Here is a 54,645-nt window from a genome sequence, read left to right as displayed (position 1 = left end):
ATCCGCGCGACGGTCGCGTCCGGATTGGCGAGGTCGCCCCAACTGATCCTGATCATCACCCAGCCGGTGAGCTCCCGGAGGCGGTCCTCACGCTGCTTCTCCCGGATCACCATCTCTTCGATGGACTCGCCGGGTCGACGGTGCCGGTGGTACTTGACCATGCCGTCGAACTCGAGCATCACCTTGAACTCCGGCCACGCGAAGTCGACCCGCCCGGCGAGTTGCCCGCTCGGGTGCCGGATCTCGTACTGGGGGATCGGAGGGGGCACGCGGTGCGCGCGCAGCATCAGCCTGGTGCGCGTCTCGCCGACGGACTCCGCCTTGCCGTCGGCAAGAGCGAGGACGCGATGGAGGTGCAGGGTGTGCGGCCAGGTCCTCATCCGGCCGAACAGGTCGAAGAGCTGAACGAGACTGGTGAGGCCGGTCTGGACGTACCAGTCGACCACGGCAACTCCCGGTTCCTGTCGTAGCAGGGAGGCTGTGTCGAGGGCGGTTCGGGCGGGTGCCGTCAGCCAGCCTTGGCTGTCACGGGTCACGTCCTCGACACGGACCTCCCCGCGGTGGTGGATCACGCGCGCCGACGTCCGCTCGCCTTTCCCGTACAAGTTGGTCAGGTGGACGGCGGACAGATCGAGGCCCCAGTTCGGACCGCCGTGCTCGAGGCAGGCGCTCAGGTGCGAGGCCGCCACGCGATCGTCGTACAGCTGGCGGACGGCGTCGAGAAGCAGCCGGTGGCGTTCGACGGCGTCTGCCTGCTCCCAGACGGAGCGGAGCACGTAGCAGCCCTGGCGGATCCGCACGAGGAAGCCGGAACGCACCGCTCGCTTGAGGACGTTGTCATCGCAACCGGCGGCGATCGCGTCGCGCCTCAGCAGGATCCCGCTGCCGTCGACGAGGTACTCGAGCATGAACCACAGCGTCCCTGGTTTGGCCGGGCTTCGCCCGTTAGCCGGGCTCGTGCTGTGGATATCCGGGTACGACCGCTCGGCCTTGTGGATGAACGGCTGGGTTGGACGACAAAACTCACGCTGGGACGAGGAAGTTTCCTCGTCCCAGCGTGAGTTTCACCGGCCGGCCGGTGAAACTGTCTCCGCGTCAGATCCGCTCGATGATCGTCCCCGTCGCCATCGCGCCGCCGGCGCACATCGAGATCAGCGCGGTGGAGGCGTCCCGCCGCTCCAGCTCGTGCAGGGCGGTGGTGATCAGGCGGACACCGGTGGCGCCCACGGGGTGGCCGAGGGCGATGGCACCGCCGTTGACGTTGACCTTGTCCATGTCGACGCCGTGCACGCCGGCCCAGGAGAGGACGACGGACGCGAACGCCTCGTTGACCTCGAACAGGTCGAAGTCGCCGATCGCCATGCCGGTCTTGTCGAGCAGGCGCTGGGTGGCGTCGATGGGGCCGTCGAGGTGGTAGTAGGGGTCGGAGCCGACGAGGCACTGTGCCTTGATGCGGGCCCGGGGCGTCAGGCCCAGCGCGCGCGCCTTGTCCTCGTCCATGATCAACACGGCGGCGGCGCCGTCGGAGATCTGCGAGGAGGTGCCGGCGGTGTGCAGGCCGTCCTCGAGCACCGTGCGCAGGCCGGCGAGGCCCTCGGCGGTGGTCTCACGCAGGCCCTGGTCGCTGTCGACGAGACGGGTCTCGCCGGTCGGCTCGCCGGAGTCCGACAGCACCGGCGCCTCGATCGGCGCGATCTCGCGCTTGAAGCGACCCTCGTCGACGGCGGCGCGCGCCTTGGCCTGGGAGGCGAGGCCGAGTGCCTCGAGGTCGCCGCGGCTCAGGCCCCGGTTGCGCGCGATCCGGTCGGCGGCCTCGAACTGGTTCGGCATGTCGATCGACCAGTCGGCGGGGCGCGGGTCCCCGAGTCCGGGGGGCACGTTCGCGCCGAGGGGGATGCGGGACATCATCTCCACGCCGCAGGCGATGCCGACGTCGATGGTGCCCGCGGCGACCATGTCGTTGACGAGGTGCGCGGCCTGCTGGCCGGAGCCGCACTGCGCGTCGAGGGCGGTGCCGGCGGTGGCCTGGGGCAGTCCGGCGTAGAGCCAGGCCCGACGGACCGCGTCGTTGGACTGCTCGCCGGCCTGGGTGACGCAGCCCCCGATCACCTGCTCGACGAGGGCGGGATCGACGTCCGCGCGCCGCAGGACCTCGGTCATGATCGTGCCGAGGGTCTGCGCCGGATGGAGGCCGGCCAGCCAGCCCTTGCGCTTGCCCAGGGGAGTGCGGACTGCTTCGACGATCACCGGGTTGCCCATGGTCGCACCGTAGCATCACACTAGAACACGTTCTAGTGTGATCCGCGTCGCCGGCGCGCGGCGTCGAAAGTCGTTTCACGAAACCCTTTCGTATTGGCGCGATGCTTTGTACGGTGGCGTTAGAACGTGTTCCATCCCCCGGCTGTCCCGTAGCGAAAGGTTCGTGGTGTGACCGAGCTCCTCATTCCGACGGATTGGGATCCCACGGATCCCGACATCAACGAAGTCGCCGTACCCCACGAGCAGTTCCGCGCGCTGCGCGCGAGCGAGCCGATCCGCTGGATCGAGCAGGTCCCGGAGGCCCGCGCGGGGTTCCTCGACACCGGCTACTGGGCGTGCACCCGGCATGCCGAGGTGCGTCAGGTCTCGAAGGACAACGAGAACTGGTCGGCCATGGAGAACGGCGTCATCATCCGCTTCGCGCCCGACATGACCCGCGATCAGGTCGAGGTCCAGCGCGCGATGCTGATCCACCACGACCCGCCGGACCACACCAAGATGCGGGGGATCGTCTCGCGCGGCTTCACCCCGCGGGTGATCGCCTCGCTCAAGCAGGCGCTCAAGGACCGCGCCTACGAGATCGTCGAGCAGGCGGTGGCGAAGGGCAGCGGCGACTTCGTCGAGGAGGTGGCCTCCGAGCTGCCGCTGCAGGCGATCGCCGACTTCCTCGGCGTGCCGCAGGAGGACCGCAAGAAGCTCTTCGAGTGGTCCAACCAGATGATGGGGTACGACGACCCGGAGATCGACGCCGACCCGGCGATCGCGTCCATGGAGATCCTCGGCTACTTCGACCAGCTGGCCAACGAGCGGCGGGCGAACCCCCAGGACGACATCGTCACCAAGCTGATCAGCGTCGGGCAGGACGACGACCACGGCGCGCTCACCAACGACGAGTTCGGCTTCTTCGTCATCCTGCTGACCGTCGCCGGCAACGAGACCACGCGCAACGCCACGACCCACGGCATGCACGCCTTCTTCGAGAACCCCGACCAGTGGGAGCTGTGGAAGAAGGAGCGTCCGGAGACCGCCATCGACGAGATCGTCCGCTGGGCGACCCCTGTCACGGTCTTCCAGCGCACCGCCAAGCAGGACACCGAGCTGGCCGGCCAGGCGATCAAGAAGGGCGACCGCGTCGGCCTCTTCTACGCCTCGGCGAACTTCGACGAGGAGGTGTTCGAGGACCCGTTCTCGTTCAACATCCTGCGCGAGAACAACCCGCACGTCGCGTTCGGCGGCCACGGCGCGCACTACTGCCTCGGCGCCAACCTGGCTCGCCTGCAGATCAACCTGATCTTCAACGCGCTCGCCGACCTCGCCCCCAACATCTCCCTCGCCGGCGAGCCGCGCCGGCTGCGGTCGGGCTGGCTCAACGCCATCAAGGAGATGCAGGTCGACTACCGCTGATCTCCGGCGCGCTCTTCAGCGCAGGTTCAGGGTGGCTCCGCGAGAATGGAGCCACCCTGACTGCTTTCCGGAGGTCGCATGCGTGTCCTGGTCGTCGACGACGAGCGCCGGCTCGCGCGTTCGCTGGAGGTGGGCCTCGGCGCGGAGGGCTTCGCCGTCGACGTGGCCCACGACGGCACCGACGGCCTGTGGCTGGCGCGTGAGAACGAGTACGACGCGATCGTGCTCGACCTGATGCTGCCGGGGATCAACGGCTACAAGGTGTGCGAGACGCTGCGGCGCGAGGGCAACTGGACGCCGGTCCTGATGCTCACGGCGAAGGACGGCGAGTGGGACCAGGTCGAGGGGCTGGACACCGGTGCGGACGACTACCTGACCAAGCCGTTCTCGTTCCCCGTGCTGGTCGCCCGGCTGCGCGCCGTGGTCCGCCGCGGCGCCCGCGAGCGCCCCACCACGCTCGAGATCGGCGACCTGGTGATCGACCCCGCGGCCCGCCGGGTACGCCGGGGCGCGGAGGAGGTCAGCCTCACCGCGCGGGAGTTCGCGGTCCTCGCCTTCCTCGCCCGGCACCCCGGCGACGTGGTGTCCAAGCGCCAGATCCTCGACGCGGTCTGGGACGGCGACTTCGACGGGGACCCGAATATCGTCGAGGTCTACGTCCGCCACCTGCGCAACAAGGTCGACCGGCCGTTCGGGCGACAGGCCATCGAGACCGTCCGCGGTGCCGGCTACCGGCTCGCGAGCGACGGCGGCTGAGGTGCGCGTCCCCGGCTCGGTGCGAGTGCGTACGACGCTCGCCGCCGTCCTCGTCGTCGCCGTCGCGCTGCTCGTCGGCGCGGCCGCGCTCGTGCTCACGGTGCGCTCCTCCCTGCGCGACGCCGCCGAGTCGACGGCCGAGCAGCGCGTCGCCGACCTCGTCGCCCGGATCGAGGCGAACGACCCGCCGCGCCCCGCGGTGGGCGACGCAGACGAGGACGAGCCCGAGGAGGTCGTCTGGCAGGTGGTCGGCCCGGACGGGCGGGTCGTGGCCGCCGAGCCGTCGCTGCGCGGCACGATCCCCGACACCGACGACGACGTCGTCGAGCTGCCCGGCGGCGAGCACCCGTACGTCGTGGCGAGCGACGATGCCGAGGACGGGTCGGTCGTGTCGGCAGCGGTGTCGCTGGAGGATGTCGAGGAGACGACGACCGCCCTCGCGGCGCCGCTGCTGCTCGGCGCCCCCCTGCTCCTGCTCGTGGTCGGCGCGACCACCTGGCTCGTCGTGTCCCGGGCGCTGCGGCCGGTGGAGCGGATCCGGACCGAGGTGGAGCTGATCAGCGGATCGAGCCTGGAGCGACGCGTGCCGGAGCCTCCGGCACGCGACGAGGTGGGCAGGCTGGCCCGCACCATGAACCTGATGCTGGCGCGGCTGCAGGGCGCGCGCGACCGGCAGGAGGAGTTCGTCGCCGACGCCTCTCACGAGCTCCGCTCGCCGCTCGCCAGCATCCGGCAGGCGGCCGAGGTCGCTCGGGTCCATCCGGACGCGCTGCCGGAGGGAGAGCTGGCCGAGACGGTCCTCGAGGAGGCGCTGCGCATGCAGGCTCTCGTCGACCAGCTCCTGGCGCTCGCCCGCGCCGGCGACGGGCGCGGCCGGAGCCCCTGGACCGATGTGGACCTCGACGACCTCGTGCTGGCCGATGCCCGTCGGGTCGCTCGGGCCGGTCTCGTGGTGGAAACCCGGGGGGTCGGGCCGGGCCGGGTCCACGGCGACACCGTCGCCCTCGCCCAGGTCGTGCGGAACCTGCTGGACAACGCGGCCCGGCACGCTCGCTCCCGTCTCGCGCTCTCCCTGCGGACGGTGGCCGGGGGTGTCGAGCTCGTGGTCGAGGACGACGGCTCCGGCATCGCCCCTGCGGACCGTGCCCGGGTCTTCGAGCGCTTCGTCCGCCTCGACGACGCGCGGGCTCGCGACGCCGGCGGGAGCGGCCTCGGGCTCGCCATCGTGCGCGAGGTCGTCACCGCTCACGGCGGGTCGGTGGTGGTCGAGGAGAGCGCCCGGGGCGGCGCCCGGTTCGTGGTGCGGCTGCCTTCCTGAACGCCGCTTCAGGTGGCTTCAGGCGAGGTTCAGCGACCTCGCGGCAGGCTCGGACCGTCAACCGAACGAGCGAGAGGAAGCTCCCATGAAGATCAACGTCCTGCGCCGCAAGCGCGTCCTCGTCCCCACCCTCACCGCGGTCGCGGTGCTCGGCGCCGGCGGCGTCTTCTGGGCCGCCTCGGCCGACGACGTCTCCGGCGACGAGCGTGACCGGGTCGCCGCGGCCGCCGTGGACGCCGCCGGCGGCGGCGAGGCCGTCGACGTCGAGAAGAGCGACGACCCGGGGGAGGCCTACGAGGTGGAGGTGCGGCTCGCGGACGGCACCGAGGTCGACATCGCCTTGGACCGCGACCTCGCGGTCGTGATCGAGGACCGGGACGACGACCGTGACGACGACCGCGACGACGACCGTGACGACGTACCCGGGACGGACGGCGTGGACGCGGACGACCGGCTCCTGAGCGACGCGGAGCGGACGTCGGCCGAGCAGGCCGCGCTGGCGGCCGTCGGCGGCGGCACGGTGCTCGACGTCGACCCGAGCGACGACCCGGGGGTCGCCTACGAGGCCGAGGTCCGCGACGCCGCGGGCGTCGAGTGGGACGTCGACCTCGACGCCGCCTTCGCCGTCGTCGCCAAGGTCGCGGACAACTGAGCCCGGTTCCAGGCTGAGGGCCCGGATCCCCGGCCTGCTCCCCGAGCCGGGCGGCGTGCAGTAGCGTTCATGGTGAAGGCAGGCCGACATGCAGGAGGTTGCGATGAGCGACGTCAACACCGAGCAGTTCCCCGGGTTCGCGGAGAACCACTACCAGCACGGGATGCACTCCCTCGCCTGGGTGTCGCTGTGGCTGATCGTGGGGCTGGGCGTGGCCTGTGGCGTCTTCGGGTTCTTCTGGGGCCTCACCCAGTGACCCGCTGAGCCGGACCCGGCCCGGCCACCGGGCTCAGGCGACGTTCGTACGCCGCACCAGGTCGTCCACGACCGCAGGGATGCTCGCCCCGCTCCGCTCGTAGGCCGCGCGCTGGCGGGTCGCCCCGCCCTCCGCGAGCAGCCGCGGTACGCCGGACCGCACCAGCTCGGTCTCGCCATAGGCGTCGAGCTGGTCGCCGACGCGGCCCAGGAGGCTCTCGAGGACCTCGCGGGCGGGCGCCAGCGAGCCCGTGACCGGGTCGAGGAGCCGGTCGGTCAGGCCGTAGCGCGCGGCACGCCACCGGGCGGCCCGGAGCAGCTCGGGACGCCAGCCGCCCGCGCCGAGACCGGCGCCGTCGAGCTCGGTGCAGACCAGTGCGCGGACCAGCACCGCCACGATCGTCGCGTCGTCCGGGTCGGTGCACACGTCGCCGATCCGGACCTCGACCGTCGGCTGGTGGGCGGACAGCCGGGCGTCGAAGTAGAGCATGCCGGGATCCATGGCCGCGCCGGAGGCGATGATCCGGCGGCTGACCGCGTGGTAGGCCGCAGCGGAGCCGAACGCCTCGGTCGGCCCGGCGCTCGGCCACTGCGACCATGCCTGCGACCTCCACGACGCGTAGTGGGTGTCGCGGCCGTGGTAGAACGGCGAGTTCGCGCTGATGGCCAGCAGGACGGGCAGCCACGGGGCCAGCGCATCGATGGCGCGCACCCCGTCCTCGTCGTCGTCGACGCGGACGTGGACGTGCTGTCCGCAGGTGCCACCGGGACGCGCCACCTCGCCGTAGGTCTCCACCATCGTGAGGTACCGGTCGTCGCGCGTCGTGCGTGGCGGGCCGCCCGGCAGCGGGACCGCGCCCGAGGCCGCCGTCAGTAAGCCGGCCCGCTCCGCTGCGCGGGCGGCCCGCCGCCGCAGCCGCACCAGATGGGCGCGCAGCTCACCGGCATCGCTCACCGGCGGCGTACGTGTCTCGAGCTGGTGGGCGAAGAGCTCGTGGTCGAGCTCCTCGAGCGGGTCCAGGTCGTGCTCGGCGGCCTGGCGGAGCACCTGCTCCGCGCGCGGCGCCGCGGCGCGGCTCTCCGGGTCGACGAGGATCAGCTCCTCCTCGACGCCCATGGTTCGGCGGTCCATCGCACCCCACCATCACGTCGGTCGTGACGGGGCGGTACCCCGAGCGGAGCGGGTCAGCCGCGGTCGGGCGGCGCTCCGGGACGCCGGATCCGTCAGTCCCGGGCGGTGAGGACGAGCGGGTCGCCCGAGGTGATCGCGACCGTGTGCTCGCAGTGGGCGCCGCGGGACCCGTCGGCGCTGCGGATGGTCCAGCCGTCGGGGTCGAAGACGATCTCGTCGGTCGTGTGCAGGAACCACGGCTCGATCGCGATGACCAGGCCGGGACGCAGCTTGAGGCCACGTCCGGGCCGACCGTCGTTGGCGACGTGCGGCTCGCCGTGCATGGTGCGGCCCACGCCGTGGCCGCCGAACTGCAGGTTGACCTGGAGACCGGCCTCGTGCGCGACGCTGCCGATGGCGAAGGAGATGTCGCCGAGACGGTTGCCGGCGCGGGCGGCCGCGATGCCGGCGTCCAGCGCGCGCTGGGTGACGTCGATGAGCGCGAGGTCCTTCGGGTCGGGCGTGCCGACGACGACGGACAGAGCGGAGTCGGCGACCCAGCCGTCGACCGACGCCGCGAAGTCCACGGAGAGCAGGTCGCCGTCGCGCAGGGTGTAGTCGTGGGGGAGGCCGTGCAGCACCGCGTCGTTGACGGAGGTGCACAGCACCTTGCCGAACGGGCTGGCGCCGAAGGACGGGTGGTAGTCGATGTAGCAGGACTCGGCGCCGGCGTCCTTGATCATCCGGTGCGCCAGCTCGTCGAGCTCGAGCAGGTTGACCCCGACGTCGGCCTTCTCGGACAGGGCCTGGATCACCGAGGCGACGAAGCGCCCGGCGGGACGCATCTGCTCGATCTGGGTCGGGGTACGAAGCTCGATCACACCCCAAGACTACGGCGCGCCCGGCGACTCGTGTGAGTCGGCGGGCGCGCCGTCGGCCGGGTGATCAGTTGGTCGGCTTGTCCGCGCCCACGACCCACATCGCGAAGAACTGCGACCCGCCGCCGTACGCGTGGCCGAGGGCCTTGCGGGCGCCGTCGACCTGGTGTTCGCCGGCCGCGCCGCGGACCTGGAGGGCGGCCTCGCCGAAGCGGAGCATGCCGGACGCGCCGATCGGGTTGGACGACAGCACGCCGCCGGAGCAGTTCACCGGGATCCGGCCGGTCATCGCGGTCTCGCCGGCCTCCGTGAGCCTCCAGCCGGTCCCTTCGTCGGCGAAGCCGAGATTCTCCAGCCACATCGGCTCGAACCACGAGAAGGGCACGTAGATCTCCGCCGCGTCGATCTCGTCGATCGGGCTGGTGATGCCGGCCTGCTTCCACAGTGCGGCCGCGGCGTCGCGACCGGCCTGCGGGTTCACCTGGTCGCGCTCGGCGGCCGTGGTGGCCTCGGAGCGCATCACGGTGCCGTGGATCCAGGCCGGGTTCGGCGAGGACCTGGCGGTGTCCTCGTCGACGATCACCAGGGCGCAGGCACCGTCGGAGGACGGGCAGGTCTCGTCGTACCGGATCGGGTCCCACAGCATCTGCGAGGCCAGCACGGACTCGACGGTCGTGCCCTCGTTGTGGAGGTGCGCATAGGGGTTCTTCAGCGCGTTGTTGCGGTCCTTGGCCGCCACGATCGCACCCACGTGGGTGGGTGCCTGGGAGCGCCGGATGTAGGAGCGCACGTGCGGTGCGAAGTAGCCGCCGGCTCCCGCGTGGACCGGCATGTTGAACGGCAGCGGCACGGAGAGCGCCCACATCGCGTTGGACTCGGACTGCTTCTCGTAGGCGACCGTCAGCACCCGCTTGTGGACGCCGGCCTGGACCAGCGAGGACGCGACGATGGCGGTCGAGCCGCCGACCGAGCCGGCCGTGTGGACGCGCAGCAGCGGCTTGCCGGCCGCCCCGAGCGCCTCGGCGAGGAACAGCTCGGGCATCATCACGCCCTCGAACAGGTCGGGTGCCTTGCCGACGACGATCGCGTCGATGTCGTCGAGCGTCAGGTTGGCGTCGCGGAGCGCGCGGTCGATGGCCTCGCGGCACAGGCCGGCCATGGAGACGTCCTCGCGCTTCGCGCGGTGGTGGGTCTGGCCGACGCCGATAATGGCTGCGGGCTGCTTGCCCATCAGATCTGCCTTCCTTCGGTCGAGGCTTCCAGGGTGCAGACGAGGTTCTGCTGCAGGGCGGGGCCGCTGGTGGCGTGGGCGAGGGTCTTGTCGGCCTCACCCGACCAGATCCGCGTCGCTGCCTCGCCGACGCGGATGCCACCGCCGGAGAACATGGGGTTGCTGGCGAGCGCGCCGCCCGAGGGGTTGATGACGACGTCGTCGCCGAGCCCGAGCTCCGCGCGGAGGATGAGCTCCTGGTGGCTGAAGGGCGCGTGCAGCTCGGCCACCTCGACGCCGCCGAGATCGAGCGCGGCACCGGCCCGCTGGGCCGACGGCGACCGGGTCAGGTCGCGCACGCCCATGCCCATCGGGTCGACGTAGTGGGAGATGCCGGTCAGCCAGGCGGGACGCTCGCGGACCTCGCGTGCCCGGTCGCCGGCCGCGAGCACCAGGGCCGCCACCCCGTCGGTGACGGGGGAGCAGTCGTGCTTGCGCAGCGGGTCGGCGTACATCGGGCGCGCCAGGAGCTCCTCGACGGACGATCCGCCCTTCCGGACGGCGTGCTCGTTCTTCTCGGCATCGGTGAGCGAGCGGTTCGCGACCGCGGCCATGGCGCGCTCGTCCCACAGGCCCGCATCGATGCCGACGCGAGCCTGGAGACCGGCGAGGGACACGGTGTCGGGCCACAGGGGCGTCATCGTGTAGGGCTCGAGCTGGAGGGCGAGGGTACGGCGCAGCACGCCGGCCGAGCTCTTGCCGAAGGCGTAGACGAGGGCGGTGTCGACCTCGCCGGTCTGGATCTTGATCCAGGCCTCGTACATGGCCCACGCGAGGTCCATCTCCACGTGCGACTCGTTGACCGGCGGGATGACGCCGATGGCGTCGACGGCCTGGACGAACGAGAACGAGCGGCCGGCCAGGTAGTCGGAGGAGCCGGAGCACCAGAACCCGACGTCCTTGCGGGTCCAGCCGGTCTGCTCGTAGAGCTCCCTGAAGACCGGGACCAGGAGCTCGACGCAGGTCGGTGACCCGTCGAACTGGGGCATCTGTCGCTGGGCGAACCCGACGACGGCGACGTCACGCATCTGTCCGTTTCTCCCGTCTAGAGGTGGTGCTTGTAGGTGTCGAAGTCGGCGTCCGGATCGCCGGTCGGCGCGAAGTGGTCGATGTTCTCCAGGGAGTAGGCCCACTCCTCCTCGGGCTTCCAGACGGCCTTGACCCGCATGCCCATCCGCACCTCCTCGGCGGGGACGCCGAGGATCAGGTGCAGCAGCGCGATGTCGGCGCCGTCGAGGAGGACGTAGGCCGAGACGTACGGCGGGGTGATCTTCTGGCCGAGGAAGGGCACGTTGACCACGCAGAAGGTCGTGATGGTGCCGGTCTGCGCGAGCTCGACCTCCTCGGCGGTCGGCGTGCCGTCGGAGGGGCAGGCGCTGCGCGGCGGGACGTAGACCTTCTGGCAGGTCGGGCAGCGCTGGCCCATGATGCGGCCCTCGTTGAGCCCGCGGTAGAACAGCGACTCCTCCGGGGACGCGGCGTACTGGTAGTCGAGCGAGACGGGGGTGACCACGCCGGTGACCGGCTCGTCGCCGGCGGCGGCCGGGGCGCTCGCCTCGGTCTCGCCGGGCGCCAGCGGCTCGAAGCACGCGATGTCGTTGATGTGCCCGACCCGCTCCGCGGCCCAGCGCACCCGCACCCGCATCCCGGTCGTGACCTCGTCCGGCGAGGAGACGTCCAGGGCGTGCAGGAGCGGCACGTCGGCTCCGTCGAGGGTGACCAGCGCGAAGGCGAACGGACGGTCGAACGGCTGGTCCTTCACCGGCTCGGGGACCCAGGTCCACGACGTGACCGTGCCGACGGAGGAGACCTCCACGAACTCGGTCGTCGCCTCGTGGGTCACGGGGTCGAACTCGAGCGGGGGGACCACGACCTGGCCGGCCGAGGTCCGTCCGCCCACGACCACCCCGTCGCGAAGGCCGGAGAGGAAGCGGCCGACGACCGGCCCGGTGGATCGCGTGTAGTCGAAGGCGACCGTGACCGGCGCCGAGAGGGTGCGACTCATGATCCGAAGTGAAACATGTTCTGCCCAAAAGTGAAACACGTTCTAGAAACGTGTCCGCGGGCCGGGCATGATGCAGCCATGAAACTGGGCTTGCAGCTGGGGTACTGGTCCGCGCAACCGCCGCAGGGGGTCGGCGAGCTGGTCGCGGCGGCGGAGGACGCGGGCTTCGACGCGATCTTCACCGCGGAGGCATGGGGGAGCGACGCGTTCACGCCGCTGGCCTGGTGGGGCCGCGAGACCTCGCGCGTCCGGCTCGGCACGTCCATCGTGCAGATGTCCGGACGGACGCCGACGTCGATCGCGATGCACGCGCTCACCCTCGACCACCTGACCGGCGGGCGGGTCGTCCTCGGTATGGGCGTCAGCGGGCCGCAGGTCGTCGAGGGCTGGTACGGCGTCCCGTTCGCGAAGCCGCTCGCCCGCACCCGGGAGGTGGTCTCGATCATCCGGCAGGTGCTGGCCCGCGAGGCGCCGGTGACGAACGCCGGTCCCCATCACCCCCTCCCGTACGCCGGGCCGGGCGCCGTCGGTCTCGGCAAGCCGCTCAAGCCGATCGTGCACCCGCTGCGCGCGGACCTGCCGATCTGGCTCGGTGCGGAGGGCCCGAAGAACGTCGCCCAGACCGCCGAGATCGCCGACGGCTGGATCCCGATCTTCTACACGCCCCGGAGCGCGGGGATGTACCAGCCGTGGCTGGACGAGGGCTTCGCCCGCCCGGGTGCGCGGCGTACGCGGGCCGACTTCGAGATCGCCGCCACCTGTCATCTCCAGATCGTCGAGACGCAGGAGCAGAAGCAGGCGGTCGTCGACGGGATGAAGCCGTTCGTCTCGCTCTACATGGGCGGGATGGGGGCCAAGGAGCAGAACTTCCACAAGCAGGTCTTCACGCGGATGGGCTATGGCGACCTGGCCGACGAGGTGCAGGAGCTCTACCTGTCCGGCGAGAAGGACAAGGCGACCGCCCTCATCCCCGACGAGCTCGTCGACGACATGCACATCATCGGCACTCCGTCGGAGGTGAAGGAGCGGGTCGCGCAGTGGGAGGAGACCGGGGTGACGACGCTGCTGCTGTCGTGCCGCAGTGCCGCCGAGGTCCGGGGGATCGCGGAGCTGCTCGCCTGAACTTCACGCCGCGGACGCGGTCCGTGCCCTGTTCCGTGTCGGCGATGCGGGCTACCGTCCTCGGCATGAGGCGCGAGCCGCACGAGAATGTCGCCACGGTGCTGGTCGACCCCGCCCTGCTGCCGGAGCTCGAGATGGAGCTCGTGGAGCTGGACCTGTGGGTGTGGCCGGTGCGCACGGCGCCGATCTGCGTCGACGGTCCACGCACCGAGTTCCAGGTGCGCCGCCGCCTCGTCGAGGCGCAGCGCGGCGCCTGGGCCTGTGCCGAGACCTGGGTGCCGGTGTGGATCAGCTTCGGGGAGCGGTGGGCCCACGGTGACGACCCGCTGCCGTGGTCCGCGCACCGCGCGCTGTGGCAGGTGCTCGACGCCCATGCCGACCAGGTCCGCTTCCATCGGCGGCTCGGCGGCGTGCGTCCTCTGGTCCCGCCGGTCGAGCGGAGGCCGGCGTCGTAGGAGCGTCCGTGCCGAAGGCGTCGGGCCCCCTTGCCTGGCACTAGAACACGTTCTAGTCTGCGACGGTGACCGACACGCTCCGCACGCCCGCCCACAACGGCCACCTGATGGTCGCCGCCCTCAAGCGGCACGCCGACCGCCCGATCGTTCACCTCGGCGACGTGACCCTGACCGGCCGCGAGACCGCTGAGCGGATCTCCCAGTACATCCAGGCCTTCGAGTCCCTCGGCGCCGGACGGGGTACGCCGGGCGCCCTGCTCGCGCTCAACCGCCCCGAGGTCCTCTTCATCCTCGGCGCGGGGCAGACCCAGGGCTTCCAGCGGACGTCGCTGCACCCGCTCGGCTCGGCGGACGACCACGCCTACGTGATCAACGACGCCGGCATCACCACGCTGGTCATCGACCCGTACTTCGCAGCTCGGGCCGTCGAGCTGCTCGGCAAGTGCCCGGGGCTCAAGCAGGTGCTGACCATCGGCCCGGTCCCGCCGGAGCTCGCGGAGGTCGGCACCGACCTCACCGAGGTGGCGGCCTCCTTCGAGCCGCAGCCGTTCCAGGCAGCCCTCCTCGAGCCCGACCACATCACCTCGATCACCTACACCGGCGGCACCACGGGCAAGCCGAAGGGGGTGATCGGCACGGTGCGCGCGTTCTCCACGATGGCGCAGATCCAGATGGCCGAGTGGGAGTGGCCGGAGGAGCCCCGCTTCCTCATGTGCACGCCCCTGTCCCACGCCGGCGCCGCCTTCTTCGTCCCCGTCGTGCTCAAGGGCGGGACCCTCTTCGTCTCGTCGCGCTTCGATCCCGCCGAGGTCCTGCGCACGATCGAGGAGAAGCGGATCAACTCGCTGATGCTCGTGCCGACCATGCTCTACGCGCTGATGGACCACCCCGACTCCCGTACCCGCGACCTGTCCTCGCTGGAGACCGTCTACTACGGCGCCTCTGCGATCAACCCGGTCCGGCTCAAGGAGGCGATCGAGCGGTTCGGGCCGATCTTCGCCCAGTACTACGGCCAGTCCGAGGCGCCGATGGTCATCAGCTACTTCCCGAAGGGTGATCACGTCGACGCCGACGGCACCCCGGTCGAGCGCCGCCTCACCTCGTGCGGCCGGCCCTCGGCGTACCTGCGGGCGGCCCTGCTCGACGAGTCCGGCAACCCCGTGCCGCAGGGCGAGCCGGGGGAGATCTGCGTCGCCGGACCGCTGCTGTCGGCGGGCTACTGGCAACTGCCCGAGGCGACCGCCGAGACCTTCCGCGACGGCTGGATGCACACCGGCGACGTCGCCCGCGAGGACGAGGACGGCTTCTGGTACATCGTCGACCGGACCAAGGACATGATCGTCACCGGCGGGTTCAACGTCTTCCCGCGGGAGGTCGAGGACGTCGTCGCCGAGCACCCGGCGATCGCCCAGGTCGGTGTCATCGGCACCCCGCACGAGAAGTTCGGCGAGGCCGTCACCGCGGTCGTGGTGCTGCGCGAGGGCTACGAGCTCACCGACGAGGTCGTCGCGCAGATCAAGGACGCGGTCAAGGAGCGCAAGGGCTCGGTGCAGGCGCCGAAGGACGTGATCGCCGTCGACGCGCTGCCGCTCACCGCGCTGGGGAAGCCGGACAAGAAGGCCCTGCGGTCCCGATTCTGGACGGGCGAGCGCTCCATCGGCTGACCGGGACGGCGCTCCGCCCGGGGCGAGCGGCGGGCCCCATCAGGCGCCGTCACTCGTCGATGAGACGCAGGATCTCGTCGCGGGAGGAGTCGATGTGGCGCCGCATCGCCGCCGAGGCCGCCTCCCCGTCGCCCTCGGCGATCAGGTCCAGGACGAACTGGTGCTGGGCGTGGCTCGACTCCTTGATCACCTCGAAGTCGGCCAGGTCGACCGGTTGGAACATGCTGGCCCGGCTGTCCTCGATCGCGGCCGCGAGGTGCTGGTTGCCCGCCGCTCGGGCCACGGCGAGATGGAAGACCGTGTCCGCGCGACGGAACTCGTCCTTGTTGTCGACCGAGCGCAGGGTCTCCTGGGCGTGCCTCATCTCCGCGAGGTCCTCGTCGGTGCGGCGTGTGGCGGAGAGTCGAGCGGCCACCGACTCGAGTTCGCGACGGAACTCGATCAGGCTCAGCAGGGCGGTCCGGCGCTGCCGAAGCTCGTGGAGCGCGACCTCCGGGGCGACGCTGTTGTCCTGGATGATCGCCCCGCCCGCGTTGCCGCGCACGATCTGGATCTGACCGCTGCCCTCGAGGACCCGGAAGGCCTGGCGGAGCGTCTCCCGCGCCACGCCGAGCCGTTCGGCGAGCTTGCGCTCCGCCGGCAGCTTGTCGCCCGGGAGGAGTCGCCCCAGCGAGATCTCGCGCCGGATCAGGTCGACGACGTCGGCGTAGCCCGCGAGCGGGTGATCGGGGCGGAGGGTCGCGGGAGTGCGCGCCAGCGGTGTGTCGGCCATGTCGAGGTCATCCTAGGAGGTCGGGGTCGGTGACTCCGTCTGGTCGCCGTGCGCCACGGCGTCCAGGATCGGCGCGCGCCGCTGACGGGATCCGACCACGAAGCCCACGACCGCCGTCGCGAGGATCAGCAGCGGCATCGCGTTGACGAGGTCGGAGTCGCTGCCGGTCACGACCGCGTAGTTGTCGAGGATCACGAAGGCGAAGTAGGCCAGCGCCAGGGCGGCCGCAACGGGGGCGACCACGTGGTGCCACGGGCGCACGGCCCCGCGGCGCCGGAAGTAGAACGGCACCGAGAACGAGCACAGGGCCATGAGGATGATGACGGACAGTGAGCCGATCCCGGCGGCCTGGGAGCCGAGGTCGACGTACGGGTCGGCGCCCGCGATCACGTAGACGAGCGCCACGATCGCGACGATGGCGGCCTGGGTGACTCCCGCCGCCTGCGGGGTCTGCCGTTCCGGGTGGGTGCGGGCGAGGTAGCGGGGGAGCACGCCCTCGCGGCCGAAGGCCATGAGGTAGCGCGACGACATGTTGTGCAGTGCCATCAGCACGGCCAGCAGGCTGGTGAGCAGGAGCCAGTCGATCACCGTCGTCGAGCCACTGCCGAGCACCGAGGCCATCGCGTCGAGGGTGAAGGCGCCCGGGTCGGTCGCGGCCACGTCCCCGGCGTTCGTGCCGCCGTTGGTGCCCACCAGGACCCACGCCGTCAGCACGTAGAGGGTGCCGATCACGCTGATCGCCAGATAGGTCGCCTTCGGCACGGTGCGGTGCGGGTCGCGCGCCTCCTCACCGAAGATCGCGGTCGCCTCGAAGCCGATGAAGCACGTCACCGCGAAGAGCAGGGCCAGGCCGGGGGAGCCGGACACGACCTCGCTCGGCGAGAACGACTCCGCCGGCAGGACGTCCAGACCGTGCCGGGCGAGGGCCACGAGGTCGAAGAGCACCAGAACCCCGGTCTCGACGAGCAGGATGATCCCCAGGGCCCGGACGTTCAGCTCGACGCCGCGGATCCCGATGACCAGCGCGATCGCCAGCGCGACCGCCGAGAACAGCCACCAGGGCAGGTCCAGCCCCAGTTGCGCCTCGAAGGTCTGCTGGGAGAAGTAGCCGATGAGGCCCACGACGTAGATCGTGAGCACGTTGTAGGCGACCACGGCGACCAGCCCGGCAGCCATGCCGATCCGGCGGCCGAGGCCGGCGCTGATGTAGGCGTAGAACGCCCCGGCGTTGACCACGTGGGCGCTCATCGAGGTGTAGCCGACGGCGAACAGCGCGAGGACGACCGCCACGAGCAGGAAGGTGCCGGGCGCGGCCACGCCGTTGCCGAAGCCCACGACCAGGGGCAGCGCGGTGGCCATCGCGGTCAGTGGCGCCGCTGTCGCCACGACCATGAAGACGATGCCCCAGGGGGTGATGCTGTCGGCCTTGAGGGAGTCTCGCCGTTCTGCCGTCATGGGTTCTCCTCGGTGGTCCCAATATTGATGGCATGGACCGTAATATAGGCCAATGGTCCATGGCGAGACTTTCCGTGAGAACTTTTGCGGCGATCCTCCGCCGGACCGCGGAGAGTTGCCCCGCGTGGAGGGCGATCTTGGCCGAATTGCTGGACCACCGTGGCCCATTGGTCTACCGTATGTGCCAATGCAGGCGGTCACGTCGCCTCGGTACGGACAGGAGAGTGGTCATGGTCGGCCGACAGGGCTCAGCACGCCGTCAGGCGGCGGGTGGCGGGGACACCGCGGAGGAGAGGCGGTGAGGGGGCCCGGGGTCCGGCCGGTCATCGGCCTGACCGGCCGGCGCATGGCGGCGCGGATCATCGGCGTGCCGATGGGATTCGAGGACGCACCTCTCGACATCTACATGAGCGAGTACGCGACCTCCGTGCTCGACGCCGGGGGCATCCCCCTGCACCTGCCGCTGGACATGCGTCCCGACGACGTCCTCGACCTCGTCGACGGCGTCATCTTCGTCGGCGGAGCCGACGTGGACCCGCGCCGGTACGGCGGCGTGCCGCATCCCCGCTCCGGCGGGCTCGAGCCGCTGCGCGACCAGTTCGAGCTCGACCTCGCCGCGCAGGGGCTCGGTGCGGGCGTGCCGATGCTCGGCATCTGTCGCGGTGCCCAGCTCCTCAACGTGGCGCTCGGAGGCACGCTGGTGGCGGACCTGCCGATCGGCGAGGGCGAGTCGCACGCCTCGTACGCCTACCCGCGCGCGCACCGCTCGCACGGCGTCTCCTTCACCGCCGGCTCGATGCTCGAGTCCCTCTACGGGCCGGCGGCGGTCGTCAACTCCTTCCACCACCAGGCCGTCGATCGACCCGGTCGCGACGTCGTGGTCACGGGCCGCGCGGGCGACGGGGTGGTGGAGGCGTTCGAGGTCGCCGACCGCCCGGTCGTCGGCATCCAATGGCACCCCGAGTGCTTCGCATCAGATCCGATCTTCAACTGGCTGGTCGACGCGAGTGTCGCCCACAAGCTTCAGGAGAGTGCAGCATGACCGCAGTCCACGGCGGCAAGAACGCCTACATCACGGGTGCCGGCTCGGGCATCGGTCGCGAGACCGCGCTGCGGCTGGCGCGCGAGGGCGCCCGCGTGATGGTGACCGACATCGATCTCGCGCTGGCCGAGGCCACGGTGAAGGCGATCGAGGACGACGGCGGCGTCGCGCTCGCCGCCGCGGTCGACGTACGCGACCGGGAGGCCGTCGCCGCGTCGGTGCGCACGGTCGAGGAGAGCTGGGGCGCCCTGCACCTGCTGGTCAACAACGCCGGCCTGGTGACGCCGCACTCGTTCCGCGACCTGACGGACGACGCCTGGGACCTCGTGCTCGACGTCAACCTCAAGGGCCAGTTCGTGGTCGCCCAGGTGGTGGCGCCGCTCATCGCCCGCTCGGGCGGTGGCGCCATCGTCAACCTGTCCACCGTCGAGGCGATCGCGGTCGTCACGTCCGGCACCACGACCCAGCCGCACTACAACGCGAGCAAGGGCGGGGTGCCGATGCTGACGAAGGCGCTCGCGATCGAACTGGCGCCCGACAACATCCGCGTCAACTGCGTCGCGCCCGGACCGGTCGCCACGGACTTCTTCGACCTCGAGATGGTCACCTCGGAGGCCGGCCTGGAGTTCATGAAGCAGCGGCTCCTGGTGCCCCGCGTCGGGCAGCCGAGCGACATCGCCGCCGCTGTCTCGTTCCTGCTCTCGGACGAGGCATCGTTCATCGACGGCATCCAGCTGCCGGTCGACGGCGGGTGGCTGACCCGATGAGCGCGGCCTGGCTGCTGGAGCCCGCCGACCTCGTCGCCGAGGGTATCCACACGGTCGTCGTCGCATCGCCGGACCTCCAGGGCCGCCTGGTCGGCCGCCGGGTGCCGGTCGAGTCCTTCGACCGCGTCGTCGAGGACGGGGTCGAGGTCTGCACGTGCGTGTACGCGTGGGACCTGACCCAGGACCTCGGACTCGTCGAGGCCGACGTCTTCCCGCTGTGCGGCATGCACAACGGCGTTCCGGACGTCACCTTCCGGCCCGACCTGAGCACCTTGCGGCGCGCCGCCTGGCTCGACGGCATCGCCATCTGCCTCGCCGACCCGTGGGACGGGGCGAAGGGTGAGTACCTGCCGCTCTCGCCGCGGGTCATCCTGCGCCAGCAGATCGAGCGCTTCGGCGCCGACGGCCTCCGCGCCCAGATGGGCACCGAGCTGGAGTTCTACCTGTTCCGCAACGAGCCACGCGAGCTGCGGCGGTCGGGCTTCCGCGACCTGGAGCCGACGACGATCGTCCCGGCCGACTTCATGATCCACGAGGGCAACACCTACGAGCCCTTCTTCCGCAAGCTCCGCGCCGACCTCAAGGCGTCGGGCATCGAGATGGAGGCGGCGCAGTCGGAGTGGGGCACGGGACAGTGGGAGATGACCTTCCGCTACGGCGACCCCCTCGAGATGGCCGACCGCCACGCTCTCTACAAGCTCGCGGTCCGCGACAGCGCCACCGCCGCCGGCATGAGCGCGACCTTCATGGCCAAGCCGTTGAACGGCGGGCAGCCGGGGTCGTCGTGCCACGTCCACTTCTCGGTCGTCGACGACGAGGGCCGCCCGGTCTTCTGGGACGACGACGCCCCGCACCACCTGGGGGAGAGGATGCACCACGCGATCGGCGGCATCCTGCAGGAGGTGCCGACGTTCATGGCGTGGTACGCCCCGACGGTCAACTCCTACCGCCGGGCGAACGGTGCCGACGTCGCCGGCTGGGGACGCACCTGGGGCCTGGACAACCGCACGACGTCGGTGCGCGTCGTGGGCGGCCGTCCGCGGGACCTGCGCCTGGAGTTCCGGTTGCCGGGCGCCGACACGAATCCCTATCTCACGCTCGCCGGCCTGCTCTGCTCGGCACGGCAGGGCATGGCGAAGGGCGTGACCCCGCCGCCGATGACCGAGGGCAGCGGCTACGCATCACCGATCGACGCCGAGGTCCCGTTGCACCTCGGCGAGGCCGCGAAGGCGTTCGCCACCTCGTCGTTCGCCCGGGCGGAGTACGGCGACGAGGTCGTCGAGCACTTCCGCATCCTCCTGGACCACGAGTGGCGCTCCTTCCTGAGCAGCGTCAACGACTGGGACCTCGACCGCTACTTCGACAGGATCTGACGTGACGTTCACCCCTCCCACGCTCGAGACCTGGATCGGCGGCACGCCGGAGCTCTCGGCCGTCGAGCTCGACGACGTGCTGCACGACCCGAACACGGGCGCGCCGCTGCAGCGCAACCGGTCGTCCTCGCCCGAGCAGGTCGAGCGGGCACTGGCCGCCGCGTGGTCCGCGCACACCGCCGGTGCGTGGCGCGACCTGGGCCTCGCCGGGCGGGCCGCGCTGCTCCACCGCCTCGCCGACCTCATCGACGAGCAGCAGGCGGCGATCGCCGAGCTCGACTCCCTCAACAGCGGCGTCACACTCCGGGAGACCACGCTGTTCGCGTCCAGCCTGGCCGGGACCGTCCGCACGGCGATCGAGCTGGCCGAGCGACGCGGGGAGTCGGCCGACCTCGCAGCCACGCAGGGGCCGGTGCGGCTGCGACGGGTGCCGTGGGGTCCCACGGCCCTCATCGCCCCGTGGAACGCCCCGGCGGCCGTGGCCGTCAAGAAGATGGCGTACGCACTCGTCGCCGGAGCGCCGGTCGTGCTCAAGCCGTCACCGGCGTCGCCGTGGAGCGCCCAGCTCCTCGCGGACGCGGCGGTGCGGGCCGGTCTGCCGACCGGTGTCTTCTCGCTGGTCCTCGGCGGTGGTGAGGTCGGTCAGCAGATCTGCGGCGACGCGCGGATCAAGGCCATCTCCATGACCGGGTCCACGGCCACGGGCCGGCTCATCGCCCAGGCGAGCGCTCCCCATCTGACCCGGCTGCGCCTCGAGCTGGGGTCCAACAACCCGGCCATCGTGCTGGCCGATGCCGACCTCGCGGCCACCGTCGAGGATCTCGCCGCGGGCATGACCAAGCTGAACGGACAGTGGTGCGAGGCGCCGCGCCGGGTCCTCGCCGACCGGAGCCTGCACGCCGAGCTGGTGGAGGGCCTGGCCGAGCGGCTGCGGCGCACGCGGGTCGGCTCGGCCCTCGACGCGGGCACCGACGTCGGCCCGATGGCGTTCCGCCAGCGACGCGACGACCTGGTGGCGCAGCGCGAGCACCTGGTCGCGTCCGGTGCGACCGCCGCCCAGGGGCCGGATCTGCCCGGCGCGGGGTGGTTCGTCGCCCCGACAGTCGTCTCGTCGTCCGGTCAGGTCGATCTGCCCGGCGAGGTGTTCGGCCCGATGATCGCGATCGAGCCGTTCACGACGGTCGAGGACGCCCTCGTGAGGTCGAACACCGGTCCGCACGGGCTGGCCGGCTATGTGTTCGGCGGCGACGTCGAGCGGGCGATCGCGGTCGGTGGCCGCATCGAGGCCGGCGAGGTGAAGGTCAACGGCACCAGCCTGCTCGACATGTGCGCCGACTCTGCGCAGAGCTTCTTCGGCGACAGCGGTCTGGGCGGGCACGGCGACGCCGACGTCCTGGAGTTCTATGCGGGCAAGCAGATCGTCGGCGTCGACCTCGTCGATCCTCCGATGTAGCCCCGGTGAAGCAAGCGGCGTCCGCGCGGCGGCCCGTGGCGTCGGGACCTGCCGGCACTATCATGCTCGGCATGCGTCCTCTCTCTCGGGCAGTCGCGGTGGCGTTCCTGGCCGTCGCGCTGCTGTGCTCGTCGTCCGCCACGCCGGTCCACGCCGCAGCCGGCCCGAAGGGACCCGGCGGCACGTACGCCGGCGCGGAGGTGCCTGCGCCCGACAACCCGATCGACGCGGTGGACATCAGCTTCAAGGTCAGCAAGAACGGCCGCAAGATCCAGAACTGGCTGGTCACGATGAACGTGATCTGCGTGTCCTACCCGCCCTACGTCCAGCTGATCTCGCAGTCCATGCCGACCATGAAGGTGAAGCGGAACGGTCGGTTCCACGGCGTGTTCGCGGGCACGCAGGACGGCACGGAGTACCACGTCGAGGTCGGCGGCAGGCTCGTCGCGAAGAAGAACAAGGTCAAGGCGGGCACGCTGTCCTACGAGGTCGGCGTGTGCCAGCGCGGCAACGACGCGGGTGACCCCCTGCGCTGGACGGCGAAGCGCACCGGGCGCTGAGCCCGGCGACCGTGCCCACGTCATGCGGCTGCGCAACGGCGAGCACGGCTACGGCGCGGTCACCCGCACGCTGCACTGGCTGACGGTGCTGCTGCTCGCGGCGCAGCTCGTCGTCGGCTACACCATGGCGACCGAAGCCCGGGTCGCCCGGGTCGACTGCGATCCCGTGGGCGAGGACCGCAGCGGCGGTGACACCAGCGACGTGGAGGACGAGCGCCTCGACCGCCTCGAGGAGCGGTGCGAGGCGCGCCAGGACGCCCGGGAGGAGGCTGCCGAGGCGGACGAGGGCGCGCCGAGCGCGCTCCACGTCGTGCTCGGCGCCCTCCTGCTCGCCCTGGCCGTGGCCCGGTCGGCCTGGCGCCGACTCACGCCGCTGCCGCCGTGGGACCCCCGGCTCGGGCGGGCCGGACGCCGAGTCCTGCACGCCACCGAGGTCGCCCTCCTGGTCTCGTTGTTCGCGATGCCGCTCTCCGGGCTGCTCCTGATCGCCGGCTCCGACGACCTGGTCGCCCTCCACGTCGCCGCCCACCTGGTCTTCTACGCGGCCCTCGCCGGCCATCTCGCGGTGGTCGTCAGCCGTGGCCTGGTGCCGCGGATGCTGCCCGGGGCGCAACGCCGGGCGAGGCCCGGAGGGCGGCCCGGGCGCTGACGTCGGGCGGTCGGCGACCGGTCAGCGGGGCTGCTCGCCCCGCAGCCGGTCCCAGACGCGCCCCGGAATCCGGTCGAGCAGGGCATCCATGAGGTGCAGCTTCGCGTCCACCTCCGCGGGCGTGTGGGCGCCGGCGCGGATGACCAGCAGCGAGTCGCCGGTGATCCGCCAGGACAGGGCGGGGTGATGCCGCATCACGTCGCGTACGTCGGACAGCAGGACGTCCGCGGCGAACTCCGGCGCCGAGGAGTGGACCGTGTAGGCGGCGTCGAAGGCCGGATCCCCGATCTCGATGTCGCGTCCCGTCAGGGAGTCCACCCAGCGGCGCAGGGTGCTGGTCGGGCCTACGGCGAGGTCGGGAGCGCGAACGCCCAGGTTGAGCGCGAGCACCGAGTAGGTATGGCGCGAGGAGTCCTCGCCGGAGCCGGTCGTGAACTGGTAGTCGAACGCCGTGAACGCGCGACCGTCGTACCGGCCGAGGAGCACGTTGGTCGCCTGGCGGGCGTGCCCGCGGCCGAAGGGGGCGCCGGCGAAGCGCTCGACGAGAGCCGGGTCGCTCGGGCGGAACTCCCACTCGCGGTCGCGCGCGAAGGCCGCGAGGCCCGCGCGCCGCTCGGCGGCGCGCTTCGCGGCGGCCGAGACCCCGAGCGCGAGGAGCACGACGAGCGCCACGACGACCAGCGCGGTGACGGCGAACATCAGGACGGCGAGGACACCCATGCCGCCATGCTGCCCGGGTGCGCCCGAGTCACTCCTCCTCGGTCGCGGTCCTGCCCGGTGAGGTCACCGCCCCTCGAACCGTGGCGCCCGCTTCTCGAGGAAGGCTCGGGGGCCCTCCTTGGCGTCCTCGGAGGAGAACACCGCGGCGCCGACCTTGGCGTCGTCCGCCCAGCACTCCTCCTCGTGCTTGCCCTCGGAGTCGCGCATCGTCTTGAGGATCGCCTGGACCGCGAGCGGGCCGTTGGCGGCGATCCTGTCCGCGATCTCGTGCGCCTTCGCCAGCGCCTCGCCGTCGGGGACGACGTGGCCGATCAGGCCGAGCTCCTTGGCCTCGGGGGCGCCGAGGGTGCGGCCGGTGAGCAGCAGCTCCGCGGCGACGGTGTAGGGGATCTGGCGGGGGAGTCGGACCGCGGACCCGCCGAGCGGGTACAGCGACCAGCGGGCCTCGGCGACGCCGAACTTCGCCGACTCGCCCGCGACCCGGATGTCGGTGCCCTGCAGGATCTCGGTGCCGCCCGCGATGGCCGGTCCCTCGACCGCGGCGATGAGCGGCTTGGTGAGCCGGAAGCCCTTGAGCAGGCCCTTGATCGTGGTCGGGTCGTAGGCGCCGGACTCGAAGCTCTCCGAGGGCGGCTTGTCGTCGGCTGCCTTGAGGTCCATGCCCGCGCAGAAGAACCCGCCCGCGCCGGTGAGGATGCAGACCCGGATCTCCGGGTCCTCGTTGACCCGGTCCCACGCGGACTCCATGATCCGCAGCATCTCGCTGGACAGGGCGTTGCGGCGCTCCGGCCGGTTCATCGTGACGACCAGCTTGTGGCCGTCCTGCTCGACGAGGCAGTCGGGGGAGGCGTCGGTGACGGCATCAGTAGCGGACATGTGAACAACGCTAGCGAAAAAGTGAAACGTGTTCTACTGTCGCCCTCGTGGCCCTGAACATCGCCGATCTCTTCGAACACGCCGTCGACGCCGTGCCCGACAAGCCCGCCGTGCAGGTGGGGGACCGCGTCATCTCCTTCGCCGAGCTCGAGGCGGAGTCCAACCGGCTCGCCCACTTCCTGCAGGCGCAGGGCATCGGCACCGGGGACCACGTGGGCCTCTACGCCAAGAACAGCATCGAGCACGTGATCGCGCTCATCGGCATCCTCAAGGTCCGCGCCGTCGCGATCAACGTCAACTACCGCTACGTCGCCGGCGAGCTGGAGTACCTCTTCGACAACGCGGACCTCGTGGGCCTGGTCCACGACCGGGTCTACGCGCCTCTGGTCGCCGAGGTGGCGCCCAAGTTCCCGGACCTGCGGACGATCATCGCGGTCCCCAATCCGCTCGAGCCCGACGACGAGAGCGACCTGTCGTCGTTCGGCGGGATCACGCTCGAGGAGGCCCTCGCCGGTCAGTCCGACGCCCGCGACTTCGGCGAGCGCAGCCCGGACGACATCCACATCATCTACACCGGCGGCACCACCGGCTTCCCGAAGGGCGTCATGTGGCGTCACGAGGACTTCTGGCGGGTGCTGGGGGGCGGCATCGACTTCATGACGTCCGAGCCGCTGGAGGAGTACGACCAGTCCAAGAAGGCGCGGGAGGACAGCCTGGTCACGCTGCCCCTCAGCCCGCTCATGCACGGCGGGGCGCAGGCGTCGCTGCTCATGCACCTCTTCGCCGGCCAGGTCACCATCCTGGAACCCAAGTTCGACCCGGTCCGCACCTGGGAGCTCGTCGACAAGCACGGCGTCCAGATGCTCTTCATGACCGGCGACGCCATGGCCGTGCCGCTGATCGACGCCTACGAGGCGGGGGGCTACGACGGACAGACGCTCTTCGCCATCGCCTCCAGTGCGGCGATCTTCTCGAAGTCGGTCAAGGAGCGTTGGATGAAGGCGTTCCCGAACGCGGTCTTCACCGACTCCGTCGGCTCGTCCGAGACGGGCTTCCAGGGCACTGGGCTCCAGGACGCGAGCGCGTTGTCGACCGACGGTCCGGTGGTCTCGCTGCCGCCGACGACCGTCATCCTCGGCGACGACAACGTGCCGCTCGACCCGGTCAAGGACGTCGGCAAGATCGGTCGCACCGCCCGTGCGGGCAACGTCCCCGTCGGCTACTACAAGGACCCCGAGAAGTCCGCCAAGACGTTCGTCGAGATCGACGGCGTGCGCTACTCGATCCCCGGTGACAACGCTCGGATCGAGGAGGGCAACCGGATCACCCTGCTCGGCCGCGGCTCCAACTGCATCAACACCGGCGGCGAGAAGGTCTATCCGGAGGAGGTCGAGCAGGCGATCAAGGCCCACCCGGGGGTCTACGACGTCCTGGTCGTCGGCCTGCCCGACGACACGTACGGCCAGGCCGTGACCGCGGTCGTCGAGCCGCGCCCGGGCCACACCGTCGAGCTCGAGGAGCTGCGGACCTTCCTCCGCTCCCACCTCTCCGGCTACAAGCTGCCGCGCGCCCTCACCATCGTCGAGGAGATCCCGCGCAACGCCACCGGCAAGGCGCAGTACCCGCGGGCCAAGGAGCTCGCCCTCGCCGACCGCCGGTCCGACACCACCGCAGGAGCCAACACCTGATGCACACCACGCTTTGCGATGCCTTCGGCATCGACTACCCGATCTTCGCGTTCACCCCCTCCGAGCACGTCGCTGCCGCGGTGTCCCGGGCCGGTGGCCTCGGCGTCCTCGGCTGTGTCCGGTTCAACGACACCGACGACCTCGACCGGGTGCTGACCTGGATGGACGAGAACACCGACGGCAAGCCCTACGGCGTCGACGTGGTCATGCCGATGAAGATCCCCACCGAGGGCACGTCGGCCGACCTGTCGTCGTACATCCCCGACGAGCACCGGAAGTTCGTCGACGAGACGCTGCTCAAGCTCGGCGTCCCGCCGCTCCCGGAGGGCGAGGGGCGCGAGGGCGTCCTCGGCTGGCTGCACTCGGTCGCGCGCTCCCATGTGGACGTCGCCCTGCAGCACCGTCCGGTGCTCATCGCCAACGCGCTCGGCTCGCCGCCGGTCGACGTGATCGAGCAGTGCCACGAGGCGGGCCTCAAGGTCGCCGCGCTGGCGGGTGCTCCCAAGCACGCGCTGAGCCACGTCGCGAACGGCGTGGACATCATCATCGCCCAGGGCTACGAGGCGGGCGGGCACACCGGCGAGATCGCGAGCATGGTGCTGACCCCCGACATCGTCGACGCGGTCGGACCCGACGTCCCGGTGCTCGGCGCGGGCGGGATCGGGTCGGGTCGGCAGATCGCCGCCTCGCTCGCCCTCGGCGCGCAGGGGGTGTGGACGGGCTCGATCTGGCTCGGCACGGAGGAGTACCGCAACCTCGCCGGCAACAAGGGCTGGGAGACCGCGTTCCTGCGGGCGACCTCGTCCGACACGGTCCGCACGCGGATCTACACCGGCAAGCCGGCCCGGCTGCTCAAGACGAAATGGACCGAGGCCTGGTCGGAGGAGGGTGCGCCGGCGCCCCTGCCGATGCCGCTGCAGAACCTCCTGGTCGCCGACGCGCACAACCGCATCAATGCCTCGGGCGACCCGGACGTCATCTCCATGCCCATCGGCCAGATCGTCGGGCGGATGAACGAGGTCCGCCCGGTGGCCGAGGTGATCGGCGACCTCATCGCCGAGTTCGAGGCGACGGTGAAGAAGCTCGACGGCATCGCCGGTCTCTGAGTGGCCGATCCGGCGGGAGTGGATCTTTTCGCGGCCGGCGCGCACCTGTGAGGTGTGACTGACCGGCACCTGCTCCCGTGGAGCTTCGACGACATCGCCGCGTTCGGCTCCCGGCCGCACCTGGCAACGCACCGGCTGCACGAGCAGCCGATGTTCACCGACGGCGCGCTGGCAGCCCTGCTGGACCGGCTGCCGCGCTCCGTCGTGCATCCCTACACGATGGGCGACGACCCGACGCGCGTGGAGGACTGGCGCCGCGGAGCGGAGACCGACCTGCCCGGGGCCGAGCTGCTGGAGATCGTGGCGCGCGGGCACCTGTGGCTCAACCTGGTCGGCATCGACGCCCACGACCGCGACGTGTCCGGCCTCGTCGACACGCTCTACGACGAGATCCGTGCGCTCGTGCCCGGCTTCGCGCCGATCCGCACGTCGGCGACGCTGATCGTCTCGTCGCCGACGGCGATGGTCTACTACCACGCGGACAACCAGCCCAACCTGCTCTGGCACCTGCGCGGCCGCAAGCGCGCCTACGTCTATCCCCGGTCGGAGCGGTTCGTGAGCGACGCCGACCTGGAGCGGCTGGTGGCCGGCGCCACCGCGGAGGAGCTGCCCTTCGACCTCGGGTACGACGACCACGCGGCGGTGTTCGAGCTGGAGCCGGGCCAGGTCGCCTGGTGGCCGCAGAACAGTCCGCACCGGGTGGAGAACGTCGGCGGGCTCAACGTCTCGCTCTCCACCGAGCACTGGACGGCGGACTCGGCGCGTCGCGAGCACCTGTGGGCGGCCAACTACTACCTGCGCCACCGGTGGGGACGGCTGCCGCGCTCGACCCGCGAGCGGGGCCTGGTGCCGGCGGCGAAGGTCGCGGCGATGCGACTCGGCCGGCGCGCCGGCCTGCTCACCCCCGGGTCGCGCGGCGGCGCGCGGCCGAGCTTCGCCGTCGATCCCACCGTCGCGTCGGGGGTCGGTCCGCTGCCGGACCTCCCGGCAGGCTGAGCCCTGGTACTCAACGGTCGCGGAGACCGGACGGCCAGGATCGAGCCATGACCTCGCACCCCACCTCGCGACTCCGGCTGGCCCTCGTTCTCGCCACCGCCGCCACGACCCTCGCCGCCTGCGGGAACGACGTGGACGCCGACGTCCTCGGCACCGCGGCGATGGGGGTCGACGCCGACGGCGCCCCGGTCGCATTGGTCGAGGTCTGTCGCGGCCGCATCGACACGGTCGAGGTCCACGGCGACCGGACCGGACTGCGCGACGACGAGCCCAACCCGGTCGTCGGCACCTGGCGGGCGGCCGAGCCGCGGGACGGCCGCGTGGAGCTGAGCCTCGTGGCTCCGTCCTGGGACTGGGCCGGACCGGAGGGCCTCACGCTGGCCGAGGGACGCACCTACGTGCTGACCGCCTACGACTCCGATCGCGACGCGGAGGTGACCCAGGTGTCCTTCACGACGACCCAGCTCGCGGCGCTGACGCCCGAGCGCATGATCGTCGGCGCGGGCTCGACGCGGCCGCGCGCGGAGCTCGACGCCTGCGACCGCGAGGAGTAGCCCATCGAGGGACCGCGGCCGGCGCACTACGCTGCCGGGATGACCCGCAACGTGTTGATCGCAGGAGCCGGCCCGGGGGTGAGCGGCTCGCTCGCCCGGTTGTACGCCGCGGAGGGCGGCAGCGTCGGACTGCTCGGTGCCGACGAGGACGTGCTGACCGCGCTCCGCGCCGAGGTCGAGGCGGCGGGGGCGGTGGCCGGCTCCGCGGTGGTCGACCTCACCGACGACGCCGCGACCCGGGTCGCGGTCACCCGGATGGGCGAGCACCTCGGACATCTCGACGTCGTCCACTTCAACCCGTCGGCCTATCGCGAGAAGGACCCGCTGAGCCTGACCGTGGAGGAGCTGCTCGAGGACGTCCGCCTGGGCGTCGGCGCTCTGCTGACGGTCGTCCAGGCGGCCCGGCCGTTCCTGGGCCCCGGGGGCCGGGTCACCGTGACCGGCAGCATGGCCGCCGACCGGCCGTGGCACGGCGCCGCCTCGCTCGGCGTGCAGAAGGCCGGCGTGCAGAACCTCGTGCACAGCATCGACGCGACGCTGAAGGGCGACGGCATCCGCGCCGTCTCCGTGACCGTGCGCGGCCTGCTCAAGAAGGAGGGGCCGTTCGCGCCCGACAACGTCGCCCGGGCGCTGCGCGCAGCGATCGACCAGGACGAGGCGGACTGGCGTACGGAGCTGCCCTACACGGGCTGAGCCCGGACCACCGGCCGAGGGCCTGACGGTCGACGGATGCGGGGCGGCCGTGCGAGGGTGGCCCCACCCGGCGGCGATGCCGCGCACCACGGACGACATGGGGGTCGGCATGGGGGTCATGGGGACCAGCAGGGGCCGTGAGGCCGCGGGGGAGCACGCTCGGCCACTGCGCCGGCTGGCGCTGGCGACGACGGCCGCCACGCTCGTGCTCGCCGGCGCTGTCGTGTCGGCGGGCTCGTCGCGCGCCGACCTCTCGCTGAGCGGCGTGCCGCGGGCGACGTGCGCCGACGGCGACCTGCCGGAGACGGCCGAGCAGGGCCGGGTGCCGGCCGCCGACCACGCTTCGGGCCGGGCCCTACAGGGCTACCGGTGCAACAGCGTGGAGATCGGTCACCACGGCAAGCGGTCGATGCTCGGCTCGGGCGGCTACAAGGTCCAGCGCTACACCGACGCCACCGGGCGCACGTGCGCGTACTACGACTCGGCGCTGATGGCCGGGCTCAACCTCCCGGGCCTGCTCACCGGCGGTGCCGGTCTCGGCGTCGTCGTCCTCGACATGACCGACCCGGCGAAGCCGGTGCGGACGGCGAACCTGGTGACCCCGGCCATGCTCCAGCCCCACGAGTCGCTGCTGGTCAACCAGGAGCGGGGTCTGCTCGCCGCGGTGATGGGCACCCTCGCCACGGCGCCGGGCGTCCTCGACGTCTACGACATCAGTCGCGATTGCCGCAAGCCGCGGCTGAGGTCGACGACGCTCTCGGGGGTGATGGGCCACGAGAGCGGCTTCTCGCCGGACGGCCGGACGTTCTGGACGGCGGGCGCCGCCGGCTTCACGCTGACCGCCGTCGACCTGACCGAACCCCGCCGGCCCCGCATCCTCCACACCAAGACCGGCGTCGTCTACCACGGCCTGCGCCTGTCCGACGACGGCCGGACCATGTACGCAGCGAACATCGGCAGCCCGAGCGTCCTCACCGGGGGGCTGCTCGACGGTGCCGGTCTCGACATCCTCGACGTCTCCGACATCCAGGACCGGCGTCCGAGGCCCGCGATCCGCACCCTGTCCCGTCTGGCCTGGGAGGAGTCGTCCATCCCGCAGGTCGCGGAGCCGTTCACGCAGGGAGCCCGGCAGTACGTCCTGGAGGTCGACGAGTTCAGCGACCTCTTCGGAGACTTCACCCGGATCAACTCGCCGAGGAGCCCGGTCGGAGCGGCGCGGATCATCGACGTCACCGACCCACGCGCACCGGTGGTCGTGTCCAACCTGAGGCTCGAGGTCCACGACCCGCTGGTGCGCGACGACGTCATGGGCGATCCGGGGGCACGGCTCATCGTGCGCAGCTACACGGGGCACTACTGCTCGGTGCCCACCCGCGACGACCCGAGGATCGCCGGCTGCTCGATGATCGGCTCCGGGCTGCGCCTGTTCGACATCTCCGACGTCACCCGACCCCGTGAGGTCGGGTACTTCAACGAGCCCGGCCCCAACGGCGCCGCGGCCCTGTCCCAGCCGGCCTGGGACGTCGAGCGCGCCCAGGTCTGGTACACCGACATGGACGAGGGCTTCTTCGCCGTCGGCCTGCGTGGCCCGGCGGCGGCGCTGCTGCGCTGAACGCAGGCCCGATGCCGGCTGATGCGGGCGGAGCCGCGGGCCCGGTCAGTCGTACGACGTGCCCCGCTCGGCGCGTGTCCAGAGCGGTGGGTCGGAGGTCGGCGCGACTCCGGCGGCCGTCAGCTCTCGCTTGACCACCTTGTTGGTGGCCGTGCGGGGCAGGTCGCCGACGATCCGCACGTAGCGCGGCCAGGCCTTGGGGGAGAGGTCCGCCTGCTCGGCGAGGAACGTCTCGAGATCGCGGGGGGTCAGCGGACCGCGCAGGATGAGCGCGCAGGCGACCTGGTCGCCGACCTTCGGGTCCGGTACGGCGTACACGGCCGCCTCGGCGACGGCCGGGTGCCGCAGCAGGATCCGCTCGATGGGGGCCGCCGCCAGGTTCTCCCCGTCGACGCGCAGCCACTCGCCGGATCGGCCCGCGAAGTACACCCATCCGTCGGCGTCGCGGTAGGCGAGGTCGCCGGACCAGTACCTGCCGCCGCGCATCCGCTCGGCCTCGGCCTCGGGGTCGTTGTAGTAGCCGGCGAACGCTCCGGCACCGGTGGTGTTGACCAGCTCGCCGATCGCCCGGTCCGGGTTGAGCAGCCGGCCGGAGGCGTCGAACTCGGCATCGGCGGTGACGTCCCCGGAGTCCGGGTCCAGCACCGCGACCCCCGGCAGCGGCATGCCGAGGGACCCGCGCGGCATGCCCGGGCGCCGCTGGACGATGACGGCGTTCTCGGTCGAGGAGTAGGAGTCGACGACCTCGCACCCGAAGCGCGTGGCGAACGCCGCGATATCCGCGTCGTTGGCCTCGTTGCCGAAGACCAGCCGGAGCGGGTTCTCGGCGTCGTCCGGCCGTGCGGGGGTGGCCAGGACGTAGGTCAGCGGCTTGCCGACGTAGTTGGCGTAGGTCGCGCCGAAGTCTCGCACGTCGGGCAGGAACCCGCGGGCGGAGAAGCCGGCGACCGCGAACGGGGCGCCGGTGGTCAGCGCCGGCGCCCAGCCCGCCATCACGGCGTTGGAGTGGAACAGCGGCATCGACACGTAGTGCACGTCGTCGGCGCTGAGGCCGAGCCGGCCGACGAGGTGGGTGCCGGGGCCGGTGATCTTCTCGTGCGTCACCCGCACGGCCTTCGGCGAGCCGCTGGTGCCGCTGGTGAAGATCAGCATGAACAGCGAGTCGGGCGTCGGCGACGCGTCCGGCACCACGCCGTCGCCGGACTCGGCGAGGGCCGCCAGCGCGAGGTCCGCGGCGTCGACGACGACCTGGCAGTCGGCCTTGGCGATGTCGGCGTCGAGGGCCGCGCCCCGACGGGTGGTGTTCAGCCCGACGAGGACGTGGCCGCCCAGCCCGGCCGCGGCCAGGTGCAGCGCGAAGGCCGGCCCGTTGGGGAGCAGCACCCCGACGTGCGGCGGCCGCGCCGGATCGAGCCCGCGCTCGACCCGCTCCGCGAGGCGGGCCGCCGCGCCGACGTACCGGCGCCAGGAGAGCTCGCGGATCGCGCCCGCATCCCGCCAGCGCAGTGCCGGACGGTCGTCGTCGGCGCGGGCGAGGAGGAGGTCACGGACCGTCACGGGGCTGGATCCGTCCTTCGCTCGTCCTCGCCGCGGACTACCCGGCCGCCGAGAACGCCCGGCCGATCGCCAGCGCCTGCTCGGTCGCGCCGCCGAAGAGGAACTCGAAGCGCTTGCCGCTGGTGAAGTAGCGGTGCGCCTCCCCGTCGAGGTCGATGCCGACGCCGCCGTGGACGTGGACGGTCGTGTGGGCGATCCGGTGGCCCGCGTCGGCGGCCCACAGCTTCGCGGTGGCGACCTCGCTCGCCGCGGGCAGCCCCTCCTCGAGGCGCCACACCGCCTGCCACAGGGTGAGTCGCTGGCCGAGGACGTCGATGAACCCGTCGGCCAGGCGCTGCGAGACCGCCTGGAAGGTGCCGATCGGGCGGCCGAACTGCTCGCGGGTCTTGGCGTACTCCGCCGTCAGGCGCAGTGCGCCCTCGGTCACGCCGAGCTGCTCGGCCGCGGCGAGGGCGACGAGGAGCTGGCCGAGGCGCTCCGGTGCCTCCCCGCCGCCCACCGGGGTGGAGAGGGCGCCGGAGAGGGTCACCAGGGCCGCGGCGTCGCCGTCGCTGGTCCTCTGCGCGACCCGCTCGACGCCCGGCGCCGTGACGTCGACGAGGTGGACCCCCGGCCCGGACGGACCGGTGGCCGTGACGAGCAGGGCGTCCGCGGCCATGCCGGCGCGCACCAGCGTCTTCACGCCGGTCAGGGCGCCGTCGGCCGATGCGGTGACGGTGGGTGCGGCCGGCAGGTGCGCACGCTCCTCGGCGACCGCGGCGGCGTAGAGCCGGTCGCCGACGGTCACGCCGTGCGCGGCGAGCAGCGCGGTGCAGGCGCCGTGGACCGCCAGCGGGACGGGCGCGACCCGCTTCCCGACCTCGACGAGCACGCGGGCGAGCTCGATGAGCCCGAGGCCGGCGCCCCCCTGATCCTCGGGCAGATGCAGGCTCAGCAGCCCGGCGTCGCCGAGGTCCTTCCACAGTGCGCGGTCGAACCGGTCACCGCCGGCCTCGACCTCCTTGAGCCGCTCGTTGGTCGTCTTGTCGGCGAGGATCCGCGCCGCGAGCTCGGCGGCCTCGTCCTGCTCGGGGGTGAAGAGAAAGTCCATGTCCGTCTCCTGTCGACGCGTCAGGCTCGCTTGGCGGCGGGCAGGCCGAGGCCGACGTACCCGATGATGTCGCGCTGGATCTCGTTGGTGCCACCACCGAAGGTCATCACCAGCGAGGACCGGTGGAACCGCTCGAGGCGCCCGGCGAGCACCGCGCCGGGGGAGTCGCCGGTCACGCCGGCGTGCGGCCCGACGATCTCCATGAGCGAGCGGTAGACCTCGGTCGCCAGCTCGGAGCCGTAGATCTTCGTGGCCGACGCCTCGGCCGGCGAGAGCGCGACGCCGTGGTCCGCGTCGGCGGCGAGCTTCCAGTTGATGAGGGTCAGCGCCTCGATCCGGGCGTGGGCGCGGCCGAGCGCGATCTGCACCCACTCGGTGTCGATGACGCGGGTGCCGTCGGGGTTGCGGGTCTCGGCTGCCCAGTCCTTGACCAGGGTCAGGGAGTGCTGCAGCGGCGCCGCCGAGGTGAGAGCCACCCGCTCGTGGTTGAGCTGGTTCGTCATCAGCGCCCAGCCGCCGCCCCGCTCGCTGACCAGGTTGGTGGCCGGGACGCGGACGTCGGAGTAGTACGTCGCCGAGGTGCCGACGCCGGCGACGGTGTGGACGGGGGTGTACGACACGCCTTGCGCGTCGGCGGGGACCAGGATCATCGACAGTCCCTTGTGGCGGGGGGCGTCGGGCTCGGTGCGGCACGCCAGCCAGAGCCAGTCGGCGTACTGGATGAGCGAGGTCCACATCTTCTGTCCGTTGATCACCCACTCGTCGCCCTCGAGCGTCGCCTTGGTCTGCAGTGACGCGAGGTCGGTGCCCGAACCGGGCTCGGAGTAGCCGATCGAGAAGTGCAGCTCGCCGGCCAGGATCCTCGGCAGGAAGAACTCCTTCTGCTCGGTCGACCCGAAGCGCATGATCGTCGGGCCGACCGTGTTGAGCGTCAGGTAGGGGATCGGCACACCGGCGATCGCGGCGACGTCGGTGAAGATCAGCTGCTCGACCATGGAGCGGGCCTGGCCGCCGTACTCCTTGGGCCAGCCGATGCCGAGCCAGCCGTCGGCGCCGATCTGGCGGATGACGTCCTTGTAGACCCCGGCCTCGCCGAACTCTCCGGTCGCCGACGCGAGGCCGGCGCGGATCTCGGGGGTGACGAGCTGGGCGAAGTACTCACGGAGCTCCTCGCGCAGCGCGACCTGCTGCGGCTCCAGATCGATGTGCATCGGCTCTCCTGTGACGATCGTTGCAGGCGGATCGGGGGGTCGGGTTGTTGTCACCCTAACGGCAAAACTGTAACGTGTTCTACATGACCGACACCCGCAACTCCGTTGTGCGCAGTCTCGACCTCGGGACGACGCCGATCCGCTTCGCGCGCGGCTGGCACTGCTTGGGTCTGGCCTCGGACTTCGCGGACGGCAAGCCGCACGCGGTCCAGGGCTTCGGCGGCAAGCTGGTGGTCTGGCAGGACAGCAAGGGCGAGCTCAACGCGCTCGACGGCTACTGCCGGCACATGGGCGGCGACCTGACGCAGGGCGAGGTCAAGGGCGACCACGTCGCGTGCCCGTTCCACGACTGGCGGTGGGGCGGCGACGGCAAGTGCAAGGAGATCCCCTACGCGCGCCGGGTGCCGCTGCGCGCCCGGACGCAGCGCTACGAGACCGTCGTGCGCAACGGGCAGCTCCTGATCTGGCACGACCCGGAGGGCTCGGCGGCCGATCACGACATCCTGCCGCCCGAGCTGCCCGACGTCATGACGGACAAGTACACGCCGTGGTCGTGGCACACCAAGGAGATCAACGGCTCGCACTGCCGCGAGCTGATCGACAACGTCGCGGACATGGCGCACTTCTACTACGTCCACTTCGCGTTCCCGACGAGCTTCCGCAACATCTTCGACGGCCACACCGCGACCCAGTTCATGGAGTCGAAGGGGCGCCCCGACACCTCGGGCGGTGGATACGGCGACGAGAACTCGACCCTCAAGTCCGTGGCGACCTACTACGGACCGGCCTACATGATCAACTGGCTCGAGGTCGACTACAAGGGCTTCGTCACCGAGGTCATCCTCATCAACTGCCACATCCCGACCGGGCCCGAGTCCTTCACGCTGCAGTACGGCATCAGCGTGCGCAAGCCCGAGGGCCTCGACGACAAGACCTGCGCCTACATCGCCGAGCGCTACACCGAGTCCTTCGGCGACGGCTTCCTCCAGGACGTCGCGATCTGGGAGAACAAGGTGGCGGTCCAGAACCCGCTGCTGTGCGAGGAGGACGGCCCCGTCTACCAGCTGCGCCGCTGGTACGAGCAGTTCTACGTCGACGTCGCCGACATCAAGCCCGAGATGACCGACCGGTTCGAGTTCGAGGTCGACACCACCAAGGCCAACGAGTACTGGCACGCCGAGGTCGCGGAGAACCTGGCCAAGCGCGCCGCCGCCGAGGCCGCGGCCGAGGCGGCCGCGCCGGCGGACGCCTGAGGCGGCCGAGCCGTCATGGCGTCCTTCCTGCCGACCAGCGACGAGACCCTCGAGGACCTGCGCCGCTACACCGAGGAGCGGCTGGTCGACGTCGCGTGCCTCGACTGCCTCGCCCGGGTCCGGGTCAAGAAGAACAGCGAGCACCAGACGTCGGTGCAGTGGAACGCCGAGGCTCGCGCCGACTGCCAAGAGTTCCAGCGACGAGGCCAGACGCCCGGAGGGCGGGACGTGCACCGGCCGTGTGCGCGACTGATGGCTAGCATCGACGACGCGGTTCGGGCCGGAGCCGTCCCGATCGGCGCGTACGACGGCTACTGAGCCATCTTCTGAGGAATGGGAGACCCGTGGACATCGAGTCCTTCGTGCTGGACGTCGTCGACGTGGTCGAGGAGACCGCCGACGCGAAGTCCATCAGCTTCGCCGTGCCCGCGGGCGCGGAGGAGAAGTTCGGCTACCGGCCGGGCCAGTTCCTGACCGTCGCGGTGCCGAGCGAGCAGACCGGCATCGCGGCGCGGTGCTACTCGCTGTCCAGCAGCCCGCACGACGGCGGGCCGCTCACCGTGACCGTCAAGCGCACCGCCGACGGCTACGCCTCGAACTGGATCTGCGACAACCTCGCGGTCGGTGACACGCTGCGGGTGCTGCCCCCCTCGGGCATCTTCACCCCGTCGTCGCTCGACGCGGATCTGCTGCTCTTCGCGGGCGGCTCCGGTGTGACGCCGATCATGTCGATCACCCGCACCGCCCTCGCGGAGGGCACGGGCCGGATCGTGCTGTTCTACGCCAACCGCGACGAGAGCTCGGTGATCTTCGCCGCCGAGCTGACCCGACTCGCCGCGGAGCACCCCGAGCGGCTCCAGGTCATCCACTGGCTGGAGTCCGTGCAGGGCATCCCGTCGACCGCGCAGATGAAGGCCTTCGCCGCGGAGTACGGCGGCTTCGACTCGTTCGTCTGCGGCCCGGCGCCGTTCATGAAGATGGTGACCACGGTGCTCAAGGAGCTCGACGTCCCACGCAGCCTGCGACACCAGGAGAAGTTCGTCTCTCTCGGCGGCAACCCCTTCGGCGACCTCGAGGAGCTCCAGCGCGCCGAGAACGAGATCGCCCTCGCGGAGTCCGACGACGACGGCGCGGCGGCCGACGTCTTCTCCGACGCGCCCGCGGGCCCGGTGAAGGTCGAGGTCGAGCTGGACGGCGAGGAGTTCACGTTCGACGACTGGGATCCCCGCGCGAAGCTGCTCGACTTCCTCGAGAGCAAGGGCGTCAAGGCGCCGTACTCCTGCCGCGAGGGCGAGTGCTCCGCCTGCGCCATCCGGCTCATCGAGGGTGACGTCAAGATGCTCCACAACGACGTCTTGGACCAGGACGACCTCGACGACGGCATCCGTCTCGGCTGCCAGTCCGTGCCGCTGACCGACACGGTCAAGATCAGCTACTCCTAGAGGAGCGGGCACTCGTCGTCCGGCGCGACAACGGCCGCCGGCTGCACCCCCCTAGGATGCAGCCGGCGGCCGTTGGCCTCGGTGCCGCTCGTCAGGCGGCGGGCGCCGGAGCCGGGGCGGGTGCCGGGTTCTTGGCCAGGCACTTGTCGAGGCGCTCCTGAGCGTGCTCGACGCGCTGGACCTGGAACTTCTTCGCCTTCTGGACGTGCTGCTTCTTCTCCTTGGCCGTGGCGAGCTCGGCCTTCGCGTTGCGCTTCTCCTTGGCCGTCTCGGACGCCTTGACCTCGGCCTTCGCCTCGGCGATCGCCTCCTTCTTCGCGGCGAGCTTGGCGGTCAGGGACTCGAGCTTGGCCTCCGCCTTGTCCAGCTGGGCCTGCTGCTTGGCGCAGGGAGTGTCGGCCGGCGGGTTCGCCACCGCTCCGGTGAGCGGTGCGATGGACACGCCCAGGGCGAGGACGGCCGCGGCTGCGGCGGTGCGGGCGATGGTCATGGGTGACGCTCCTTCGTGGTCGAATCGTTCGTCACCCGGTACATGTCGCCAGGCGCCCGCGCCGTTACATCGCTCCGCCAGGGAGCCGGACCTGTCGGCGGCCCGTGGGAGGGTCGGGGGCATGAACACCCCCGCCCCCGGCCCCGACGGCCGCCCGCGCTGTCGCTGGTCCCTCTCGCCCGACGAGCTGCCCTACCACGACGCGGAGTGGGGCTTCCCCGTCGCCGATGACCAGCGGCTGTTCGAGAAGATCTGCCTCGAGGGCTTCCAGGCCGGGCTGAGCTGGCGCACCATCTTGGTCAAGCGTCCGGCCTTCCGCGCCGCCTTCGCCGGCTTCGACTTCCACGTGGTCGCCGGCTTCGACGAGCGCGAGGTGGAGCGCCTGCTCGCCGACGCCGGCATCGTGCGTCACCGCGGCAAGATCGAGGCCGCCATCAACAACGCCGCCCGCGCGATCGAGACCGTCGCCGAGCACGGCTCGCTCGCGGCCTACCTGTGGCGGTTCGAGCCGGCCGCCGACGAGCTGGGGGAGCCGCAGACGCTCACCACCTCGCCCGCAGCGGTCGCGCTGTCGCGGGACTTGAAGAAGCGTGGCTGGAAGTTCGTCGGCCCCACCACCATGTTCGCCTTCATGCAGGCGATGGGCCTGCTCAACGACCACCTCGTCGGCTGCGTGACGCGCGAGGAGGTCGCCGCCGCGCGCCGCGGGTTCACGCCTCCGGCATGAGTCGGTCGCCCAGCACCGCCACGGTGTCGGGCACGAACGGCAGCGTCGCCACCATCGCGCGCAGCCGCTCCACGTCGACCCATGCGCCCCAGGCGACCTCCTCGGGCTGCCAGGTGATCGGGCCGTCGTAGACGCAGGTGTAGGCGAAGGCGTGGTACGTCGTGTGCTCGTCGGCGTAGTCGTCCTCGCCGATCGGCTGCAGCGCCACGCCGGTGACCCCCAGCTCCTCGGCCGCCTCGCGCACCGCGGCGTCGTACGGGTCCTCGCCGGCCTGGAGGACGCCGCCCGCCGCGAAGTCGTAGCGGCCGGGGAACACGTCCTTGGTGTCGGTGCGCCGGTGCACGTAGACCTCACCGGCGCTGTTGCGCACGACGACCAGGGTCGCGGCGTGGCGGAGGTTGCGCGCGCGCATCTGCGAGCGCGGCACCACCGCGCCGGTGGGACGGCCGTCGTCGCCGTACAGGGCGACCTGCTCCTCCACCGAGCCGGTCACCAGCCCCTCTCGCGCCACTGCGCGAGGTGCGGGCGCTCGACGCCGAGCTGTGAGTCGTTGCCGTGCCCCGGGTAGAACCAGGTGTCGTCGGGCAGCGCGCCGAACAGCTTGGTCTCGACGTCGTCGACGAGCGTCGCGAAGGCGTCGGCGTCGCCGAAGGTGTTGCCGACGCCGCCGGGGAAGAGCGAGTCGCCGGTGAACAGGTGCGGGTGCCCGGAGGGGTCGCGGTAGAGCAGGCAGATCGAGCCGGGTGTGTGGCCGGTGATCCGGATGACCTCCAGGACGCACGACCCGACCGCGACGGTGTCGCCGTCGGCGACGCGGCGGTCGACCGGGACCCCCGTCTGCTCGGTGATGGCGTCCGCGTCGGGCTCACCGGCCACGACGGACGCACCGGTGGCGCGGACGACGTCCGCCAGGGCCCGGTGGTGGTCCCAGTGCTGGTGGGTGGTGACGACGGCGGTGAGCCCGGCGTCGCCGACGAGCGGCAGCAGCGTCTCGGGTGCCGCGGCGGCGTCGATCAGGACCTGCTCGCCGGAGCCGTTGCAGCGCAGGAGGTAGCAGTTGTTCGACATCTTCTCGTCGACGGCGACCTTGGTGATCGTCAGGTCGGTCAGCTCGCGCACGTCGGCGGCGCCGCCGACCGTGACCTCTCCGGTGTAGCTCGTGGGCTGGTTCATCGTCCCTCCAGGATCGGCAGCGTTCCGGTCGTGCTCGACAGTAGTGCCGCCGGCTCGCGGCCGGTCGCCCACCAGGCGAGGGCGCCGAGAGGCCCACTGACCGTCGGCGCGCCCGCGGCCGGGGAGCCGAAGGCCCACCGGGCCGGCTCGTCGGTGGCGACCACGTGGAAGCCGGGGCCGTCGTAGCGCGCGGCGTCGTGGCCGAGGAACTCCATCGCGGTCGCCGGCGGCCAGTCCGTGGCGGAGTAGCCCGCCGCGAGGTCGGCGTGGTGGATCTCGACCTCCCGCAGCCGCAGCCCGGGGATCCGGTCCGCCGGCATGAGCTGGCCCCCGGGCGTCCGCTCGAAGGTGGTGCCGGGCGCCAGGCCGTCCGCGACTCCCGCCACCTCGGCGAACGCCGCGCTGCCGGCGACGAGGCGGTCGAGGACGACGGCCGGCGGCTCGGCGGCGAGGACGTCGATGTCGCCGTCCCGGGCTCCGTCGGAGGCGTACATCGTGGTCGGTCGCCCGTCCCGGATGCCCCGGAGCACGCCGGCGAGCCCCTCGGCGTTGAGCGCCAGGTGCGCGAGCACGTGCGCGCGGCTCCAGCCGGCGCACAGGGAGGGGGCCGCCCAGTCGTCGTCCGTGAGGGACCGGGCCGTGGTGAGGAGCCGCTCGGTCGCGGCGGTGAGGGAGGTCACGCGCCCATCATGCCCGCCCGGTCGTCGTGGACAGGAGGGCTGTCGGTGGTGGGTGAGAGGCTGTTCCGTACGCGCGGCGGCTTGCCTGCCCGGCGTACGATGGCGAACACTTGTTCGAAACGCACTTCGAGGGAATTGGACCGGTAGTGACCGATCAGCTGATCATCCGTGGGGCACGCGAGCACAACCTCAAGGACGTCTCGATCGACCTTCCCCGCGACTCCCTGATCGTGTTCACGGGACTCTCCGGCTCCGGCAAGTCGAGCCTGGCGTTCGACACCATCTTCGCCGAGGGCCAGCGCCGCTACGTCGAGTCGCTGTCGGCGTACGCCCGGCAGTTCCTCGGCCAGATGGACAAGCCCGACGTCGACTTCATCGAGGGCCTCTCGCCCGCGGTGTCGATCGACCAGAAGTCCACGTCCAAGAACCCGCGCTCGACCGTCGGCACGATCACCGAGGTCTACGACTACCTCCGCCTGCTCTACGCCCGGGCCGGCCGCGCGCACTGCCCGACCTGCGGAGCGCCGATCGAGCGGCAGACGCCGCAGCAGATCGTCGACCGCATGCTGACGCTCGACGAGGGCACCCGGTTCCAGGTGCTGGCGCCGGTGGTGCGCGGGCGCAAGGGCGAGTACGTCGAGCTCTTCCGGCAGCTGCAGACCCAGGGCTTCTCCCGGGCCCGGGTCGACGGCGAGACCCACAACCTCGACAGCCCGCCCACGCTCGACAAGAAGCTCAAGCACACGATCGAGGTCGTCGTCGACCGGCTCGCGGTCAAGGAGTCGGCCAAGCGCCGGCTCACCGACTCTGTCGAGACCGCGCTCGGGCTCGCGGGCGGCCTCGTCGTCTTCGACCTCGTCGACACCGGCCAGGAGCTCAAGTTCTCCGAGAAGATGGCCTGTCCCAACGACCACCCGATCGAGACCGACGACCTCGAGCCGCGCTCCTTCTCCTTCAACTCGCCGTTCGGCGCCTGCCCCGCCTGCACCGGTCTCGGCACCCGGATGGAGGTCGACCCCGAGCTGGTCGTGCCCGACCCCTCCGCGACCCTGGCGGAGGGCGCGCTGCAGCCGTGGAGCCACGCGCACGTCGCCGACTACTTCGGGCGCCTGCTCATCGCGCTCGGCGAGGAGCTCGGCTTCGACGTCGACACGCCGTGGGAGCAGCTGTCGGCCAAGGCGCGCAAGGCGATCCTCGAGGGCCACCCCACCAAGGTGCACGTCGTCACCCGCAACCGCTACGGCCGCGAGCGCTCCTATTACGCCGACTTCGAGGGCGTGCGGACCTACGTCGAGCGCCGGCACCGCGAGGCCGAGAGCGACACCAGCCGGGAGCGGTTCGAGGGCTTCATGCGCGAGGTGCCCTGCCCCGTGTGCGCCGGCAGCCGGCTCAAGCCGGTCTCGATGTCGGTCACCCTCGGTCCGCGCGACCGCGGCGGCAAGAACATCGCCGAGGTGTGCGCGCTGCCCATCAACGAGGCGTCCGCCTACCTCGCGGACCTCGAGCTGTCCGCGCGGGAGCGTCAGATCGGCGAGCGGGTGCTCAAGGAGATCCAGGAGCGTCTCAACTTCCTGCTCGACGTGGGCCTCGACTACCTCTCGCTCGACCGGCCCTCCGGCTCGCTGTCGGGAGGCGAGGCGCAGCGGATCCGGCTGGCGACGCAGATCGGCGCCGGGCTGGTCGGCGTCCTCTACGTCCTCGACGAGCCGTCCATCGGCCTGCACCAGCGCGACAACCAGAAGCTGATCGAGACCCTGGTCCGACTCAAGGACCTCGGCAACACGCTGATCGTGGTCGAGCACGACGAGGACACCATCCGGGTCGCCGACTGGATCGTCGACATCGGCCCGGGCGCCGGCGAGCACGGCGGCCAGGTGGTCCACTCCGGCACGGTCAAGGACCTGCTCGAGCACCCGGACTCGATGACGGGGCAGTACCTCTCCGGACGGCGCGAGATCCCCGTGCCCGCCGTACGCCGCCCGCGGACGAAGGGCCGCGAGCTCAAGGTCGTCGGCGCCCGCGAGCACAACCTCAAGGACGTCGACGTCACCTTCCCGCTCGGCGTCTTCACCGCCGTCACCGGCGTCTCCGGGTCCGGCAAGTCCACGCTCGTCAACGACATCCTCTACACCTCGCTGGCCAAGCAGATCTACAACGCCCGCGCCATCCCGGGCCGTCACCAGCGGATCACCGGCCTCGAGCACGTCGACAAGGTGATCCACGTCGACCAGTCGCCGATCGGCCGCACCCCGCGGTCCAACCCGGCGACCTACACCGGCGTGTTCGACCACGTCCGCAAGCTCTTCGCGCAGACCCCCGAGGCGAAGGTGCGCGGCTACCAGCAGGGTCGCTTCTCGTTCAACGTCAAGGGCGGCCGCTGCGAGGCGTGCGCCGGCGACGGCACGATCAAGATCGAGATGAACTTCCTGCCCGACGTCTACGTCCCCTGCGAGGTCTGCCACGGCGCCCGCTACAACCGCGAGACGCTCGAGGTCCACTACAAGGGGAAGACGATCGCCGAGGTCCTCGACATGCCGATCGAGGAGGCCCAGGACTTCTTCGCCGCGGTGCCCGCGATCGCGCGCCACATGAAGACGCTCACCGAGGTCGGCCTCGGCTACGTCCGACTCGGCCAGCCGGCGACGACGCTGTCGGGTGGTGAGGCACAGCGGGTCAAGCTGGCCGCGGAGCTCCAGAAGCGCTCGACCGGCCGCACCGTCTACGTCCTGGACGAGCCCACCACGGGACTGCACTTCGAGGACATCCGCAAGCTGCTCGGTGTGCTGTCCGGACTCGTCGACAAGGGCAACACCGTGCTCGTCATCGAGCACAACCTCGACGTCATCAAGACGGCCGACTGGATCATCGACATGGGACCCGAGGGCGGCTCCCGGGGCGGCACCGTCGTCGCCGAGGGCACCCCCGAGGACATCGCCGCGACGCCCGGCAGCCACACGGGCCACTTCCTGCGGCCCTTGCTCGACGGCCGGGCGGCGGAGCAGCCGACCGGGCTCAAGCGGCCGCCGTCGGCGGTCGTCCCGACGAAGAAGGCGGCCGCGAAGAAGTCCGCCGCCAAGAAGTCGGCCGCGAAGAAGTCCGCGGCCACCACGGCTCCCGCGAAGAAGGCCACGACCAAGAGGACCTCGCCGGCCGCGAGGAAGTGACCAGACGCCGGCCTCTCCGCAGGGAAGGCTCGTGATTCGCGGCGTGAACGATGACACCAACCGGAGCACAACTGTTGGACGGTGACGCGATCTCGTCGGATCTGTCAGGCCGGTGACAAGTGTGCGACCTATTCGCTCGCGTCTTCATGTGTTCGTCGGACGCCGCCTACATCGGACGTAGTTTGCGGATCAGGAGCCCTGAACGTCTCGTCATTGGCGCACGGTCGTTCTTGGTGGTTGCCGCGATGCTCCAGGGTCGAAGCTCCACATCCTCGGTCCTGTGAGCACCTGCTGAGGATCCAGAGGAAGGCGAGACGTTGAAGAAGCGCACGGGGCGCACGACAGTCGTTGCAGTGTCGGTAGCCGCGTTGTCGGCCGTCGTCGGGTCCGGATGGGTCGTCGGAAACGTCGCCCACGCTGATGGGAGCCAGGTGACCGCCTCCCCATCGGTGTCGAAGAGGGCGGCGGGGGACATCGTCGCGCAGCTGTGCCCCGAGGGCAGTGTCCCGATGCTCGACATCGATCGCTTCCCGACCGCCGACACCGTCGGCGCTGACTCGGTGGCGGACGCGGTGGACGCTGTCGCGGCGAGGTTCGCGGTCGACGAGGCGATTTTCGCCCCGTTCGCCACCGGCGGTGACGTTCCGGTCTGGGTCACGGTAGGTCGGTCCGACTACATCGTCACCCCGGTGGAGGGTGGCGGTTGGTTCGCTTCGCCGGCGAGATTGGAGGGCTGCAACTCCCTCGATGAGCTGCGACGGGCAGGCGGCCTTGGCGACGGCCAGACCCGGGATTGATGCTCGGTCTGGGTCTCGGTAGGTCGGTCCGACTGCATCGTCACCCCGGTGGCGGATGGTGGTTGGTTCGCATCGCCGGCGAGAGTGCAGGACTGCACCTCGCTCGATGAGCTGCAGCCGGGGGCATCGGCCGCGAACTGACCGGCGCGTCCGATCACCGCGACCGAGCGAGGCTCGGCACGGCGTCGCTGCCTCAGCCCTCCTGCGTGAGTCCGGCGTGCATCACCTCGGCGATCAGGGCCGCGCCGCGGGTGTTCTGGTGGATGTGATCGACGGTCAGGAGCAGACCCCGCTCGCGGGCGATCGAGTCGAGGCTGCGGCGCAGAACCCCACGCCGGAGGGCGGTGGCGAGGTGCCCCGCCGCGGTCGGCTCCCGGAACGGCACGGCGGCGGGTCGCTGGCTCGCCAGCTCCGCTACCTGCCGCTCGTGGACCGGCAGGTAGCGGACGTCCTCGCTCGCCGCGAGCTCGGCGATCATCCGGCTGTACCGGGTCGACGCGAGGGCAGGCGCGGCGTTCGGGTCCTGGCCGAGCACGGGGATCGACGCCAGCGCGACCTGTGCGTCGGTCTCCGACCTGAGTCGCGCCACCACCGTCCCGAGGCAGTCGCGGAACCATCCGGGCGACGGGTCGGTGGGCAAGCCCTTGCGTGCTCGCCATCGGCCGACGTCGAATCGGGGCAGGCTCGCTCTCGCGTCGTTGGTCCCGATCATGACGGTGACGACGTCGGCGGGCGCCGACACGATCTCGTCGAGCCGTTGGAGCAGGTTCCACGCGAAGTCGCCGTTGACGCCGAAGCGGCGCGCCGAGATCCGTCCACCCGCGAGGTCGCCGAGCGGACCGACGTAGTCGGCGCTGAGCTGGGCGCGGGTGAGGCTGTCACCGATGCTGGCCAGGCGGATCATCATGTTCCTCCCTGCGACGAAGGGCTTGGGCCCGCCCGTAGATTGGCGAGATGGTCGTGGGTGCTGCGACGAGGGTGCTGGCGCGGCCGTGCCCCGCGTTGCGGCGCTCTGTCGTCTCGTACGTCGGATTCCGGCAGCACGGATTCGCTCCCGGCATCCACCGCGGTGCGCCGGGGCGGTCCCTCACACTGGTGGTTCCGCTCGCCGAGCCGCTGGACATCGTCGAGGTCGCGGGGTGCACGGCCCGGCAGGGCCGGTTCGAGGCGGTCGTGGGCGGCCTGTCGTCGACGGCGGTGGCCATTCGCCACGACGGCAACCAGTACGGCGTCCGCATCTCCCTGACCCCACTCGGTGCGCGGGCGCTCTTCGGGATGCCGTCGGCCGGGCTGGCAGGAGAGGTCCTTCATCTCGACGCCGTCCTCGGCCGGCGGGCGGTCGAACTCACCGAGCGGATGCGCGCCGCCCGCTCGTGGGACGAACGGTTCACCGTGCTGGACGACGTCCTCGTCAGGGCCGCACAGGACCGCTCTGCCGGCCGAGCTCGCGACCTCCATCTGCAGCCGGAGGTCGCCGAGGCCTGGCGGCGGCTGCTGAGCTCCCGTGGAGCGATCCGGATCGGGCACCTGGCGGACGAGCTCGGCTGGAGTCGTCGCCACCTCGGCAGACGGTTCCGGGACGAGATCGGCCTGACGCCCAAGGAGGCCGCACGGGTGCTGCGGTTCGAGCACGCGCACGCCCTGGCCACGAGCGACGACGAGCTCGCGTGGTCGCACATCGCGACCGCGACCGGCTTCGCGGATCAGGCGCATCTCGTGCGGGACTGGCGCGACTTCACCGGCTGTACGCCGACGGAGTGGCGGCGCGGCGAGACGCTCGCCCACTAGATGCTCTGACCGGGTCACCGAGCGCGGTGCTCCGTGCCGAGCCCCGGGGTGATGGTCAGGATCCGCGCTTCGCCCACGGTGTCGACGGCATGCCACACGCCGGCGGGGTTCACGGTGGCCTCACCCGCCTCGAGCGTGACCTCCTGGACCTCTCCGTCGATCTCTCGGAGGACGGTGATCGCTCCGCTGACACAGACGATCACCTCCTCGCCGCCCGGATGCCTCTCCCAGTGGCCGCCCCGGCCCTGCTCGTCGATGAGAACGACCAGGCGTCCTTCGAGACCGTCGTCAGCGACCGCGTCGGCATAGGCCTCGATCGCGGCGGGCTCGAAGGCGAAGCCCTCGACAGGCCGGGATCGGCACCCGAGGCCGAGATGGAGCGGGGTGGTCCGCAGGTCGATGGCGTCCAGCAGTGAGTCGTTCAGCCGAAGGTTCATGCATCCCAGCGTGGCGCGCCACGCCGGGGCGGTCTTGAAGGAATGGGACTCCGCCGAGCGGGCAACGGCGCTCGGCGGATCGCTGCCGTCGGTCTGACCGCCCCTCCCGGGGTGAGGAACGTCTCTGGCCCGGCCGCCGGGTCCACGTCGCACCGCAGCGCGCTCGCGGTCCTCAGCCGGCTCTCACGAGGCACCCGTAGCCTGGCGCCATGACTTCCTCCGTGAGCCGGCGGCGCGCCCTGACCGGGGTCGCGACACTCGGCGTCGGCGTCCCTCTCCTGGCCGCGTGTGGTGACGAGGGCGCATCGACGGCCGACGACCCCGTGACCGACGCACCCACCTCGACCTCGCCGGCGTCGTCGGCGCCGACCGACGGGACCGCCGGCTCGACGCCTGCGGCGGGTGGCCTCGTCGCGACCGATGCGGTGCCGGTCGGGGGCGGCGTGGTGCTGAGCGACGAGGAGATCGTCGTCACCCAGCCGGCGGCGGGGGAGTTCAAGGCGTTCACCGCCGTCTGCACCCACCAGGGCTGTCTGGTGGGCTCGGTCTCGGACGGCTCCATCCACTGTCCCTGTCACGACAGCTCCTTCTCGGTCGCCGACGGATCGGTCGAGGGTGGCCCGGCCAACGGGCCACTGGACGAGGTCGCGATCACGGTCGTCGACGGCGAGGTCCGCCGCGCATGACGGGGATCGGCGACATCCGCGCCAGCCGGCGCATCGTCTTCTCGGGTCTCGGGGCGCTCGGCGTGGCCGCCGCGCTGGCCGGCTGTGCCGGTGACGACGGGGACGGCGGCTCGTCCGCGCCGAAGCTGACCGCGGGCGCCGAGCTCGCGACCACGGCGGAGGTTCCCGTGGGCGGCGGCATCGTCCTCGCCGACGAGAAGATCGTGCTCACCCAGCCGACGGCGGGCACGTTCCTCGCGTTCACGGCCGTCTGCACGCACCAGAGCCTCCTCGTGACCTCGGTCGAGGACGGCACGATCCGCTGTGCCAACCACGGTTCGTCCTACTCGGCGACAACCGGCGAGGTCGAGGGCGGACCGGCCGCCGGGCCGCTGGCGGCCGTCGACATCACCGTCGAGGGCGACCGGATCCTCGCCGCCTGAGATCCGGGATCCACCGGACCGCACTGGACCTGCCAGCGGCGGTCGCGCGGCGACTCCCGCCGGTCCAGCCGCGCGTCGAGGACCTGCCGCGCCTCGTCGTACCGCGCGGCGCGCAGGAGGGCGGCGATCCGGGCCTCCTCGACGATCTCGCGCTGAGCGTCGGACCCGCCGAGGCGCCAGATCGACCCACCCAGCGCGGCGAGGCGGTCGGCGGCCGCCGAGCTCCGCTCCGCCGCGAGAAGGCCGAGGGCGGCGGCGAGCGGGGCCACCACCTCGCGGTGGGTCGGGTTGGGGTGTGCGGCGCACCAGTCGGCGAGCCGCTGCAGAGCGGCCCGGTCGTCGACGGCCAGCAGCGCCACCGCGGCATGCAGACCGAGGAAGGCCGTCCCGGGCCGTTCGAGCACGTCACGGCCGGTGACGGCGGCGACCTCGGCGAGGGACGGCACGTCGAGGGCGTCGGGCGTGATCGCCCAGCGGAAGAGCAGCGACCCGCTGTCGACGAGGGCTCGGCAGCCGACGGCGTGGCGGGGCTGCAGTTGGCTGTCGTAGCGACTCCGGACGGCCGCCAGGTCGCCGATCGACAGCTCGTGGAGCGCCGCGTGCCACGAGAAGTGGGTCAGGCTGTCGGTGGCCGCACCGGCGCCGGTGATCCACCCGTCCATCCAGGCGAGGCCGGCCGCATGATCGCCCGTCTCGTAGTGAGCGTGGGCCCGCGCGTGGGCAGCATGTCCTCCGGACGGCTCGGCGGCGAGCGAGCGGCAGGACAGGTCCATCGCCTCGTCGAAGCGCCGCTGCTCCTGGCGCACGAAGGCCATCAGTCCGGTGATCCAGGGATCGTCGCCGTACGCCGGCGCCGCACTCTCGACGATCCGCCAGGCCGTCTCCGGCACGTCGGTGACGCCGGCGAACGCGATGGTCGGCATGGCGACGGAGAGCAGCAGCGCGTCGCGCGGGTACGACGACAGGTGCGCCACCAGCGGCGCGGCGTCGCCCCGCAGGTGCTGCTCGACGGCGTGCACGTGGCTGCGCTCCCGCTCCGTGGCGCGGGCCGCGTGCAGCCGGGCGTCGGCGAGCCGGGCGGTGATGTCGACCTCCACGCACATCTCGTGGCCGAGCAGGGCGAGCGCCGCGTGGCCGAGCGCGAACGTCGGATCGAGGGCGATGGACGTGGCGATCCGGTCGGCGGCACCGGTACGCAGGCGGAGGAGGTCGCGGATGCCGTCGACGTAGGCGTCGGCGGCCTGGGGACCGGTGGTGAGCTCGTAGCCGTAGGCATCCCGACATCGCATATGTCTAGTAAAGCACGTGACTAACGCTGGTAAGTGGTTGTCGGCGCCGCTCCGTAGGCTGGTGGACGTGGCACCCGCGCTGTCGTACCGGCCCAAGCCCGGCTCGATCCCCACCCAGCCGGGGGTCTATCGGTTCCGTGACCGCACCGGCCGCGTGGTCTACGTCGGCAAGGCCAAGAACCTCCGGGCCCGGCTGTCGTCGTACTTCCAGGACATCGCCAATCTCCACCCGCGCACCGCGACCATGGTCACCACCGCGACCTCGGTCGAGTGGACCGTCGTCGGGACCGAGGTCGAGGCGCTGCAGCTGGAGTACTCCTGGATCAAGGAGTACGACCCGCGCTTCAACGTGAAGTACCGCGACGACAAGTCCTACCCGTGGCTCGCGGTCACCGTGGCGGAGGAGTTCCCGCGGGTCATGGTCGGGCGCGGCGCGAAGCGCAAGGGCACCCGCTACTTCGGTCCCTACAGCCATGCCTGGGCGATCCGCGAGACCGTCGACATCCTCCTGCGCGTCTTCCCGATGCGCTCGTGCAGCAACGGCGTCTTCAAGAGGTCCAGCCAGATCGGGCGCCCCTGCCTGCTCGGCTACATCGACAAGTGCTCGGCCCCGTGCGTCGGCAACATCTCGCCGGAGGAGCACCGTGCGATCGTCGACGACTTCTGCGAGTTCATGGCCGGGCGGACCCGGCCGTTCATGAAGCGCATCGAGCAGGAGATGTACGCCGCCTCCGACGCCCTCGACTTTGAGAAGGCGGCTCGGCTGCGCGACGACCTCGGCGCCATGAACAAGGCGCTCGAGAAGCAGGCGGTCGTGTTCGGCGACGGATCCGACGCCGACGTGATCGCGCTCGCGGAGGACCCGCTCGAGGTCGCGGTCCAGGTGTTCTACGTCCGCGGCGGTCGGATCCGCGGCCAGCGGGGCTGGGTCGCGGACCGCACCGACGACGGCGACACGGCCGCCCTCGTCGAGGACTTCCTGCTCCAGCTCTACGCCGGCGTGGCGCCCGAGGACGCGCGCGATGCCGTGCCCCGCGAGATCCTGGTGCCGGCGCTGCCGGCCGAGCACGCGACCTTCGAGCAGCTCCTCGGCGACCTGCGCGGCTCCCGCGTCGAGATCCGGGTGCCGCAGCGCGGCGACAAGCGGACCCTGCAGGAGACCGTCGCCCGCAACGCCACGGAGTCGCTGGCCCTGCACAAGACCAAGCGGGCCAGCGACCTGACCACCCGCAACCGGGCGCTCGCCGAGATCGCGGAGGCGCTCGACCTCGTCGAGGCGCCGTTGCGGATCGAGTGCTACGACGTCTCCCACATCCAGGGCACCGAGATCGTGGCCTCGATGGTGGTGTTCGAGGACGGTCTGGCCCGCAAGGGGGAGTACCGCCGGTTCGTGATCAAGGACCAGGACGGCTCCGACGACGTCAAGGCCATGCACGAGGTGATCACGCGGCGGTTCCGACGGCTCCTCGACGAGCAGGCGCGCTCGGAGCTGCGGCCGGGCGACCCCGACGCCGGCACCGGACCGATGCTGGTCGACCCCGACACCGGCCGGCCGCGGAAGTTCGCCTACGCGCCCGGGCTCGTCGTGGTCGACGGCGGCGCTCCGCAGGTCGCCGCCGCGCAGCGCGCGCTCGACGAGCTGGGCATCGACGACATCCCCGTCTGCGGCCTGGCCAAGCGCCTGGAGGAGGTCTGGGTGCCGGGCGAGGAGGACCCGGTGATCCTGCCGCGCACCTCCGAGGGTCTCTACCTCCTCCAGCGCGTCCGCGACGAGGCGCACCGGTTCGCGATCGCCCACCACCGCAACCGCCGCTCGAAGTCGATGGTCGAGAGTCTGCTCGACGAGGTCCCGGGCCTCGGTGAGGTGCGCCGCAAGACGCTGCTGCGGCACTTCGGCTCGCTGCGCAAGCTGCGTGCCGCGTCGGTCGACGACATCGCGGCCGTCCCGGGGGTGGGGCCGCGGACGGCGAGCGCCATCAAGGAGGCCCTGGAGCCCGCCACTGGGCACAATGACGCCCATGGATGACACGCACGGCCAGCTCGTGGTCGTCACCGGCATGACCGGTGCGGGCCGCAGCACCGCGGCGAAGGAGCTCGAGGACCTCGGCTTCTTCGTCGTCGACAACCTGCCGCCCAGCCTGTTGCCGGAGGTCGTCCGTCTCGTCGACGAGAGTCACGGGCCGGCCCAGCCGGTCGCGGTCGTGGTCGACGTCCGCTCCGGGTCGTTCTTCCAGGGCCTGCGCAGTGCCCTCGCCCACGGCGTGGCCGGCCGGGTGACGACCCTGGTCTTCCTCGACGCGACCGACGAGGTCCTGGTCCGTCGCCAGGAGGCCGCGCGCCGGCCGCACCCGTTGCAGCAGGGCGGGCGCCTCCTCGACGGGCTGCAGCGGGAGCGGGTCGTCCTCGCCGACCTCCGCTCCGAGGCCGACCTGGTCATCGACACGACCGGCCTCAACGTGCACCAGCTCACCGACCGGATCGCGGACTCGTTCGGCACCCACGAGACGACCCGGCTCCGGGTCTCGGTGATCAGCTTCGGCTTCAAGTACGGCATCCCGGTGGACGCCGACTACGTCGCCGACATGCGCTTCCTTCCGAATCCGCACTGGGTGCCCGAGCTCCGCCCCCGCACGGGACAGGACCCCGAGGTGTCGGCGTACGTCCTGGGCCGACCGGGGGCCGAGGAGTTCGTCGACGCCTACGTGCCCCTGCTCGCTGGGGTGGCCGAGGGCTATGTGCGCGAGGGCAAGCGGTTCATGCGGGTCGCCATCGGCTGCACCGGCGGCAAGCACCGCAGCGTGGCGATGACCGAGGAGATCGCCCGTCGGCTGGGGGAGCAGGGGCACGTCGCCCGTGCCATCCACCGCGACCTGGGGCGCGAGTGAGCTCCGAGCAGCTCGGGGCGGACCAGCGGGCGCAGGCGGTCGTGGCACTGGGCGGCGGTCACGGCCTCCACGCCTCGCTCAGCGCGCTCCGGCACCTGGTCGACGACCTCACGGTCGACGAGCTGACCGCGGTCGTCACCGTCGCCGACAACGGCGGCTCCTCGGGCCGGCTGCGCGGCGAGTTCGGGGTGCTGCCGCCGGGCGACCTGCGCATGGCGCTGGCCGCGCTGTGCGGCGACGACGAGTGGGGCGCGACCTGGGCCCGCGTCCTCCAGCACCGCTTCGCGGGTGACGGGGAGATGCGTGGGCACGTCGTCGGCAACCTGCTCATCGTCGGTCTCTGGGAGCTGCTGGGCGACCACGTCGACGCCCTGGACTGGGTCGGCCGGCTGCTCGGCGCCAAGGGGCGCGTCCTGCCGATGGCGATGACGCCGATGGACATCACCGCCGAGGTCCGCGGACTCGTCGTCGAGCAGCCGGACCGGCTGACCTCCGTGCGTGGCCAGGTCGAGGTGGCGACGACCGGCGGCGTGATCACCTCCATCGCGCTGGACCCGCCGGACCCCGAGGTCAGCGACGCCGTGGTCGACGCGATCGCGCAGGCCGACTGGGTCGTCCTCGGTCCCGGATCGTGGTTCACGAGCGTGCTGCCGCACCTGCTGGTCCCGCGGCTGCGCGAGGCCCTCGTCGGGACCGACGCGCGCCTGGTCGTCGTCCTCAACCTCGAGGAGCAGGCGGGGGAGACCGGGGGCTTCGCCCCGGCCGACCACCTCGCCGTCCTCGCCGAGCACGCCCCCGACCTCGGCATCGACGTCGTGCTCGCCGACCGCCGATCGGTCGCGGACGACCTGCGTGAGCTGGAGGAGACCGTCGCCGCCCTCGGTGCCCGGCTGGTCGTCGCCGACGTCGCGGCCGGTGACGGCGGCCCGCGGCACGACCCGGCCAAGCTCGCGGCGGCGTACGCCCGCCTCTTCGAGGCGCCGGATTGTTGACCCACGTGGGAGGATCGCCCCTATGGCGATGACGGCACAGGTCAAGGCGGAGCTCGCCAACATCCCGGTGACCAAGGTCTGCTGTCGCAAGGCCGAGGTCGCCTCGATGCTGCGGTTCGCGGGCGGGCTCCATATCGTCGGCGGCCGCATCGTCGTCGAGGCGGAGCTCGACACCGGCGCCGCCGCGCGACGGCTGCGCAAGGACATCTCCGAGATCTACGGTCAGGGCTCCGAGGTCGTGATGGTGCAGGGCAGCGGACTGCGCAAGGGCAGCCGCTACATCGTGCGGGTGGTCAAGGACGGCGAGGCCCTGGCCCGCCAGACCGGTCTGCTCGACCAGCGCGGTCGTCCGGTCCGCGGCCTGCCGCCCGCCGTCGTGTCCGGCGGCGCCTGCGACGCGGTGGCCGCGTGGCGCGGCGCCTTCCTCGCGCACGGCTCGCTGACCGAGCCCGGCCGGTCCTCGTCGCTGGAGGTCACCTGCCCCGGCTCCGAGGCCGCCCTCGCCCTCGTCGGCGTGGCCCGCCGCCTCGGCATCCAGGCCAAGGCACGCGAGGTCCGCGGCGTCGACCGGGTCGTCATCCGCGACGGCGACGCGATCGGCCAGCTCCTGGCGCGTCTCGGCGCGCACGAGACGCTGATGGCGTGGGAGGAGCGGCGCATGCGCCGCGAGGTGCGCGCCACCGCCAACCGGCTCGCCAACTTCGACGACGCCAATCTGCGGCGCTCGGCACGGGCGGCGGTGACCGCCGGCGCACGCGTGCAGCGGGCGATGGAGATCCTCGGCGACGAGGTGCCCGACCACCTGCGGATGGCCGGCGAGCTCCGGCTGGAGCACAAGCAGGCCTCGCTGGAGGAGCTGGGCCAGCTGCACGAGCCGGTGCTGACGAAGGACGCCATCGCCGGCCGGATCCGTCGGCTCCTGGCCATGGCCGACAAGCGGGCCGAGGACCTCGGCGTACCGGACACCGAGGCGTCGCTGACGCCCGAGATGCTCGCCGGCGACGCCTGAGACCGTGTCCTGAGCCGGCGGCGGCCATGTCCTGATCCGGCCTGTGGCGCGGATCACATCCGCCCTCCTGTCGTGCGGCGCCCCGGGA

The 54,645-nt window shown here is 71.7% G+C and carries 54 protein-coding genes (1 of these 54 running past the window's edge); 33 read left to right on the top strand and 21 right to left on the bottom strand.

Translation table 11 applies throughout. The features are described from left to right. Together ACPZVR_RS11970 and ACPZVR_RS11965 are read right to left on the bottom strand one after the other, a co-directional pair. On the bottom strand, window positions 1–908 hold the 5' portion of the coding sequence (locus tag ACPZVR_RS11970; RefSeq protein ID WP_436699812.1) for a type IV toxin-antitoxin system AbiEi family antitoxin domain-containing protein. The gene continues 28 nt to the left of window position 1, outside the view; only the first 908 of its 936 coding nucleotides appear in the window; the start codon lies at window positions 906–908; the stop codon falls past the left edge of the window. A gap of 187 nt (window positions 909–1,095) precedes the next feature. Further along, entirely contained in the window at window positions 1,096–2,259 is a 1,164-nt protein-coding gene (locus ACPZVR_RS11965; RefSeq protein ID WP_436699811.1) for a steroid 3-ketoacyl-CoA thiolase, read from the bottom strand. A gap of 168 nt (window positions 2,260–2,427) precedes the next feature. Between ACPZVR_RS11965 and ACPZVR_RS11960 the strand changes: the two genes are divergently transcribed. From ACPZVR_RS11960 to ACPZVR_RS11940, 5 genes are all read left to right on the top strand, one after another. Then, the gene (locus tag ACPZVR_RS11960; protein WP_436699810.1) at window positions 2,428–3,663 is read left to right on the top strand and encodes a cytochrome P450; all 1,236 of its coding nucleotides are present in this window, start codon (window positions 2,428–2,430) and stop codon (window positions 3,661–3,663) included. 78 nt (window positions 3,664–3,741) lie between these two features. Next, window positions 3,742–4,419, top strand: coding sequence for a response regulator transcription factor (locus ACPZVR_RS11955; protein WP_436699809.1), 678 nt, complete (start codon window positions 3,742–3,744; stop codon window positions 4,417–4,419). A gap of 25 nt (window positions 4,420–4,444) precedes the next feature. Continuing rightward, window positions 4,445–5,737, top strand: coding sequence for a sensor histidine kinase (locus tag ACPZVR_RS11950; protein WP_436699808.1), 1,293 nt, complete (start codon window positions 4,445–4,447; stop codon window positions 5,735–5,737). An 85-nt stretch (window positions 5,738–5,822) separates the two neighbouring features. Beyond that, the gene (locus ACPZVR_RS11945; protein WP_436699807.1) at window positions 5,823–6,389 is read left to right on the top strand and encodes a PepSY domain-containing protein; all 567 of its coding nucleotides are present in this window, start codon (window positions 5,823–5,825) and stop codon (window positions 6,387–6,389) included. A gap of 103 nt (window positions 6,390–6,492) precedes the next feature. Further along, entirely contained in the window at window positions 6,493–6,645 is a 153-nt protein-coding gene (locus tag ACPZVR_RS11940; RefSeq protein WP_436699806.1) for a hypothetical protein, read from the top strand. Between the two features lie 33 nt (window positions 6,646–6,678). On the opposite strand, the gene ACPZVR_RS11935 is transcribed toward ACPZVR_RS11940, so the two are convergent. The 5 genes from ACPZVR_RS11935 to ACPZVR_RS11915 all read right to left on the bottom strand — a co-directional run bounded on the left by ACPZVR_RS11935 (window position 6,679) and on the right by ACPZVR_RS11915 (window position 11,908). Beyond that, window positions 6,679–7,776 (bottom strand): carboxylate-amine ligase, encoded by a 1,098-nt coding sequence (locus tag ACPZVR_RS11935; RefSeq protein WP_436699805.1) that lies wholly within the window; start codon window positions 7,774–7,776, stop codon window positions 6,679–6,681. Between the two features lie 92 nt (window positions 7,777–7,868). Next, window positions 7,869–8,636, bottom strand: coding sequence for a type I methionyl aminopeptidase (gene map / locus ACPZVR_RS11930; protein WP_436699804.1), 768 nt, complete (start codon window positions 8,634–8,636; stop codon window positions 7,869–7,871). 64 nt (window positions 8,637–8,700) lie between these two features. Beyond that, window positions 8,701–9,864 (bottom strand): thiolase family protein, encoded by a 1,164-nt coding sequence (locus tag ACPZVR_RS11925; RefSeq protein ID WP_436699803.1) that lies wholly within the window; start codon window positions 9,862–9,864, stop codon window positions 8,701–8,703. After that, window positions 9,864–10,931 (bottom strand): thiolase family protein, encoded by a 1,068-nt coding sequence (locus ACPZVR_RS11920; RefSeq protein ID WP_436699802.1) that lies wholly within the window; start codon window positions 10,929–10,931, stop codon window positions 9,864–9,866. Before ACPZVR_RS11920 ends, ACPZVR_RS11925 begins: the two co-directional genes overlap by 1 nt. 17 nt (window positions 10,932–10,948) lie before the next feature. After that, window positions 10,949–11,908 (bottom strand): Zn-ribbon domain-containing OB-fold protein, encoded by a 960-nt coding sequence (locus tag ACPZVR_RS11915; RefSeq protein ID WP_436699801.1) that lies wholly within the window; start codon window positions 11,906–11,908, stop codon window positions 10,949–10,951. A gap of 78 nt (window positions 11,909–11,986) precedes the next feature. On the opposite strand from ACPZVR_RS11915, the gene ACPZVR_RS11910 reads away from it, so the two are divergent. From ACPZVR_RS11910 to fadD8, 3 genes are all read left to right on the top strand, one after another. Next, window positions 11,987–13,030: an LLM class F420-dependent oxidoreductase gene (locus ACPZVR_RS11910; protein ID WP_436699800.1), complete on the top strand. Its 1,044-nt coding sequence runs from the start codon at window positions 11,987–11,989 to the stop codon at window positions 13,028–13,030. Window positions 13,031–13,095: 65 nt separating this feature from the next. Next, the gene (locus ACPZVR_RS11905; RefSeq protein WP_436699799.1) at window positions 13,096–13,485 is read left to right on the top strand and encodes a hypothetical protein; all 390 of its coding nucleotides are present in this window, start codon (window positions 13,096–13,098) and stop codon (window positions 13,483–13,485) included. Window positions 13,486–13,550: 65 nt separating this feature from the next. Then, a complete protein-coding gene (gene fadD8 / locus ACPZVR_RS11900) occupies window positions 13,551–15,149 on the top strand; it encodes a fatty-acid--CoA ligase FadD8 (protein WP_436699798.1) in 1,599 nt (532 codons plus the stop codon). Between the two features lie 49 nt (window positions 15,150–15,198). Here fadD8 and ACPZVR_RS11895 read toward each other — a convergent pair whose 3' ends face one another. After that, window positions 15,199–15,921, bottom strand: coding sequence for a FadR/GntR family transcriptional regulator (locus tag ACPZVR_RS11895; RefSeq protein ID WP_436699797.1), 723 nt, complete (start codon window positions 15,919–15,921; stop codon window positions 15,199–15,201). Window positions 15,922–15,933: 12 nt separating this feature from the next. Continuing rightward, window positions 15,934–17,376 carry an APC family permease gene (locus tag ACPZVR_RS11890; protein ID WP_436699796.1) on the bottom strand — a complete coding sequence of 481 codons (1,443 nt, stop codon included), beginning with the start codon at window positions 17,374–17,376 and terminating at the stop codon, window positions 15,934–15,936. A 298-nt stretch (window positions 17,377–17,674) separates the two neighbouring features. On the opposite strand from ACPZVR_RS11890, the gene ACPZVR_RS11885 reads away from it, so the two are divergent. The 6 genes from ACPZVR_RS11885 to ACPZVR_RS11860 all read left to right on the top strand — a co-directional run bounded on the left by ACPZVR_RS11885 (window position 17,675) and on the right by ACPZVR_RS11860 (window position 23,220). Further along, window positions 17,675–18,418: a gamma-glutamyl-gamma-aminobutyrate hydrolase family protein gene (locus tag ACPZVR_RS11885; protein WP_436699795.1), complete on the top strand. Its 744-nt coding sequence runs from the start codon at window positions 17,675–17,677 to the stop codon at window positions 18,416–18,418. Next, window positions 18,415–19,185, top strand: coding sequence for an SDR family NAD(P)-dependent oxidoreductase (locus ACPZVR_RS11880; protein WP_436699794.1), 771 nt, complete (start codon window positions 18,415–18,417; stop codon window positions 19,183–19,185). Before ACPZVR_RS11885 ends, ACPZVR_RS11880 begins: the two co-directional genes overlap by 4 nt. Beyond that, on the top strand, window positions 19,182–20,558 hold the full coding sequence (locus tag ACPZVR_RS11875; RefSeq protein WP_436699793.1) for a glutamine synthetase family protein: 1,377 nt from the start codon (window positions 19,182–19,184) through the stop codon (window positions 20,556–20,558). The genes ACPZVR_RS11880 and ACPZVR_RS11875 overlap by 4 nt, the downstream gene beginning before the upstream one ends. Window position 20,559: 1 nt before the next feature. Continuing rightward, window positions 20,560–22,011 carry an aldehyde dehydrogenase family protein gene (locus ACPZVR_RS11870; protein WP_436699792.1) on the top strand — a complete coding sequence of 484 codons (1,452 nt, stop codon included), beginning with the start codon at window positions 20,560–20,562 and terminating at the stop codon, window positions 22,009–22,011. Between the two features lie 71 nt (window positions 22,012–22,082). Next, window positions 22,083–22,571 (top strand): hypothetical protein, encoded by a 489-nt coding sequence (locus tag ACPZVR_RS11865; RefSeq protein ID WP_436699791.1) that lies wholly within the window; start codon window positions 22,083–22,085, stop codon window positions 22,569–22,571. A gap of 22 nt (window positions 22,572–22,593) precedes the next feature. Continuing rightward, window positions 22,594–23,220: a cytochrome b gene (locus tag ACPZVR_RS11860; protein ID WP_436699790.1), complete on the top strand. Its 627-nt coding sequence runs from the start codon at window positions 22,594–22,596 to the stop codon at window positions 23,218–23,220. Between the two features lie 21 nt (window positions 23,221–23,241). Here the strand turns inward: ACPZVR_RS11860 and ACPZVR_RS11855 are convergent, their stop codons facing one another. Both ACPZVR_RS11855 and ACPZVR_RS11850 read right to left on the bottom strand, forming a co-directional pair. Then, complete coding sequence (locus tag ACPZVR_RS11855; protein WP_436699789.1) at window positions 23,242–23,940, bottom strand: type III secretion system chaperone family protein; 699 nt, start codon at window positions 23,938–23,940, stop codon at window positions 23,242–23,244. Window positions 23,941–24,003: 63 nt separating this feature from the next. Further along, entirely contained in the window at window positions 24,004–24,816 is an 813-nt protein-coding gene (locus tag ACPZVR_RS11850) for a crotonase/enoyl-CoA hydratase family protein (RefSeq protein ID WP_436699788.1), read from the bottom strand. 47 nt (window positions 24,817–24,863) lie between these two features. Here ACPZVR_RS11850 and ACPZVR_RS11845 point away from each other — a divergent pair, with 47 nt between their 5' ends. The 6 genes from ACPZVR_RS11845 (at window position 24,864) to ACPZVR_RS11820 (ending at window position 31,465) form a co-directional block, all read left to right on the top strand. Continuing rightward, window positions 24,864–26,504 carry an acyl-CoA synthetase gene (locus ACPZVR_RS11845; protein ID WP_436699787.1) on the top strand — a complete coding sequence of 547 codons (1,641 nt, stop codon included), beginning with the start codon at window positions 24,864–24,866 and terminating at the stop codon, window positions 26,502–26,504. Then, window positions 26,504–27,610: an NAD(P)H-dependent flavin oxidoreductase gene (locus tag ACPZVR_RS11840; protein WP_436699786.1), complete on the top strand. Its 1,107-nt coding sequence runs from the start codon at window positions 26,504–26,506 to the stop codon at window positions 27,608–27,610. Before ACPZVR_RS11845 ends, ACPZVR_RS11840 begins: the two co-directional genes overlap by 1 nt. A 54-nt stretch (window positions 27,611–27,664) precedes the next feature. Continuing rightward, on the top strand, window positions 27,665–28,606 hold the full coding sequence (locus tag ACPZVR_RS11835) for a hypothetical protein (RefSeq protein ID WP_436699785.1): 942 nt from the start codon (window positions 27,665–27,667) through the stop codon (window positions 28,604–28,606). A 47-nt stretch (window positions 28,607–28,653) separates the two neighbouring features. Next, on the top strand, window positions 28,654–29,160 hold the full coding sequence (locus ACPZVR_RS11830) for a hypothetical protein (RefSeq protein WP_436699784.1): 507 nt from the start codon (window positions 28,654–28,656) through the stop codon (window positions 29,158–29,160). 39 nt (window positions 29,161–29,199) lie between these two features. Further along, the gene (locus tag ACPZVR_RS11825) at window positions 29,200–29,853 is read left to right on the top strand and encodes an SDR family oxidoreductase (protein ID WP_436699783.1); all 654 of its coding nucleotides are present in this window, start codon (window positions 29,200–29,202) and stop codon (window positions 29,851–29,853) included. Between the two features lie 76 nt (window positions 29,854–29,929). Further along, a complete protein-coding gene (locus ACPZVR_RS11820; RefSeq protein WP_436699782.1) occupies window positions 29,930–31,465 on the top strand; it encodes an LVIVD repeat-containing protein in 1,536 nt (511 codons plus the stop codon). 45 nt (window positions 31,466–31,510) lie between these two features. Here the strand turns inward: ACPZVR_RS11820 and ACPZVR_RS11815 are convergent, their stop codons facing one another. From ACPZVR_RS11815 to ACPZVR_RS11805, 3 genes are read right to left on the bottom strand one after another with little or no spacing between them, the layout of a single operon-like run. After that, window positions 31,511–33,022 carry an AMP-binding protein gene (locus tag ACPZVR_RS11815; RefSeq protein WP_436699781.1) on the bottom strand — a complete coding sequence of 504 codons (1,512 nt, stop codon included), beginning with the start codon at window positions 33,020–33,022 and terminating at the stop codon, window positions 31,511–31,513. 37 nt (window positions 33,023–33,059) lie between these two features. Next, a complete protein-coding gene (locus tag ACPZVR_RS11810; protein ID WP_436699780.1) occupies window positions 33,060–34,112 on the bottom strand; it encodes an acyl-CoA dehydrogenase family protein in 1,053 nt (350 codons plus the stop codon). Window positions 34,113–34,132: 20 nt separating this feature from the next. Then, window positions 34,133–35,323, bottom strand: a complete 1,191-nt coding sequence (locus tag ACPZVR_RS11805; RefSeq protein ID WP_436699779.1) for an acyl-CoA dehydrogenase family protein — start codon at window positions 35,321–35,323, stop codon at window positions 34,133–34,135. A gap of 83 nt (window positions 35,324–35,406) precedes the next feature. Here ACPZVR_RS11805 and ACPZVR_RS11800 point away from each other — a divergent pair, with 83 nt between their 5' ends. Genes ACPZVR_RS11800 through ACPZVR_RS11790 form a run of 3 tightly spaced genes read left to right on the top strand, consistent with a single transcriptional unit; the run spans window position 35,407 to window position 38,018 of the window. Next, a complete protein-coding gene (locus ACPZVR_RS11800; RefSeq protein WP_436699778.1) occupies window positions 35,407–36,576 on the top strand; it encodes a 3-ketosteroid-9-alpha-monooxygenase, oxygenase component in 1,170 nt (389 codons plus the stop codon). A gap of 15 nt (window positions 36,577–36,591) precedes the next feature. Further along, window positions 36,592–36,894, top strand: coding sequence for a hypothetical protein (locus ACPZVR_RS11795; RefSeq protein WP_436699777.1), 303 nt, complete (start codon window positions 36,592–36,594; stop codon window positions 36,892–36,894). 26 nt (window positions 36,895–36,920) lie between these two features. Next, window positions 36,921–38,018, top strand: coding sequence for a 2Fe-2S iron-sulfur cluster-binding protein (locus ACPZVR_RS11790; RefSeq protein WP_436699776.1), 1,098 nt, complete (start codon window positions 36,921–36,923; stop codon window positions 38,016–38,018). 91 nt (window positions 38,019–38,109) lie between these two features. Here ACPZVR_RS11790 and ACPZVR_RS11785 read toward each other — a convergent pair whose 3' ends face one another. Next, a complete protein-coding gene (locus ACPZVR_RS11785; RefSeq protein ID WP_436699775.1) occupies window positions 38,110–38,508 on the bottom strand; it encodes a hypothetical protein in 399 nt (132 codons plus the stop codon). A 121-nt stretch (window positions 38,509–38,629) separates the two neighbouring features. Between ACPZVR_RS11785 and ACPZVR_RS11780 the strand changes: the two genes are divergently transcribed. Next, window positions 38,630–39,235: a DNA-3-methyladenine glycosylase I gene (locus ACPZVR_RS11780; RefSeq protein ID WP_436699774.1), complete on the top strand. Its 606-nt coding sequence runs from the start codon at window positions 38,630–38,632 to the stop codon at window positions 39,233–39,235. Here ACPZVR_RS11780 and ACPZVR_RS11775 read toward each other — a convergent pair. From ACPZVR_RS11775 to ACPZVR_RS11765, 3 genes are read right to left on the bottom strand one after another with little or no spacing between them, the layout of a single operon-like run. Further along, on the bottom strand, window positions 39,219–39,728 hold the full coding sequence (locus ACPZVR_RS11775) for an NUDIX hydrolase (protein ID WP_436699773.1): 510 nt from the start codon (window positions 39,726–39,728) through the stop codon (window positions 39,219–39,221). The two genes, ACPZVR_RS11780 and ACPZVR_RS11775, sit on opposite strands and share 17 nt — an antisense overlap. Beyond that, window positions 39,725–40,408: an MBL fold metallo-hydrolase gene (locus tag ACPZVR_RS11770; protein WP_436699771.1), complete on the bottom strand. Its 684-nt coding sequence runs from the start codon at window positions 40,406–40,408 to the stop codon at window positions 39,725–39,727. Before ACPZVR_RS11770 ends, ACPZVR_RS11775 begins: the two co-directional genes overlap by 4 nt. Then, window positions 40,405–41,088, bottom strand: coding sequence for a maleylpyruvate isomerase family mycothiol-dependent enzyme (locus ACPZVR_RS11765; RefSeq protein WP_436699770.1), 684 nt, complete (start codon window positions 41,086–41,088; stop codon window positions 40,405–40,407). Before ACPZVR_RS11765 ends, ACPZVR_RS11770 begins: the two co-directional genes overlap by 4 nt. A 146-nt stretch (window positions 41,089–41,234) precedes the next feature. Between ACPZVR_RS11765 and uvrA the strand changes: the two genes are divergently transcribed. After that, complete coding sequence (gene uvrA / locus ACPZVR_RS11760) at window positions 41,235–44,252, top strand: excinuclease ABC subunit UvrA (protein WP_436699769.1); 3,018 nt, start codon at window positions 41,235–41,237, stop codon at window positions 44,250–44,252. A 317-nt stretch (window positions 44,253–44,569) separates the two neighbouring features. Beyond that, a complete protein-coding gene (locus ACPZVR_RS11755; protein ID WP_436699768.1) occupies window positions 44,570–45,049 on the top strand; it encodes a hypothetical protein in 480 nt (159 codons plus the stop codon). A gap of 193 nt (window positions 45,050–45,242) precedes the next feature. On the opposite strand, the gene ACPZVR_RS11750 is transcribed toward ACPZVR_RS11755, so the two are convergent. Continuing rightward, on the bottom strand, window positions 45,243–45,956 hold the full coding sequence (locus tag ACPZVR_RS11750; RefSeq protein ID WP_436699767.1) for an SGNH/GDSL hydrolase family protein: 714 nt from the start codon (window positions 45,954–45,956) through the stop codon (window positions 45,243–45,245). Between the two features lie 188 nt (window positions 45,957–46,144). Between ACPZVR_RS11750 and ACPZVR_RS11745 the strand changes: the two genes are divergently transcribed. Further along, window positions 46,145–46,837 carry an AraC family transcriptional regulator gene (locus ACPZVR_RS11745; RefSeq protein ID WP_436699766.1) on the top strand — a complete coding sequence of 231 codons (693 nt, stop codon included), beginning with the start codon at window positions 46,145–46,147 and terminating at the stop codon, window positions 46,835–46,837. Between the two features lie 14 nt (window positions 46,838–46,851). Here the strand turns inward: ACPZVR_RS11745 and ACPZVR_RS11740 are convergent, their stop codons facing one another. Next, window positions 46,852–47,274 carry a cupin domain-containing protein gene (locus tag ACPZVR_RS11740; protein WP_436699765.1) on the bottom strand — a complete coding sequence of 141 codons (423 nt, stop codon included), beginning with the start codon at window positions 47,272–47,274 and terminating at the stop codon, window positions 46,852–46,854. 209 nt (window positions 47,275–47,483) lie between these two features. Here ACPZVR_RS11740 and ACPZVR_RS11735 point away from each other — a divergent pair, with 209 nt between their 5' ends. Both ACPZVR_RS11735 and ACPZVR_RS11730 read left to right on the top strand, forming a co-directional pair. Continuing rightward, on the top strand, window positions 47,484–47,960 hold the full coding sequence (locus tag ACPZVR_RS11735) for a Rieske (2Fe-2S) protein (RefSeq protein ID WP_436699764.1): 477 nt from the start codon (window positions 47,484–47,486) through the stop codon (window positions 47,958–47,960). Beyond that, entirely contained in the window at window positions 47,957–48,382 is a 426-nt protein-coding gene (locus ACPZVR_RS11730; protein WP_436699763.1) for a Rieske (2Fe-2S) protein, read from the top strand. Before ACPZVR_RS11735 ends, ACPZVR_RS11730 begins: the two co-directional genes overlap by 4 nt. Here the strand turns inward: ACPZVR_RS11730 and ACPZVR_RS11725 are convergent. Further along, window positions 48,283–49,671 carry a tetratricopeptide repeat protein gene (locus ACPZVR_RS11725; protein ID WP_436699762.1) on the bottom strand — a complete coding sequence of 463 codons (1,389 nt, stop codon included), beginning with the start codon at window positions 49,669–49,671 and terminating at the stop codon, window positions 48,283–48,285. The genes ACPZVR_RS11730 and ACPZVR_RS11725 overlap by 100 nt on opposite strands. Before the next feature lie 67 nt (window positions 49,672–49,738). On the opposite strand from ACPZVR_RS11725, the gene uvrC reads away from it, so the two are divergent. The 4 genes from uvrC to whiA are packed head-to-tail and all read left to right on the top strand — an operon-like array spanning window position 49,739 to window position 54,557. Then, window positions 49,739–51,697, top strand: coding sequence for an excinuclease ABC subunit UvrC (uvrC, locus tag ACPZVR_RS11720; RefSeq protein WP_436699761.1), 1,959 nt, complete (start codon window positions 49,739–49,741; stop codon window positions 51,695–51,697). Further along, window positions 51,690–52,556, top strand: coding sequence for an RNase adapter RapZ (rapZ, locus tag ACPZVR_RS11715; RefSeq protein WP_436699760.1), 867 nt, complete (start codon window positions 51,690–51,692; stop codon window positions 52,554–52,556). The genes uvrC and rapZ overlap by 8 nt, the downstream gene beginning before the upstream one ends. Further along, a complete protein-coding gene (locus ACPZVR_RS11710) occupies window positions 52,553–53,548 on the top strand; it encodes a gluconeogenesis factor YvcK family protein (RefSeq protein ID WP_436699759.1) in 996 nt (331 codons plus the stop codon). The genes rapZ and ACPZVR_RS11710 overlap by 4 nt, the downstream gene beginning before the upstream one ends. Window positions 53,549–53,570: 22 nt before the next feature. Next, the gene (gene whiA / locus ACPZVR_RS11705) at window positions 53,571–54,557 is read left to right on the top strand and encodes a DNA-binding protein WhiA (protein ID WP_282404599.1); all 987 of its coding nucleotides are present in this window, start codon (window positions 53,571–53,573) and stop codon (window positions 54,555–54,557) included. The last annotated feature ends 88 nt before the right edge of the window (window positions 54,558–54,645 follow it).

This window comes from Nocardioides segetis (assembly GCF_051390595.1).
Lineage (GTDB): Bacteria > Actinomycetota > Actinomycetes > Propionibacteriales > Nocardioidaceae > Nocardioides.
Note: the sequence above shows the minus strand (reverse complement) of the source record. Positions and strands in the feature narration are given on the sequence as shown.

What these genes read in the sequence shown, in the direction of transcription:
- ACPZVR_RS11820 (WP_436699782.1), top strand. Translation starts at nt 29,930, where the DNA reads ATGCCGCGCACCACGGACGACATGGGGGTCGGCATGGGGGTCATGGGG.
- ACPZVR_RS11865 (WP_436699791.1), top strand. Translation starts at nt 22,083, where the DNA reads ATGCGTCCTCTCTCTCGGGCAGTCGCGGTGGCGTTCCTGGCCGTCGCG.
- ACPZVR_RS11770 (WP_436699771.1), bottom strand. Translation starts at nt 40,408, where the DNA reads ATGAACCAGCCCACGAGCTACACCGGAGAGGTCACGGTCGGCGGCGCC.
- ACPZVR_RS11850 (WP_436699788.1), bottom strand. Translation starts at nt 24,816, where the DNA reads ATGTCCGCTACTGATGCCGTCACCGACGCCTCCCCCGACTGCCTCGTC.
- ACPZVR_RS11840 (WP_436699786.1), top strand. Translation starts at nt 26,504, where the DNA reads ATGCACACCACGCTTTGCGATGCCTTCGGCATCGACTACCCGATCTTC.
- ACPZVR_RS11880 (WP_436699794.1), top strand. Translation starts at nt 18,415, where the DNA reads ATGACCGCAGTCCACGGCGGCAAGAACGCCTACATCACGGGTGCCGGC.
- ACPZVR_RS11935 (WP_436699805.1), bottom strand. Translation starts at nt 7,776, where the DNA reads ATGGACCGCCGAACCATGGGCGTCGAGGAGGAGCTGATCCTCGTCGAC.
- rapZ (WP_436699760.1), top strand. Translation starts at nt 51,690, where the DNA reads ATGGATGACACGCACGGCCAGCTCGTGGTCGTCACCGGCATGACCGGT.
- ACPZVR_RS11795 (WP_436699777.1), top strand. Translation starts at nt 36,592, where the DNA reads ATGGCGTCCTTCCTGCCGACCAGCGACGAGACCCTCGAGGACCTGCGC.
- ACPZVR_RS11785 (WP_436699775.1), bottom strand. Translation starts at nt 38,508, where the DNA reads ATGACCATCGCCCGCACCGCCGCAGCCGCGGCCGTCCTCGCCCTGGGC.
- ACPZVR_RS11750 (WP_436699767.1), bottom strand. Translation starts at nt 45,956, where the DNA reads ATGATGATCCGCCTGGCCAGCATCGGTGACAGCCTCACCCGCGCCCAG.
- ACPZVR_RS11810 (WP_436699780.1), bottom strand. Translation starts at nt 34,112, where the DNA reads ATGGACTTTCTCTTCACCCCCGAGCAGGACGAGGCCGCCGAGCTCGCG.
- ACPZVR_RS11855 (WP_436699789.1), bottom strand. Translation starts at nt 23,940, where the DNA reads ATGGGTGTCCTCGCCGTCCTGATGTTCGCCGTCACCGCGCTGGTCGTC.
- ACPZVR_RS11830 (WP_436699784.1), top strand. Translation starts at nt 28,654, where the DNA reads ATGACCTCGCACCCCACCTCGCGACTCCGGCTGGCCCTCGTTCTCGCC.
- ACPZVR_RS11875 (WP_436699793.1), top strand. Translation starts at nt 19,182, where the DNA reads ATGAGCGCGGCCTGGCTGCTGGAGCCCGCCGACCTCGTCGCCGAGGGT.
- ACPZVR_RS11780 (WP_436699774.1), top strand. Translation starts at nt 38,630, where the DNA reads ATGAACACCCCCGCCCCCGGCCCCGACGGCCGCCCGCGCTGTCGCTGG.
- ACPZVR_RS11825 (WP_436699783.1), top strand. Translation starts at nt 29,200, where the DNA reads ATGACCCGCAACGTGTTGATCGCAGGAGCCGGCCCGGGGGTGAGCGGC.
- ACPZVR_RS11920 (WP_436699802.1), bottom strand. Translation starts at nt 10,931, where the DNA reads ATGCGTGACGTCGCCGTCGTCGGGTTCGCCCAGCGACAGATGCCCCAG.
- ACPZVR_RS11740 (WP_436699765.1), bottom strand. Translation starts at nt 47,274, where the DNA reads ATGAACCTTCGGCTGAACGACTCACTGCTGGACGCCATCGACCTGCGG.
- ACPZVR_RS11860 (WP_436699790.1), top strand. Translation starts at nt 22,594, where the DNA reads ATGCGGCTGCGCAACGGCGAGCACGGCTACGGCGCGGTCACCCGCACG.
- ACPZVR_RS11895 (WP_436699797.1), bottom strand. Translation starts at nt 15,921, where the DNA reads ATGGCCGACACACCGCTGGCGCGCACTCCCGCGACCCTCCGCCCCGAT.
- ACPZVR_RS11915 (WP_436699801.1), bottom strand. Translation starts at nt 11,908, where the DNA reads ATGAGTCGCACCCTCTCGGCGCCGGTCACGGTCGCCTTCGACTACACG.
- ACPZVR_RS11945 (WP_436699807.1), top strand. Translation starts at nt 5,823, where the DNA reads ATGAAGATCAACGTCCTGCGCCGCAAGCGCGTCCTCGTCCCCACCCTC.
- ACPZVR_RS11955 (WP_436699809.1), top strand. Translation starts at nt 3,742, where the DNA reads ATGCGTGTCCTGGTCGTCGACGACGAGCGCCGGCTCGCGCGTTCGCTG.
- ACPZVR_RS11730 (WP_436699763.1), top strand. Translation starts at nt 47,957, where the DNA reads ATGACGGGGATCGGCGACATCCGCGCCAGCCGGCGCATCGTCTTCTCG.
- ACPZVR_RS11940 (WP_436699806.1), top strand. Translation starts at nt 6,493, where the DNA reads ATGAGCGACGTCAACACCGAGCAGTTCCCCGGGTTCGCGGAGAACCAC.
- ACPZVR_RS11910 (WP_436699800.1), top strand. Translation starts at nt 11,987, where the DNA reads ATGAAACTGGGCTTGCAGCTGGGGTACTGGTCCGCGCAACCGCCGCAG.
- ACPZVR_RS11725 (WP_436699762.1), bottom strand. Translation starts at nt 49,671, where the DNA reads ATGCGATGTCGGGATGCCTACGGCTACGAGCTCACCACCGGTCCCCAG.
- ACPZVR_RS11965 (WP_436699811.1), bottom strand. Translation starts at nt 2,259, where the DNA reads ATGGGCAACCCGGTGATCGTCGAAGCAGTCCGCACTCCCCTGGGCAAG.
- ACPZVR_RS11890 (WP_436699796.1), bottom strand. Translation starts at nt 17,376, where the DNA reads ATGACGGCAGAACGGCGAGACTCCCTCAAGGCCGACAGCATCACCCCC.
- ACPZVR_RS11800 (WP_436699778.1), top strand. Translation starts at nt 35,407, where the DNA reads ATGACCGACACCCGCAACTCCGTTGTGCGCAGTCTCGACCTCGGGACG.
- ACPZVR_RS11805 (WP_436699779.1), bottom strand. Translation starts at nt 35,323, where the DNA reads ATGCACATCGATCTGGAGCCGCAGCAGGTCGCGCTGCGCGAGGAGCTC.
- ACPZVR_RS11925 (WP_436699803.1), bottom strand. Translation starts at nt 9,864, where the DNA reads ATGGGCAAGCAGCCCGCAGCCATTATCGGCGTCGGCCAGACCCACCAC.
- ACPZVR_RS11905 (WP_436699799.1), top strand. Translation starts at nt 13,096, where the DNA reads ATGAGGCGCGAGCCGCACGAGAATGTCGCCACGGTGCTGGTCGACCCC.
- ACPZVR_RS11735 (WP_436699764.1), top strand. Translation starts at nt 47,484, where the DNA reads ATGACTTCCTCCGTGAGCCGGCGGCGCGCCCTGACCGGGGTCGCGACA.
- whiA (WP_282404599.1), top strand. Translation starts at nt 53,571, where the DNA reads ATGGCGATGACGGCACAGGTCAAGGCGGAGCTCGCCAACATCCCGGTG.